The sequence below is a fragment of the Actinopolymorpha sp. B9G3 genome (assembly GCF_040120725.1).
In the GTDB taxonomy this organism is placed as follows: Bacteria; Actinomycetota; Actinomycetes; order Propionibacteriales; family Actinopolymorphaceae; genus Thermasporomyces.
On the sequence record NZ_JBEEAB010000033.1, the window covers coordinates 1 to 56,732 of the forward strand.

49 protein-coding genes are annotated in these 56,732 nt (G+C 68.5%); 26 read left to right on the top strand and 23 right to left on the bottom strand.

Annotation, left to right across the window (positions count from 1 at the left end; genetic code table 11):
- Nucleotides 1-191 precede the first annotated feature (191 nt).
- The 3 genes from ABNF93_RS32080 to sodN all read right to left on the bottom strand — a co-directional run bounded on the left by ABNF93_RS32080 (nucleotide 192) and on the right by sodN (nucleotide 2,265).
- A complete protein-coding gene (locus ABNF93_RS32080; protein WP_349332015.1) occupies nucleotides 192-1,070 on the bottom strand; it encodes an RNA polymerase sigma factor SigF in 879 nt (292 codons plus the stop codon).
- Nucleotides 1,067-1,618 carry an ATP-binding protein gene (locus ABNF93_RS32085; protein WP_349332016.1) on the bottom strand — a complete coding sequence of 184 codons (552 nt, stop codon included), beginning with the start codon at nucleotides 1,616-1,618 and terminating at the stop codon, nucleotides 1,067-1,069. Before ABNF93_RS32085 ends, ABNF93_RS32080 begins: the two co-directional genes overlap by 4 nt.
- A gap of 242 nt (nucleotides 1,619-1,860) precedes the next feature.
- Nucleotides 1,861-2,265: a superoxide dismutase, Ni gene (gene sodN, locus ABNF93_RS32090; protein WP_349332017.1), complete on the bottom strand. Its 405-nt coding sequence runs from the start codon at nucleotides 2,263-2,265 to the stop codon at nucleotides 1,861-1,863.
- A 106-nt stretch (nucleotides 2,266-2,371) separates the two neighbouring features.
- Here sodN and ABNF93_RS32095 point away from each other — a divergent pair, with 106 nt between their 5' ends.
- Entirely contained in the window at nucleotides 2,372-2,737 is a 366-nt protein-coding gene (locus ABNF93_RS32095; protein WP_349332018.1) for a S24 family peptidase, read from the top strand.
- Here ABNF93_RS32095 and ABNF93_RS32100 read toward each other — a convergent pair.
- The 3 genes from ABNF93_RS32100 to ABNF93_RS32110 form a co-directional block, all read right to left on the bottom strand.
- A complete protein-coding gene (locus ABNF93_RS32100; protein ID WP_502877664.1) occupies nucleotides 2,679-3,491 on the bottom strand; it encodes an amino acid ABC transporter ATP-binding protein in 813 nt (270 codons plus the stop codon). The genes ABNF93_RS32095 and ABNF93_RS32100 overlap by 59 nt on opposite strands.
- Nucleotides 3,492-3,573: 82 nt before the next feature.
- Complete coding sequence (locus ABNF93_RS32105; RefSeq protein ID WP_349332019.1) at nucleotides 3,574-4,521, bottom strand: amino acid ABC transporter permease; 948 nt, start codon at nucleotides 4,519-4,521, stop codon at nucleotides 3,574-3,576.
- Complete coding sequence (locus ABNF93_RS32110; RefSeq protein WP_349332020.1) at nucleotides 4,518-5,429, bottom strand: ABC transporter substrate-binding protein; 912 nt, start codon at nucleotides 5,427-5,429, stop codon at nucleotides 4,518-4,520. The genes ABNF93_RS32105 and ABNF93_RS32110 overlap by 4 nt, the downstream gene beginning before the upstream one ends.
- A 344-nt stretch (nucleotides 5,430-5,773) precedes the next feature.
- Between ABNF93_RS32110 and ABNF93_RS32115 the strand changes: the two genes are divergently transcribed.
- The 5 genes from ABNF93_RS32115 (at nucleotide 5,774) to ABNF93_RS32135 (ending at nucleotide 11,249) form a co-directional block, all read left to right on the top strand.
- Nucleotides 5,774-7,072: an NAD(P)-dependent malic enzyme gene (locus ABNF93_RS32115; protein ID WP_349332021.1), complete on the top strand. Its 1,299-nt coding sequence runs from the start codon at nucleotides 5,774-5,776 to the stop codon at nucleotides 7,070-7,072.
- Between the two features lie 154 nt (nucleotides 7,073-7,226).
- Nucleotides 7,227-8,195: a zinc-binding dehydrogenase gene (locus ABNF93_RS32120; protein ID WP_349332022.1), complete on the top strand. Its 969-nt coding sequence runs from the start codon at nucleotides 7,227-7,229 to the stop codon at nucleotides 8,193-8,195.
- 217 nt (nucleotides 8,196-8,412) lie between these two features.
- A complete protein-coding gene (locus ABNF93_RS32125) occupies nucleotides 8,413-8,541 on the top strand; it encodes a hypothetical protein (protein WP_349332023.1) in 129 nt (42 codons plus the stop codon).
- Nucleotides 8,542-10,458: an ABC transporter ATP-binding protein gene (locus tag ABNF93_RS32130; protein ID WP_349332024.1), complete on the top strand. Its 1,917-nt coding sequence runs from the start codon at nucleotides 8,542-8,544 to the stop codon at nucleotides 10,456-10,458.
- Nucleotides 10,455-11,249 carry a serine/threonine-protein kinase gene (locus tag ABNF93_RS32135; RefSeq protein WP_349332025.1) on the top strand — a complete coding sequence of 265 codons (795 nt, stop codon included), beginning with the start codon at nucleotides 10,455-10,457 and terminating at the stop codon, nucleotides 11,247-11,249. Before ABNF93_RS32130 ends, ABNF93_RS32135 begins: the two co-directional genes overlap by 4 nt.
- On the opposite strand, the gene ABNF93_RS32140 is transcribed toward ABNF93_RS32135, so the two are convergent.
- Entirely contained in the window at nucleotides 11,137-12,516 is a 1,380-nt protein-coding gene (locus ABNF93_RS32140) for a sensor histidine kinase (RefSeq protein WP_349332026.1), read from the bottom strand. The two genes, ABNF93_RS32135 and ABNF93_RS32140, sit on opposite strands and share 113 nt — an antisense overlap.
- Nucleotides 12,513-13,277 carry a response regulator transcription factor gene (locus tag ABNF93_RS32145; RefSeq protein WP_349332027.1) on the bottom strand — a complete coding sequence of 255 codons (765 nt, stop codon included), beginning with the start codon at nucleotides 13,275-13,277 and terminating at the stop codon, nucleotides 12,513-12,515. The genes ABNF93_RS32140 and ABNF93_RS32145 overlap by 4 nt, the downstream gene beginning before the upstream one ends.
- A gap of 63 nt (nucleotides 13,278-13,340) precedes the next feature.
- Between ABNF93_RS32145 and ABNF93_RS32150 the strand changes: the two genes are divergently transcribed.
- Entirely contained in the window at nucleotides 13,341-13,850 is a 510-nt protein-coding gene (locus ABNF93_RS32150) for a hypothetical protein (protein ID WP_349332028.1), read from the top strand.
- A 38-nt stretch (nucleotides 13,851-13,888) separates the two neighbouring features.
- Here the strand turns inward: ABNF93_RS32150 and ABNF93_RS32155 are convergent, their stop codons facing one another.
- The 5 genes from ABNF93_RS32155 to ABNF93_RS32175 all read right to left on the bottom strand — a co-directional run bounded on the left by ABNF93_RS32155 (nucleotide 13,889) and on the right by ABNF93_RS32175 (nucleotide 20,776).
- Nucleotides 13,889-14,788, bottom strand: coding sequence for a nucleotidyl transferase AbiEii/AbiGii toxin family protein (locus ABNF93_RS32155; RefSeq protein ID WP_349332029.1), 900 nt, complete (start codon nucleotides 14,786-14,788; stop codon nucleotides 13,889-13,891).
- Between the two features lie 2 nt (nucleotides 14,789-14,790).
- The gene (locus tag ABNF93_RS32160; protein ID WP_349332030.1) at nucleotides 14,791-15,387 is read right to left on the bottom strand and encodes a type IV toxin-antitoxin system AbiEi family antitoxin domain-containing protein; all 597 of its coding nucleotides are present in this window, start codon (nucleotides 15,385-15,387) and stop codon (nucleotides 14,791-14,793) included.
- A gap of 112 nt (nucleotides 15,388-15,499) precedes the next feature.
- On the bottom strand, nucleotides 15,500-15,679 hold the full coding sequence (locus ABNF93_RS32165) for a DUF6104 family protein (protein ID WP_349332031.1): 180 nt from the start codon (nucleotides 15,677-15,679) through the stop codon (nucleotides 15,500-15,502).
- Between the two features lie 36 nt (nucleotides 15,680-15,715).
- Nucleotides 15,716-19,510 carry a multifunctional oxoglutarate decarboxylase/oxoglutarate dehydrogenase thiamine pyrophosphate-binding subunit/dihydrolipoyllysine-residue succinyltransferase subunit gene (locus tag ABNF93_RS32170; RefSeq protein ID WP_502877663.1) on the bottom strand — a complete coding sequence of 1,265 codons (3,795 nt, stop codon included), beginning with the start codon at nucleotides 19,508-19,510 and terminating at the stop codon, nucleotides 15,716-15,718.
- 183 nt (nucleotides 19,511-19,693) lie between these two features.
- Entirely contained in the window at nucleotides 19,694-20,776 is a 1,083-nt protein-coding gene (locus ABNF93_RS32175; protein ID WP_349332032.1) for a hypothetical protein, read from the bottom strand.
- A 317-nt stretch (nucleotides 20,777-21,093) separates the two neighbouring features.
- Between ABNF93_RS32175 and ABNF93_RS32180 the strand changes: the two genes are divergently transcribed.
- Both ABNF93_RS32180 and ABNF93_RS32185 read left to right on the top strand, forming a co-directional pair.
- Complete coding sequence (locus ABNF93_RS32180; protein WP_349332033.1) at nucleotides 21,094-22,734, top strand: SagB family peptide dehydrogenase; 1,641 nt, start codon at nucleotides 21,094-21,096, stop codon at nucleotides 22,732-22,734.
- Between the two features lie 566 nt (nucleotides 22,735-23,300).
- Nucleotides 23,301-26,042 carry a winged helix-turn-helix domain-containing protein gene (locus ABNF93_RS32185; protein WP_349332034.1) on the top strand — a complete coding sequence of 914 codons (2,742 nt, stop codon included), beginning with the start codon at nucleotides 23,301-23,303 and terminating at the stop codon, nucleotides 26,040-26,042.
- Nucleotides 26,043-26,128: 86 nt separating this feature from the next.
- On the opposite strand, the gene ABNF93_RS32190 is transcribed toward ABNF93_RS32185, so the two are convergent.
- Entirely contained in the window at nucleotides 26,129-26,497 is a 369-nt protein-coding gene (locus tag ABNF93_RS32190; RefSeq protein WP_349332035.1) for a DUF7144 family membrane protein, read from the bottom strand.
- Between the two features lie 627 nt (nucleotides 26,498-27,124).
- On the opposite strand from ABNF93_RS32190, the gene dnaK reads away from it, so the two are divergent.
- The 6 genes from dnaK (at nucleotide 27,125) to ABNF93_RS32220 (ending at nucleotide 34,732) form a co-directional block, all read left to right on the top strand.
- Complete coding sequence (gene dnaK, locus ABNF93_RS32195; protein WP_349332036.1) at nucleotides 27,125-29,023, top strand: molecular chaperone DnaK; 1,899 nt, start codon at nucleotides 27,125-27,127, stop codon at nucleotides 29,021-29,023.
- 5 nt (nucleotides 29,024-29,028) lie between these two features.
- Complete coding sequence (locus ABNF93_RS32200; protein ID WP_349332037.1) at nucleotides 29,029-29,592, top strand: nucleotide exchange factor GrpE; 564 nt, start codon at nucleotides 29,029-29,031, stop codon at nucleotides 29,590-29,592.
- A gap of 25 nt (nucleotides 29,593-29,617) precedes the next feature.
- Nucleotides 29,618-30,658, top strand: coding sequence for a DnaJ C-terminal domain-containing protein (locus tag ABNF93_RS32205; protein ID WP_349332038.1), 1,041 nt, complete (start codon nucleotides 29,618-29,620; stop codon nucleotides 30,656-30,658).
- Entirely contained in the window at nucleotides 30,655-31,023 is a 369-nt protein-coding gene (locus ABNF93_RS32210; RefSeq protein ID WP_349332039.1) for a chaperone modulator CbpM, read from the top strand. The genes ABNF93_RS32205 and ABNF93_RS32210 overlap by 4 nt, the downstream gene beginning before the upstream one ends.
- Complete coding sequence (gene clpB / locus ABNF93_RS32215) at nucleotides 31,005-33,644, top strand: ATP-dependent chaperone ClpB (RefSeq protein ID WP_349332040.1); 2,640 nt, start codon at nucleotides 31,005-31,007, stop codon at nucleotides 33,642-33,644. Before ABNF93_RS32210 ends, clpB begins: the two co-directional genes overlap by 19 nt.
- 266 nt (nucleotides 33,645-33,910) lie before the next feature.
- Nucleotides 33,911-34,732 (top strand): class I SAM-dependent methyltransferase, encoded by an 822-nt coding sequence (locus tag ABNF93_RS32220; RefSeq protein ID WP_349332041.1) that lies wholly within the window; start codon nucleotides 33,911-33,913, stop codon nucleotides 34,730-34,732.
- A gap of 130 nt (nucleotides 34,733-34,862) precedes the next feature.
- Here the strand turns inward: ABNF93_RS32220 and ABNF93_RS32225 are convergent, their stop codons facing one another.
- Complete coding sequence (locus ABNF93_RS32225; RefSeq protein WP_349332042.1) at nucleotides 34,863-35,444, bottom strand: M23 family metallopeptidase; 582 nt, start codon at nucleotides 35,442-35,444, stop codon at nucleotides 34,863-34,865.
- 675 nt (nucleotides 35,445-36,119) lie between these two features.
- Here ABNF93_RS32225 and ABNF93_RS32230 point away from each other — a divergent pair.
- The 4 genes from ABNF93_RS32230 to ABNF93_RS32245 all read left to right on the top strand — a co-directional run bounded on the left by ABNF93_RS32230 (nucleotide 36,120) and on the right by ABNF93_RS32245 (nucleotide 41,621).
- Nucleotides 36,120-36,740, top strand: a complete 621-nt coding sequence (locus ABNF93_RS32230; RefSeq protein WP_349332043.1) for a TetR/AcrR family transcriptional regulator — start codon at nucleotides 36,120-36,122, stop codon at nucleotides 36,738-36,740.
- A 12-nt stretch (nucleotides 36,741-36,752) separates the two neighbouring features.
- Nucleotides 36,753-37,328, top strand: a complete 576-nt coding sequence (locus ABNF93_RS32235) for an SRPBCC family protein (protein WP_349332044.1) — start codon at nucleotides 36,753-36,755, stop codon at nucleotides 37,326-37,328.
- Nucleotides 37,329-37,438: 110 nt separating this feature from the next.
- Nucleotides 37,439-40,660 (top strand): glycoside hydrolase, encoded by a 3,222-nt coding sequence (locus ABNF93_RS32240; RefSeq protein WP_349332045.1) that lies wholly within the window; start codon nucleotides 37,439-37,441, stop codon nucleotides 40,658-40,660.
- A gap of 76 nt (nucleotides 40,661-40,736) precedes the next feature.
- Entirely contained in the window at nucleotides 40,737-41,621 is an 885-nt protein-coding gene (locus ABNF93_RS32245; protein ID WP_349332046.1) for a S41 family peptidase, read from the top strand.
- A 13-nt stretch (nucleotides 41,622-41,634) separates the two neighbouring features.
- Here the strand turns inward: ABNF93_RS32245 and ABNF93_RS32250 are convergent, their stop codons facing one another.
- The 7 genes from ABNF93_RS32250 to ABNF93_RS32280 all read right to left on the bottom strand — a co-directional run bounded on the left by ABNF93_RS32250 (nucleotide 41,635) and on the right by ABNF93_RS32280 (nucleotide 49,963).
- Nucleotides 41,635-42,693, bottom strand: coding sequence for an alpha/beta hydrolase family protein (locus ABNF93_RS32250; RefSeq protein ID WP_349332047.1), 1,059 nt, complete (start codon nucleotides 42,691-42,693; stop codon nucleotides 41,635-41,637).
- A gap of 105 nt (nucleotides 42,694-42,798) precedes the next feature.
- A complete protein-coding gene (tsaA, locus tag ABNF93_RS32255) occupies nucleotides 42,799-43,209 on the bottom strand; it encodes a tRNA (N6-threonylcarbamoyladenosine(37)-N6)-methyltransferase TrmO (RefSeq protein WP_349332048.1) in 411 nt (136 codons plus the stop codon).
- Nucleotides 43,210-43,292: 83 nt separating this feature from the next.
- Nucleotides 43,293-45,227: an ABC transporter substrate-binding protein gene (locus ABNF93_RS32260; RefSeq protein ID WP_349332049.1), complete on the bottom strand. Its 1,935-nt coding sequence runs from the start codon at nucleotides 45,225-45,227 to the stop codon at nucleotides 43,293-43,295.
- A gap of 271 nt (nucleotides 45,228-45,498) precedes the next feature.
- A complete protein-coding gene (locus ABNF93_RS32265) occupies nucleotides 45,499-47,289 on the bottom strand; it encodes an ABC transporter ATP-binding protein (protein WP_349332050.1) in 1,791 nt (596 codons plus the stop codon).
- Entirely contained in the window at nucleotides 47,286-49,115 is a 1,830-nt protein-coding gene (locus ABNF93_RS32270) for an ATP-binding cassette domain-containing protein (protein ID WP_349332051.1), read from the bottom strand. The genes ABNF93_RS32265 and ABNF93_RS32270 overlap by 4 nt, the downstream gene beginning before the upstream one ends.
- A gap of 280 nt (nucleotides 49,116-49,395) precedes the next feature.
- On the bottom strand, nucleotides 49,396-49,539 hold the full coding sequence (locus tag ABNF93_RS32275) for a hypothetical protein (RefSeq protein WP_349332052.1): 144 nt from the start codon (nucleotides 49,537-49,539) through the stop codon (nucleotides 49,396-49,398).
- Between the two features lie 43 nt (nucleotides 49,540-49,582).
- Nucleotides 49,583-49,963: a DoxX family protein gene (locus tag ABNF93_RS32280; protein WP_349332053.1), complete on the bottom strand. Its 381-nt coding sequence runs from the start codon at nucleotides 49,961-49,963 to the stop codon at nucleotides 49,583-49,585.
- 195 nt (nucleotides 49,964-50,158) lie between these two features.
- Between ABNF93_RS32280 and sigJ the strand changes: the two genes are divergently transcribed.
- The gene (gene sigJ, locus ABNF93_RS32285) at nucleotides 50,159-51,094 is read left to right on the top strand and encodes an RNA polymerase sigma factor SigJ (protein WP_349332054.1); all 936 of its coding nucleotides are present in this window, start codon (nucleotides 50,159-50,161) and stop codon (nucleotides 51,092-51,094) included.
- Between the two features lie 37 nt (nucleotides 51,095-51,131).
- Here sigJ and ABNF93_RS32290 read toward each other — a convergent pair whose 3' ends face one another.
- A complete protein-coding gene (locus ABNF93_RS32290; protein WP_349332055.1) occupies nucleotides 51,132-52,232 on the bottom strand; it encodes a nucleoside hydrolase in 1,101 nt (366 codons plus the stop codon).
- Nucleotides 52,233-52,435: 203 nt separating this feature from the next.
- Here ABNF93_RS32290 and ABNF93_RS32295 point away from each other — a divergent pair, with 203 nt between their 5' ends.
- From ABNF93_RS32295 to ABNF93_RS32320, 6 genes are all read left to right on the top strand, one after another.
- Entirely contained in the window at nucleotides 52,436-53,404 is a 969-nt protein-coding gene (locus ABNF93_RS32295) for a hypothetical protein (RefSeq protein WP_349332056.1), read from the top strand.
- Nucleotides 53,405-53,741: 337 nt separating this feature from the next.
- Entirely contained in the window at nucleotides 53,742-54,179 is a 438-nt protein-coding gene (locus ABNF93_RS35120) for a pyrophosphohydrolase domain-containing protein (protein WP_502877665.1), read from the top strand.
- A gap of 144 nt (nucleotides 54,180-54,323) precedes the next feature.
- The gene (locus ABNF93_RS32305) at nucleotides 54,324-54,893 is read left to right on the top strand and encodes a GNAT family N-acetyltransferase (protein WP_349332058.1); all 570 of its coding nucleotides are present in this window, start codon (nucleotides 54,324-54,326) and stop codon (nucleotides 54,891-54,893) included.
- Nucleotides 54,894-55,079: 186 nt separating this feature from the next.
- Nucleotides 55,080-55,514 (top strand): DUF6597 domain-containing transcriptional factor, encoded by a 435-nt coding sequence (locus ABNF93_RS32310; protein ID WP_349332059.1) that lies wholly within the window; start codon nucleotides 55,080-55,082, stop codon nucleotides 55,512-55,514.
- 37 nt (nucleotides 55,515-55,551) lie between these two features.
- Nucleotides 55,552-55,923, top strand: a complete 372-nt coding sequence (locus ABNF93_RS32315) for a helix-turn-helix domain-containing protein (protein ID WP_349332060.1) — start codon at nucleotides 55,552-55,554, stop codon at nucleotides 55,921-55,923.
- Nucleotides 55,924-55,997: 74 nt separating this feature from the next.
- Entirely contained in the window at nucleotides 55,998-56,609 is a 612-nt protein-coding gene (locus ABNF93_RS32320; protein ID WP_349332061.1) for a dihydrofolate reductase family protein, read from the top strand.
- The last annotated feature ends 123 nt before the right edge of the window (nucleotides 56,610-56,732 follow it).

Sequence of the window (56,732 nt, forward strand, 5' to 3'; positions counted from 1 at the left end):
CGCATCCCGCCTGGCTGCGTTCTCGTCGATCGGCGCACAAGACCAGTGCGCCTTCCTCCTCGGCCTTGCCAGCCGGGCGCGGATACGCCGCTCACTGATCGATCGTGATCCATCAGACACCCCCTAGGGCGTGTCTCCAGATGGCGCCGCGTGGGCCGCTCGCTTGACCGGCGCCATCTGGGAGGCGGGCGCTAGTCCTGGAGCAGGCGTTCGCGGAGCTGGGCGAGGGTACGCGAGAGCAGGCGTGAGACGTGCATCTGGGAGATTCCGACCTCGGAGGCGATCTGCGACTGCGTCATGCCCTTGAAGAAGCGCAGCAGGAGGATCCGCTTTTCCCGGTCGGGCAACTGGGTGAGCAGGGGACGTAGCGCTTCGCGGTACTCCACGCCTTCGAGGGCCTCGTCCTCCGAACCCAGCGAGTCGACGACCGCGGGCGCGTCGTCCTGCCCCTGGTCGGGTGCGTCGAGGGAGAGGGTGCTGTACGCGTTGGCGGACTCCAGGCCCTCGAGCACTTCTTCCTCGCGTACGCCCAATTTGCCGGACAGCTCACCGACGGTCGGTGCGCGGCCGAGCTCCTGGGTGAGGTCGCCGGTGACGGTGGCGAGGGAGAGCCGAAGCTCCTGGAGCCTCCGGGGCACCCGGATGGCCCAACCACGGTCCCGGAAGTGTCGCTTGAGCTCGCCGACGATGGTGGGCGTGGCGTACGTCGAGAACTCGACGCCGCGTTCGGAGTCGAACCGGTCCACCGACTTGATCAGCCCGATCGTGCCGACCTGGACCAGATCGTCGAGAGGCTCGCCTCGGTTGCGAAACCTGCGGGCGAGGTGCTCGACGAGCGGAAGGTGCATCTCGACGAGGCGGTCGCGGATCTTCGCCCGTCGCGGATTGTCAGGAGTCAGGTCGCCCAACAGCGCGAACAGTTCGCGGGTCAGCGTCCTAGTGTCGACGACCGTGTCCAGACCCGGCAGGTCGTCAGTCGCTGGCGCCAGGTCGTGTGGTGCCTGGTGTCCGCGAGCGGCTGCTGCGTCAGCCGGGTCGGGACGGACACCTGTTGCGGGTTGCTCAATCACTTGTCTACCGCACCTGATTCGAATGGTGGGAGCTTGGTCGCGCCAGAACCACGCTGGTCGCGTGCGCGGGCGTGTCGTGCGTCGTTGAGGTCGCGGACATCTCCGGACGACATCGCCCGCTCGGGGCGCGCGGCTTCACCACGCTTGGTCAGGGTGATGGTGGCCCGCTGCTCATCGGGGTCGATCAGAGTCTCGACCTCTCCCGCCAGGGCGGTGAGGACCGTCCAGGCGAAGGAACTGCGGGTCGGCACTCGCGGGTCGCGCGAGTGGACGGAGACGGCGACCACCAGTTGGTTGCCGGCAAGCTCGAACCGGCAGGACAACTGTGAGTCGGGTACAGCCTGGGCGAGGAGGAGGGAACTCGCCTCGTCGACCGCGATCCGTAGGTCCTCGATCTCGTCCAGCGTGAAGTCGAGGCGGGCGGCGAGTGCCGCTGCGGTCGTGCGGAGTACCGAGACGTAAGCGGTCCGGGCCGGGACGCTGAGCTCGACGATGTCCGTCTCGTGGGCGGGTGCCCCCGGCGCGGCACTGTCGGGTACGTCGGTCACTGGTGGTCCTCCACCGTTGGTTTGGTCCGGCACGACAGCCCCACCGTACGCCGGGAGGCCATCGCTCGGCGGGCGATTGCGAACGGAGAGTGTAAGGAAGATTGCATTGCGTTGGAAACTCGCGTCGATCGCGAAATGCGTACGGGCCGCATCCCTGGAGACTCGCCGCGCGAGAACCAGGGTGCGACCCGCATCGTCACATCGTGCCGGCGTTCCCGAAGACTCGGGGAGCCGGCACGAGGTCAGGCCTTCTTCGTCTCCCAGAAGATCTCGGCGATCTGGTCGATCTTGGCGAGCAGTTGGTCAGCGACCTTGACGTCGTTGCTGGCCTTCGTGCCCCCACCGCCGCCAGCGAGTTTGGTCGCCTGGTTGAACAGCTCGTTGAGCTGCGGGTACTTCTCGAAGTGCGGCGGCTTGAAGTAGTCGGTCCACAGCACCCACAGGTGGTGCTTCACGAGGTCCGACCGCTCCTCCTTGATGATCAACGCACGCGTCCTGAAGTCGGCGTCGTCACTGTCGTTGTACTTCTCGATGATCGCCTTGACCGACTGGGCCTCGATGCGGGCCTGCGCGGGATCGTAGACCCCGCACGGCAGGTCGCAGTGCGCCGAGACTTCCACTGCCGGCGCGATCAGGCGCGAAAGCATCCCTCTCCAACCTTTCCAAACCATGTTCAGCATGACGTTGCAGCGGTTCTTTGTGACCTTCTTGCGACACTACTCCTGTGCCCAAACGCCGCTGAGGGGGACCTTTGTGTCGAAGTACGGCATCGCGATCGTGCGGGGGCGGTCGATGCTGCCCACGTTGCGTGACGGTGACCGGCTGCTGGTGGCGTACGCACGGACGCCGCGGCCCGGGTCTCTCGTCCTGGTCGTGCTGCCGGGCGGGCGGCCGCTGTCGGTGAAGCGACTCGTCCGACGGGAGCCGGACGGTGGCTGGTGGGTCGAGCGCGACAACCCGCGGGAGGGCATCGACTCGTGGCACGTCGGTGCCATCCCCGAAGGCGACCTGGTGGCCGTCGTCGTCGCCAGACTGCGGGTCGTCACGGCGTTCGTGCGGCTCAGGGACCGGCTGGCGGCTGCTCTTCCGCCTCGCGGTCGCGGTCGTCGGCGTTCGTGACACCGCCGACGCGCTGGAGGAAGGTGCGGGTGCGGGGGTGGGTGGGATGGGTCAGGACCTCCTGGGGCGCGCCGGTCTCGATGACCACGCCGTCGTCCATGAAGACAAGCTGGTCGCCGACCTCCCGAGCGAACGCCATCTCGTGGGTCACGACCAGCATCGTCATGCCGTCAAGAGCCAGTTGACGCATGACGTCGAGGACTTCGCCGACCAGCTCCGGATCGAGCGCGGACGTCGGCTCGTCGAACAGCATCAGCTTCGGGCGCATCGCGAGCGCTCGCGCGATGGCCACCCGTTGCTGTTGCCCGCCGGAGAGCTGGGCGGGGTACTTGTCGACGTGCGGAAGCAGGCCCACCCGGTCGAGCAGCTTGTGTGCCGCCTCGTGCACGACCGCGCGCGGCTCCTTGCGTACCCGTAGCGGTGCCTCCATGACGTTCTCCAGCGCCGTCATGTGCGGGAACAGGTTGAACTGCTGGAAGACCATGCCGATGTCCTGGCGCTGCTCCGCCACCTCCGCGGCCTTGCGTTCGTACAGCTTGCCGCCGCGCTGCCGGTAGCCCACCAGCTCGCCACCGACCCAGAGCCGGCCGGCGTCGATCTTCTCCAGGTGGTTGACGCACCGGAGCAAGGTCGACTTGCCAGAGCCCGACGGCCCGATGACGCAGCAGACCTGCCCCGGGGCGACCTCGAGGTCGACGCCCTTCAGCACCTCGTGGCGGCCGAACCGCTTGCGGACCCGTTCGGCCTTCACCATCGCCGCCATCGCCTCGGTCGGCACAGTGTCTGTCGGCCCGGTGTCTGTCGGCCCGGTGTCAGTCGGTTCTGGCGTCATCGCCTCAGGCACCTCCCGCGCCACCGCGCGCCAGCCGCAACCGGCCGGCCGCGACCCGTGAGCCGCGGGCGAAGTGGCGTTCGATGAAGTACTGCACGACCATCAGGATGCTGGTGAGCGCGAGATACCACAGGCACGCGCCGATGAGCATCGGGAACACCTGGAACGTCCGGCTGCCGATGCCCTGCAGCTGGAACCACAGTTCGTACGCCGGAACGTAGGCGACGAGGGCGGTGTCCTTGAGCATGGCGATCGTCTCGTTGCCCGTCGGCGGGATGATCACCCGCATCGCCTGCGGCAGGATGATCCGGCGCAGGGTGAGCGGCCGGCGCATGCCGAGCGACTCGGCGGCGTCAACCTGGCCTTGCGGGATCGACTGCATGCCCGCGCGCACGATCTCGGCCATGTACGCACCCTCGGACAGGGCGAGGCCGAGCGTCGCCGCGACGAAGCCGGTGACCACGGTGCGGGCGTCGAATCCGAAGAACCGCAGGCTCAGGTCGATCCCGAACAGATCCGCGATCCACCAGTCGAACGGCACGCCGATCTCGAACCGTGCGTAGAGGATGCCGAGGTTGCCGAAGAGCACCAGCAGCACCACGCGCGGGACGGCTCGGAAGAACCACACGTAGACCCACGACACACCCGACAGGATCGGGTTGGTCGAGAGCCGCATGATCGCGAGGACGACGCCGATCACGATCCCGATCACCATCGCGACGACGGTGAGGACGACCGTGTTCCGGGCACCTTCGAGGACCGGCGGCGCGAGCGCGTTGGCGGCCATGAAGTCCCACTGGAACGCGTCGTTCGTGAGCAGCATGTGCACGAACATCGCGGTCAGTACGACGATGCACCCGGTGACCACCCAGCGCCAGGGATGCCGGACGGGCACCGCCCTGATGAGCTCGGCCTCGGAGGTGGCCACCGGGGCTGTGGATCGCCCGCTCATGGCGTCGAGGGGTTGACCTGCACCTGTTCGGCCGTGACGGCGCCCTTGTCGTTGCCCCACTTGCCGAGGATGTCGGCGTAGGTGCCGTCCTCGATGATCGCCTGCGTGGCCCTCTGGATCGCCTCGGCGAACTCCGCCTCGTCCTTGTTGACAGCGATGCCGTAAGGCGCGTTGCCGTAGGGCTCACCCAGCAACTCCAGCTTGCCGCCGGTCTGCTCGACCGCGTAGACGGCGATCGGCAGGTCAGCAGTCATCGCGTCTTCCTTGCCGGACACGACGTTGGTGGTCACCGTGTCCTGGCCTGGGTACTGGTTGATCGTGATCGCGGGCTCGCCGGCCGCCTCGCACTTCTTCGAGCGCTCCTGCAGGTCAGGCACCTCGATGGTGTCCTTCTGGACGCCGATCGTCAGGCCGCAGGCGTTGTCGATGTCGACCTTCTTGGGGTTGCCCTTGGTGGTGACCCACTGGATGGGGGAGTTGAAGTAGGCGATCATCTGCGTCTGTTCCATGCGTTCGGCATTGATCGTGAACGACGAGACGCCCGCTTCGTACTTGCCCGACTGGATGGCGGGGATGATGTCGCCGAACGCCGAGGGCACCCACTCGACCTCGAGGTCGAGCTTGCCGGCGATCGCGTCGAAGAGTTCGACGTCCATGCCGATCACGGTCTTGCCGTCGGCGTCCAGGAACTCGTTCGGCGCGTAGCTCGCGTCGGTGCCGACCCGGATCTTGCCGTCGGAGGCGATCGAGTCGGGGACGAGAGCGGCGAGCTCGGACTCCGGCGTCGTCTTGGCCTCAGGCGACTCGGTGGCGGACGGATCATCGCCGCCGCAGCCGGCGAGGGTGGTGCCGATCGCGAGGAGGGCGCCGCCTGCGGCAAGAATGCGGCGGATGTGCTGCCTTGTCATGACACGTCCTTTGCTCTCGTAACGGCGCGACGCCGCCTGGGACGGGGTGGTGACCAGAAGCGTCGCATCTGAATTGTTCAGCTTTGTTAAGCAGCGCCCGTGGGCGTTCGTTACGCACGGCATTGACTCGGCAACGGCGGGTGGGCTCTTGGTTGCTGCCGCCCCGGAGCCGACACATGGTATGACAGACTTTCCCCATACGGGTGACCCCCGTTTGGCATTGCGATCGACCCGGACCTGATCGCCCGCGGCCGTGTTGTTCCATCCGTCCAAGGTGCCGGCCGGGCCCTCTTCGTGGTTGCTCCGTTTTCCGGCGCCCTCGCCTTCTAGGACAGGGTTCCCGCATGTCTTCTGACGCTTTGACCGATCCGTCCGCCACTGCTCCGGTCCCGCAGGTTCCGGAGGTTCCGCTGGTTCCGGGGGTTCCGCCGGTTCCGGGGGGACCCGGGGTTCCGGGCACGTTGGGTGTCACCCCACCGGTGCCGTTCGACGACACCGACCCGGCGTTCTCGTTCCACCGTGGCGGCAAGCTCGAAGTCGCGTCGACGGTTCCCGTCCGCGGGCGCGATGACCTGTCCCTTGCGTACACCCCGGGGGTGGCGCGGGTGTGCACGGCGATCGCGGAGCGGCCCGAGCTCGTCCACGACTACACCTGGAAGTCCCGTACCGTCGCGGTCGTCACCGACGGCACCGCCGTGCTCGGCCTGGGTGACATCGGCCCGGAGGCGTCTTTGCCGGTGATGGAGGGCAAGGCGCTGCTGTTCAAGAAGTTCGGCGGCGTCGACGCGGTGCCGATCTGCCTGGCGTGCACCGACGTCGGTGAGCTGGTGGAGACGGTCGTACGACTGGCACCGGCGTTCGGCGGCATCAACCTCGAGGACATCTCGGCCCCGCGGTGCTTCGAGGTGGAGCGGCGACTTCGCGACCGGCTGGACATCCCGGTGTTCCACGACGACCAGCACGGTACGGCGATCGTGGTGCTGGCGGCGCTGACCAACGCGATGGAGCTGACCGGGCGCAAGCCGATCGACACGAGGGTCGTGATCTCCGGTGCGGGTGCTGCCGGCGTCGCGGTCGCGGCGATCCTGCTGGCGTCGGGGTATGAGGACATCGTGGTGACCGACCGGGGCGGCGCCCTGCACGAGGGGCGGACCGATCTCAACCCGGTGAAGCGGAGCCTTGCCGCGACGACGAATCCGCATCGTCGTACCGGCGCGCTGGCCGACGTGATGCGGCGTTCAGACGTGTTCATCGGGGTGTCCGGAGGGTCGGTCGCCGAAGAGACGGTCGCGTCGATGGCCGAGGACTCGGTAGTGCTCGCGCTCGCGAACCCCGACCCCGAGGTGCATCCCGACGTGGCGGCGCGGCATGCGGCGGTGGTCGCCACCGGGCGCTCGGACTTCCCGAACCAGATCAACAACGTGCTGGCGTTCCCGGGTGTGTTCCGGGGCGCGCTCGACGTCCGGGCGCGGCAGATCAGCGAGGGGATGAAGCTGGCGGCCGCTGCGGCGTTGGCCGAGCTCGTGGGCGATGAACTCGCGCCGTCGCGGATCATCCCGTCCCCGTTCGACGCCCGGGTGGTGCCTGCCGTGGCGGCCGCCGTCGCCGACGCCGCTCGCCGCGAAGGCCTCGCCCAGCGCTGATGCCGCCGGTGGCTTGCAAATGACCACGCTGGGCATGCGAGTGGCACCCGGACCAGGCATGTACGCATGGACGGCCACCACAGGCATGCCCAACGTGGTCATTTGCCGGGCTCGCCGTCCCCAGCTGCGCCCCGGTGATGGGTAGGGTCAGGGTGTGTTTGCCGCTTATGCCGTACGCATCGAACCGAACGATCCGGTAGCCGGCCTGGAGGTCGGTGAGCGACCCGAGCCCGAGCCCGGCGACGGTTGGACCACAGTCACGGTCCGGGCGGCCGCGCTCAACCACCACGACCTGTGGTCGCTGCGAGGGATCGGTCTGGCGGAGAAGCAGCTGCCGATGGTCCTCGGCACCGACGCCGCCGGCGTCGACGAGGACGGCAACGAGGTCGTCGTCCACGGCGTGATCAGCTCTCCGGAGTGGCGTGGCGACGAGACGCTGGACCCGCGCCGGTCGCTGCTGTCGGAGCGTCATCCTGGAACCCTCGCCGAGCGGGTCGCTGTGCCGCGCGCCAACCTGGTCCCCAAGCCCGCGTCGCTGAGCTTCGATGAGGCGGCCTGCCTGCCGACGTCGTGGCTCACGGCCTACCGCATGCTCTTCGTCCAGTCCGGTCTCCGCCCCGGCGGCACGGTGCTGGTCCAGGGTGCGGGCGGCGGCGTCTCCACCGCGCTGGTCACCCTGGCCAAGGCGACCGGCCTCCGGGTGTGGGTGACGAGCCGCGACGAGGCCAAGCGGGCGCGGGCGGTCGACCAGCTTGGTGCTGACGCGGCGTTCGAGCCCGGCGCCCGGCTGCCCGAACGTGTCGACGCGGTGATGGAGACCGTGGGCGAGGCGACGTGGAGCCACTCGCTGAAGTCACTCCGGCCCGGCGGAACGCTGGTCGTGTCTGGAGCGACGAGTGGCCCGAATCCGCCGGCCGACCTCAACCGGGTCTTCTTCCTCCAGCTGCGGGTCGTGGGCTCGACGATGGGGACGCGGGACGAGCTCGCCGGACTGCTGCGCCTGTGCCACGAGACCGGCGTACGCCCACTGGTCGACCAGGTGCTGCCGCTGTCCGATGCGCGCAAGGGACTGTCGGCGATGGCCGCAGGCGAGGTCTTCGGCAAGGTCGTCCTGACGCCGTGAGGGCGCTGCCTCGCGTGGGATGAGGGGCACCCTCACACGAACCTATGGGGTGAGGGGCACCCTCACGCGAACGCCGCGGCGCACTAACCGGTGATCAGCCGCTGGATAACGCCAGGCTAATGATCGCCCTCGCCCGTTGTCCTTCGCGGTCACGCGCACGAGTCTCGATGCAGGCCCTCGAAACGCGAGGGAACAACCTGCGAGAGAGGCGATTTCGATGCGTCTGTTCACCGACCTGGGGGCCGCGCTCAGCGGCCGCGGCGCCAAGTCCCAGACCCGTACGCGTACCGGCCGTTCCGGAAAGTCGAAGCGGTCCAAGCAGAGCCGTACGACGGGGACGAGCTGAATGGTCCAGGAATCTCGGAGCCGGCGGGAGCGATTCCGCCGGCTCCACCTGCGCCTGGCGCGCCTCGTCACGGTGCCCGAGGCTTCGGGCGGGATCGTCGCCGCCGCGCCGGTCCTCAGGGTGCGGGAGATCTTCACCCGCTTCTGGCCGTACGCACAACCTGACCGGAAGGTTCTCGCCACCAGCCTGCTCTTCGTTGCGCTCACCCCGCTGACCGCGGCCGCGTCGATCTGGGTCTTCAAGGACATCATCGACACGGTCCTCGTCGGCCGGGACCTCCATGCCCTGTGGGTGCTGGGTGGGGCGTTGCTCGGCGTCACGCTCGTCGCCGGAGTCGTGTCGTACGCCTCGAGCGCGGTGTCGGCCTGGCTGGCCGAACGCTTCCTGCTGCGCCTGCGCGACGCCGTGTTCGCGCACGTGCTGCGCCTGCCGCCGGCGTTCTTCGAGCGTTACCGCGCGGGCGATGTAGTGTCCCGGCTCACCAACGACGTCAGCGCCATCGAACGTCTCGTGGTCAGTGGCGTCACGCGGTCGGTCTCCTACGCCGTCCGCATCCTCGTCTTCGCCGGGCTCGCGCTCTACCTGCGGTGGGAGTTGGCGCTGCTGGCGTTCGTCATCGTCCCGCTGTTCTGGTGGGTCGCCCGGCACTTCTCGCGTCAGATCAGGACGGCGTCGCGGGAGAAGCGGCGTCGTACCGGGGGAGTCAGCGCGGTCGCTGAGGAGACCCTCGCGAACATCCCGCTGGTGCAGGCGTACGGGCAGGAACGCGCCGAGACGGGCCGGCTGCATGGGGAAGGTCGCGCCCGGATGGCCGCCGGCCTGGCGGCGAACCGGATGTCCGCGCTCTACTCACCAGCCATCGACGTCATCGAGGCGGTGGGCGGCCTCCTGGTGTTCGCGGTCGGTGCCTGGGAGCACGCGCAGGGGCGCCTGACCATCGGCGGCCTGCTGGCGTTCGTCGCCTATCTCGCCCAGCTCTACCAGCCGATCCGCAGCGCGTCGCGGCTCGCCACCACCGTCTACGGCGCGTCGGCGAGCGCGGAACGCCTGGTGGAGTTGCTGGATCACCCACCCGGCATCGTGTCGTCGCCGAGCGCCGTGCCGCTCGTGCACGGTCCGCACGGCGTGCACCTGGACGGCGTGACGTTCCGCTACCCGGGTGCCGAGCGTGCCGCGCTCGCCGGGATCGACCTGCGGATCGCACCGGGCGAGACGGTCGCCGTCATGGGGCCCAACGGTGCCGGCAAGTCCACGTTGACACGGCTGCTGCTGCGCTGGGCCGACCCCGAGTCGGGGGTGGTACGCATCGACGGGACCGACATCCGCGACCTCGACCTGGAGTCCCTGCGCGCCCAGGTGGCCGTCGTCCTGCAGGAGACGATGCTGTTCGACCGGACCGTCGCCGAGAACATCTCCTACGGCGCACTCGCCGCCGGTCCGCCGGAGGTGTTCCGGGCGGCGGTCGCCGCCCATGCCGACGGCTTCGTCCGCGAGCTGCCGGAGGGCTACCTCACGCGGGTGGGCCAGCGCGGCCGGCGACTCTCGGGCGGCCAGCGGCAACGGCTCGCGATCGCGCGCGCGCTCATCCGGCGCGCGCCTGTGCTGATCCTCGACGAACCCACGGCCAGTCTCGACGCGCCGGCTGCCCGCGCCGTCATCGAACCGATGCGCCGCCTGATGGCCGGGCGTACCACGCTGCTCATCACCCACGACCGGTCGCTCGCCGCACTCGCGGACCGCACGGTGGTCCTCGACCGGGGACGCATCGTCGCCGAGCACCGCCCGCAGGCCGGGCCCACCTCGCCGCAGCCGCCCGCCTCGCCGCAGCCGCCCGTCTCACCGCAGCCGCCTACCTCGCCGCAGCCGCCCACCTCGCCGCAGCCGCCAGCGGCAGCGCGACCGGCCCCGGTCCGATGAGTCGTCCGCTGCCACCGGACTACCAGCCGGTCCAACTGCTGAGTCGCAACCACGACTACGACGTACGCCTGGTCCACAGCGCCGAGCGCGACTGCCTCTGCGTCGCGAAATCGGTCCGCGGATACCGGCTGCGCGACCAGGCAGTCGTCGACCGGCTGCTCACCGAGGGGCGGCTCCTCCAGCGATTCACCCATCCCCACCTGGTCCGGGCCTACGACGTGCGGGAGGCACCGCGTCCGACCGTGATCCTGGAGGTGCTGCCCGGGCACACTCTCAGCCGGCTGGTCATCGACCGGCGTGCCGGTCTGGCCGTCCCCGACCTCGCCCGGCTGGGGAGCCAGCTGTGTGCGGCCCTTGCGTACCTCCATCGCCACGGCACGCTGCATCTCGACCTCAAGCCGTCCAACCTGGTGGTGGCGGCCGGGCTGCTCAAGGTGTTCGACCTCGGCCTCGCGCAGTCGCCCGGGCCGAGTCCCGCCGGGCAGGGCACCCCTGAGTACCTCGCGCCGGAGCAGGCACGTGGGGCCGACGTGAGTCCGGCGACCGACGTGTGGGGGATGGGCGGGGTGCTCTACCGTGCCGCGACCCGGAGACGGCCGTTCCCCGACGCGGGCGGTGACCACTTCCCGCAGCTGCACCGGAAGGTCGACCCGATCGGACGCCGGCTGCCTCGACGCCTCACCGACCTGGTGACGGCGTGCCTGGATCCGCTACCCGGTGGTCGACCGAGTGTGGCGGAGGTGGCGGCGGGCCTGCGCGCCCTGCTCCCGGTGGACCCAGCTCGACGGTGACCTCGAGGCCGCCCAGGGGCGAGACTCCGAGCGCGATGTGCCCTCCCGAGGCTTCTGCCGTACGCCGGACGATGTCCAACCCGAGACCGGTCGACCCGCCACCGCTCGCACCCCGGTCAAGGACCACGGCGCCAGGCGGGATGCCCGGTCCGGCATCGCTGACGGTCAGGACGACGCCGCCCGCGGGCGTCCCGCACAGTCGTACCGCGAAGGCCGTGCCTTCTGGAGTGTGCGCGAACACGTTCCCCAGCAGGGCGTCGACGAGTGCGGCGAGGTCCCCGGCCGACAGACCCACCGGCAGGAGCGTCGTGGGCACGTCCGTGGCGACCTCGCGGCTCTCCTCCTCGGCCAGGACCTGCCAGAACCCGATCCTGTCGTACACCACCGATACCGCGTCACACATCGGCCCGCCGGATGCCACTCCCCGGTCTGTGACGCCACGTCGCGCCTCGATGATCGCCTGGTCGACGGCGCGTTCCAGGGCGTCGACCGCGCTGGTCAGCCGGGCGGCTTCGTCGGTGGTCAGCGCCTCGGCCTCGATCCGCAGCACGGTCAGAGGCGTACGGATCCGATGGGACAGGTCCGCGACCGACTCGCGTTCGCGCGTGAGGAGCTCCCGGATCCGGCCAGCCAGTGCGTTGAGAGTCGTACCGACCTCACTCAGCTCCGGGACGCTCGCTGGTCGTGCGCGGGCGTCGAGATCGCCGTCGCCGAGCCGGCGGGCCACCGCGTCGAGATCGTGCAGCGAACGTACGGTCGACCGCGCGAGCCGGTCCGCGACCACCAGGCCGAGCACGAGCAGGCCGGCGCCGAGTAGCCCCAGGATCAGCCACGCGCGCGTGACGCCCACCCGCATCTGTGCGTCCGAGACGTACGACCGCACGACGGCCGTTCCGTCCGGCAGCCCGAGCGCGGCGATGAGCACCTCACGCCCGCCGGGCGCGACCGCGGTGATGCTGCGTCCCTGCTGCGCGAGGTCGACGGCCGGGGACCGTCGTACGTCGTCGCCGAGAACGGTCCCGTCAGGGAGGAACACCGTGACGGGGACTCTGCTCACGTCGTCGGCGCTGCGCAGGTCCAGTGTCGAGGCCAGCGTCGACCGGTCCAAGGTCGCGACCAGCGGGACGACCGACTCGGCCTCCCGGGTCGCCTCGCCCACAGCCCGGTCGGCCGCGACCTGCTGCAGGAGCAGCCCGAGGGGAATGAGGAACGCCGCGAGTACCAGACTCGTGGTAGCCCCGACCAGGAGGGCGAGCCGGCGTCTCATCCGTACGCCGGCCCACTCGGTTCCGCCGGCCCACTTGGTTCCGCCGGCCCACTCGGTTCCGCCGGCTCAGGGCTCGCCGCCGGTTCCGGTGGAGCGAGCTTGACTCCGACACCGCGCACGGTGTGCAGGTAGCGCGGCTCGGCCGCCGTCTCGCCGAGCTTGCGCCGCAGCCACGACAGGTGGACGTCCACCGTCTTGTCCGCACCGCCGTACGGTTGCCGCCACACCTCGACCATCAGGTCACGCTTGGAGACCACGGCACCGGCGTTCTCGGCGAGGAACAACAGCAGCTCGAACTCCTTCGGCTTCAGGTCGAGTACCGTCCCCGCGAGCCTCGCGACCCGGGCACGTGCGTCGACCGTCAGCTCACCGACCGTGAGTGGACCGGCCGCGGCAGCCTCGGTCGTACGCCGCAGAACCGCCCGGATCCTGGCATCCAGCTGTCCTGCGCTGAACGGCTTCACGAGGTAGTCGTCGGCGCCCGCGTCGAGCAGCCGGACGATCTCCTGCTCGTCGTCACGGGCCGTCGCGACGATGACCGGGATGTCCGACACGCCCCGGAGCATGCCGAGTACGTCGCGGCCGTCGATGTCGGGAAGGCCGAGGTCGAGGACGACGAGATCGGGTTGGTCGCGCAGGACGGCGGACAGCGCCACCCCGCCGTACGGCACCGAGGCGACGACATGACCGGTCGCCGTCAGGGCGCGGGTGAGGGAGATCCGGATCGCCGGATCGTCCTCGACGAGCAGCAGGGACACCACTCCCACACCGTACTGAGGGCGTCCTTAACGCGGTGTTAAGCCGACATGGGGCACGCTGGGGCCATGCCTCGTCGACGTGTCCTCCTCGGCGTCCTCGGCTGGCTCGCCGTGGCCACGGTCGCGGTGACGGTCGGGGTCCTCGCGATCTCCCTCCTTGGCCGAGGGCTCACCGACGGGACGAGCCAACCCTTGAGCAGCGACGCCGTCGCCCGGGCGCTCGCGAAGGCGAGTGCCGAAGCGACGCCGGAACCCACCGCTGTCCGGCCCGAGCCGAGCACCTCGGCGACCCCGACGGGTGAGCCGCCGACCACCCCACCGGTGGGGGAGGAAGGATCGACTCCGGCGGTGACGAGCTTCCCCTCCCGAGGTGGCACAGTCCTTGCCAGGTGCGACGGCGACCAGGCGTACCTCACCTCCTGGAGCCCACATCCGGACTTCGAGACCGAGGAGGCGGAGCGTGGACCGGACAGCACCGCGTCGGTGGAGTTCGAGGGCGACGACGTGAAGGTGAAAGTCGTCGTGACCTGCGTCAACGGCCGCCCGAAGGCCGAGACGGAGATCAAACCCGACTGAGGGCCGGCCAGCACTGGACGTTGTGACTGCTCGTGCGGCTACTGCCAGGCGCGCCGATCAGCTCGCCAGGTCCCGCCGGCCGCCGTCAGGTCCAGGATCGGGTCGGCATAGAGCGCGACGTCGCGCACGAGGCGGTCGAAACTCGATGGCAGAGGATCGCCGTCGACTCCGAGTTGCCGGCGGAACGCGGCGTACGCAGGGCGACGGATCTCGATCAGGCCGCCGATCGCCTCGCCGAGCCGCCGAAGGGGAGTGCCGCGGTAGTGTGCCGTCTTCTCGACCGCGGCTCTTGCTTCGGAGTAGTCGAGGTCGTGCCTGCCCGTCAATGTCCACATGTCCACGTAGTCCCTGACCCGGGTGTTCCCCTCGCCGAGGCTGACGGCCGTGCAGAGCTTCTCCGCCAGGACGGTCACCAGCGGGTATCCGAGGATGCAGATCGGTGGGCCGTCGCGGAGCACGGGGTAGGCAAGCTCGACTGGTGCGGGAGTGACCGGATCACCGACGTTGACGTCGAGTTTCAACTTGACCCGCGCCTGCGCGACGTGAGCGTCCATCGTGACGCGAACGCCACCGTAGAGGCCGTCCTCGCGGATGGCGGAGGTACGCACGGTCGTGGTCAGGAAGTCGACGCCGTCGTCCTCGGCAAGGCGCAACTGACACACCTCCACGACCCGTGCGGCCACGGTTGCCTGATCCGCAGAGATGCGCCGGGCGAGCAGGTCTGCATCCTGCGTAGGACGGCGCGCGTCAAGGACGGCGAGCAGCAGTCCCCCCTTGAGGACGAACTCGTCGCGGTGTTCAGATGCGGCGATGCGGGCGAGAAACCGCTCGAGGACGTAGAACGTCAGCAGCTCCTGGGTCGGGCGGCGTTCCCGGCGGGCGCGGTTCTGCAGGTCCAGATAGGCGCGTCCTGCAGCGGTCGCTCGCGTCACCGGCATGGTCAGCTCGCCGTCAGGACGTCGAGGGCGGCCCGCAACGGCCCGGCCACATGCAGGGCACGCGCGAACTCGACGAGCTCGCCCACGCGGGCATCGCGTCCTGCGAGGTAGCGTCGCAACGCAATGAGTGCCGTCGCCTCGCCGAGGCGCGCTCTCAGCCGGAACACGTCCACCACGGTCCTTGGTGCGGAATAGACGCGGACGTGTTCACCTTCGGCCGCCTCCACCAACTCCACGCCCAGCTCGAACGTGTCGACGTCGAAGCGCGACACCTCGGTCGGCGGGTGATCGATGTGCGGCGGGCGCGAGGTCCGTGGCACGGCGATGTGGACGGCCGCGGGGATGTCGTCGGTCAGGTCGTGGAGCGCCAGCGCAGAGGTCAGGCACACCACTGCCTGCGGTACCCGCCGCGCGACCGCGAGCAGGTCGGGATACCGCGGCACGGGCGCGTCGGCCCTGCGAAAGACCCCTCGCGACAACTCGTTCAGGTCTCCCTGGTCGCGAAGGCGGTAGAGATCACGAGGGTGTACGCCGGCCTGCAGCGCCTCACCAGTGGTGAAGGTCGCAGGTAGGCCGGACAGTTCTTCCGCATCGAGCATGGATAAAAGTGTAGCCATCAACGGCGATCGTGGCTACGTTTCTATCCACGGCGGATCCAGCGTGAAGGGCAGGAACCTGGCCAAACCGTACGTATCGGAGTCCCGCAGGTTCTCAGTCGTCGTCCTCGTCGTCGAGGCGGGCGAGCCAGGTCGCCAGGCGTTCGACCGGCGTCTCGAACTCGGGGTTGAGGTCGACGAACTCCCGCAGCCGGTCGGCCAGCCAGGCGAGACTGACCTCCTCCTCGCCACGCCGGTCGGACAGCTCCTCGATACCACGATCGGTGAAGTACACGATGCAGACCTTCGCAGGGGAGACGCGAGCCCAGGCTCAGCTGTAGGCGTCGGAGAGCAGGGTGGCCTGCTCGATGCCGTGGACCGACGTGGACCCCACCGCCGGCGCTGCCGACGAAGGTCGCGCGACGAGCTCGATGCCTCGCCCGTCGATCTGCGGCACCAGGTTGAGCGCGATGTGCGGCCACGGACCCTGGTTGGCCGGCTCGTCCTGCACCCAGCGAATCTCCGCGTGCGGGTACTTCGCGAGCTCGGCCTTGATCGCGTCGACGGGGAGCGGGCTGAGCTGCTCCAGCCGGACGATCGCGGTTCGATCACCCTGCCGGCGCTTGCGTTCGGCCAGCAGTTCCCACGACACCTTCCCCGAGCAGAGCAGGACCTGCCTGACGCCGGCAGGGTCAACCACGTCGTCGGCGATGACCGGACGGAACCGCCCGCTCGTGAACTCCGCCGGCTGGCTCGTCGCCGCCTTGCTTCGCAGCATCCACTTCGGTGTGAAGACGACGAGTGGACGGTGCACGGCGCCCAGGGCGTGCCAACGCAACAGGTGGAAGTAGTTGGACGGCAGCGACGGCTGCGCGATCGTCATCGAGTCGCCCGCACCCATCTGCAGGAAGCGTTCGATCCGGGCCGAGGAGTGGTCGGGTCCCTGGCCTTCGTATCCGTGGGGGAGCAGGAGGACGACTCCGGACTGCTGACCCCACTTGGCCTCGCCCGACGAGATGAACTCGTCGATGATCGTCTGGGCGCCGTTGGCGAAGTCCCCGAACTGCGCCTCCCAGCAGACCAGCGCGTCGGGCCGCGCCACCGAGTAGCCGTACTCGAAGCCCATCGCCGCGAACTCGCTCAGCAGGGAGTCGTAGACGTAGAACGTCCCCTGCTGCTCGTCGAGGTTGGCGAGCGGAGTCCACTCGTCGCCGTTGTGCCGGTCGATGATGGTGGCGAACCGCTGTACGAAGGTGCCGCGCCGGCTGTCCTGCCCGGCGAGCCGCACCGGCCTGCCGGCCATGAGCAGCGAACCGAACGCCACCATCTCCGCCGTCGCCCAGTCGATGGGGCCCTCCGTGATGGCGGCGGCGCGCCGCTGCAGTTGCGGGAGCACCTTCTGGTGCACCGTGAAACCCTCGGGCACAGATACATGGGCGTCGGAGATCCGCTTGAGCACCTCCAGCGGCACGGCGGTCTCGAGCTCCGCCGCCGGCTTCTCGGGGTACTCCGGAGCGGTGACGTAGTCGTCCTCGGCTGGAGCGCTCTTCGCGGCACGAACCTCGGCGAACACCCGCTCCAGGCGTTCCTGGTAATCCTGCAGCGCCTGCTCGGCCTCCTCGACCGAGATGTCGCCGCGGCCGATGAGTGCCTCGGTGTAGAGCTTGCGGACCGAGCGCTTCTGCTCGATCAGGTCGTACATCCGCGGCTGGGTGAACGACGGGTCGTCGCCCTCGTTGTGACCACGGCGGCGGTAGCAGATCACGTCTAGCACGACGTCCTTGTGGAACGTCTGGCGGTAGTCGAACGCCAGCCGCGCCACCCGGATGCAGGCCTCGGGGTCGTCACCGTTGACGTGGAAGATCGGCGCCTGGATCATCCGTGCGACGTCGGTGCAGTACGTCGACGACCGCGACGCCGTGGGCGCGGTCGTGAACCCGACCTGGTTGTTGACGATCACGTGGATCGTGCCGCCGGTGCGGTAGCCGCGCAGCTGCGAGAGGTTGAGCGTCTCGGCAACCACGCCCTGGCCGGCGAACGCCGCGTCGCCGTGGATGAGCACCGGCAGCACCGGGAAGTCGAGCCCGCGGTTGAGGATGTCCTGCTTGGCCCGCGCGATGCCCTCCAGCACCGGGTCGACCGCCTCCAGGTGGGACGGGTTCGCCGCGACGGACACCTTGATCCGGGCGCCGCTGTCGGCGGTGAACTCACCCTCGGCACCCAGGTGGTACTTCACGTCGCCGGAACCCTGGATCGTCCGCGGGTCGATGTTGCCCTCGAACTCCCGGAAGATGTGTGCCGGGCTCTTGCCGGCGATGTTGGCAAGCACGTTGAGCCGGCCGCGGTGGGCCATGCCGATGGTCACCTCGTCGAGGTCGGCCATCGCGGCCTGCTCGCAGATCTCGTCGAGCAGTGCGATCGCGGACTCCCCACCCTCCAGGCTGAACCGCCGTTGCCCGACGTACTTCGTCTGTAGGAACGTCTCGAACGCCTCGGCCTGGTTGAGCTTGGCGAGGATGCGCAGCTGCTCGGTGCGGGGGAGCTTGTCCTGCGGACGTTCGACGCGGTCCTGGATCCAGCGGCGTTCCTCCGGCTCCTGGATGTGCATGTACTCGATGCCGACCGTGCGGGAGTACGCATCGCGCAGCAGGCCGAGGATGTGCCGCAGCATCATGAAACGCTTGCCGCTGCCGAAGCTCCCGGTGGCGAACTCCCGGTCCAGGTCCCACAGCGTGAGCCCGTGCGTCACGACGTCGAGGTCGGCGTGCCGGCGGACCTTGTAGTCGAGCGGGTCGGTGTCGGCGATCAGGTGGCCGCGCACGCGGTAGGCGTGGATCAGCTCCAGCACCCGCGCCTGCCGGCCGATCTCGTCGTCGTGTGAGGTGGGGATGTCGGAGACCCAGCGGACCGGTTCGTACGGGATCCGCAGGGCGGCGAAGATGTCCTCGTAGAAGTCGTCCTCGCCGAGGAGCAGGTGGTGCACTCGGCGCAGGAAGTCACCCGACTGTGCGCCCTGGATGACCCGGTGGTCGTAGGTCGAGGTCAGTGTCATGGTCTTGCTGACGGCGAGCCGGTTGAGCGTCTCCTCGGCCGCGCCCTGGTATTCGGCCGGGTACTCCATCGCGCCGACCCCGACGATGGCGCTCTGGCCGGCCATCAGGCGCGGTACCGGGTGGGTGGTGCCGACCGTGCCGACGTTCGTGAGGCTGATGGTGGTGCCCTGGAAGTCCTCGACGGTCAGCTTGTTGGTCCGGGCGCGGCGTACGACGTCCTCGTACGCACCCCAGAACGAGGCGAAGTCGAGGGTCTCGGCGGCCTTGATGTTGGGCACGAGCAGTTGCCGGGTGCCGTCCGGCTTCTGGATGTCGATCGCGAGGCCGAGGGAGAGGTGCGGGGGCTTGACCATGGCCGGCTTGCCGTCGGCCTCGGTGTAGCTGTAGTTCATCTCCGGCATCGACCGGACGGCCTTGGCGATGGCGTAGCCGATGATGTGGGTGAAGCTGACCTTGCCGCCGCGCGAGCGGGCCAGGTGGTTGTTGATGACGATGCGGTTGTCGATCAGCAGCTTCACCGGGACCTGCCGCACGCTGGTGGCGGTGGGGACGGTGAGGCTCTGGTCCATGTTCTTGGCGGTGCGCGCCGCGGCACCACGCAGGGGCACCAGCTCCGGCTTCTCGGCGGCGGCCGGCTGGGCGCCCTCCTTGGCCGGAGGCGCCGCCTGGCCAGCCGTCGGGACCGTGGACGGGGCGGTCGGCGCCTTGGGTTCGCCGGTGCGCGCCGTCGCCCGTGCGGGGCCGCCGGGGCTGGCGGAGGGCCTGGCCGGTCGCGTGGTGGTCGACGGCCCCGGGTCGGAGCCGGAGGGATGGACCTTGGGGCGCGGGGCCGGCCCGAGCGAGGTGGCCGCGGAACGCTTCTCGCCGGGCGGGGCGGTGCCCTCGTCCCGGTCGCGACCGTTGGACTCGGGGTGGTAGTCACGGAAGAACGCCAGCCACGCCTTGTCCACCGAGTCGGGATCTTTGAGGTAGCGCTGGTACATCTCGTCGACGAGCCACTCATTTGTCCCAAACTGGGACAGCGGGTCGTTGTGCGAGGACTGGGACGCCACGGCGTTAATCGCCTCTTCCACTCACCATCATGGTTCGAACCGTCTTTGGGCTTCCGGGGCCAAGCGTAGTCGTCGGTTTCAACTCCATACGTGACGGACACGTCACAACGGCGATGTGGCGCCGTGCGGGCATGGTGATACCACGCAGCGTCGCTGTCGGGCTGTCTCGCAGGAGCATCGTCGAGGGTCTGGAGGCTCCGACCCCTACAGGTCGGGGAGCTGTGACGCGGACAGGACGTACTGGAAGAGGTTCCGGTAACGCCGCATGACCGTACGCAGCTCGTCGGTGCTCATGCTGTCGTTGTGCCGCCACTCCCGCTCGATGCGGTCGCGGTGGTCGGTGAACGTCGAGGTGACGAACTGCATCGCGTCCCCGATGAGCAGGCCGGCCTCGCGAACCGCGTCACGCGGGTCGTCGAGGATCTGCGCCTGGGTGACGAGCCAGCGGTGCTGGAGTTCCTCCACGTGCCGCTTGCGAGCGGCCTCGAGCTGCTCGGCCTCGCTGGGCCGTGACAACTCCTCGCCGGTGTCCTCGAGCGGGTCACTGTCGTCCTCGTCGCGGCTGTCCTGGATGTCGGAGTGCTTCGGCTCGCCGAGGGACTGGTTTCCGGCCTGACTCGCGTCGGGTTGCCAGGTGATCCCACTCGGCGTGGACGGGACGGACTGGAGTCGCGGGGTGTCCGAGGGCGTGGCGTCGTCGGAGCGGGTCGAGGTGGTCACGGGACCTTCCCAGGAGTCGCGCGGCGTGGTGGCCGCGGACGTCGGAACTGGTGGGCGAGAGGTGGATTCGTGCGGCTTGGGCTCGAACGGGCTGCGGTCGGGCTCGAATCGACTGCGGTCCGCCTCGAACTGGCTACGGTCGGGTCCGAGCGGGCTGTCGGTCTTGCCCCGATCGGGGTCGAACCGGCCCCGATCCGGATCGAACGTCCGCCCGGCGTCGACTCGCCCCTGCTCGAACGGCGGGGTGTCGACGAACTGCGGGGGTTCGAACTGGCCACGGTCGCGGGGCTCGAAGCCCGGGCCTGGGCCTGGACCGGGTCCGGGCATGCCGTTGGCGCGCTCGGGTGGTGCACTCTTCAGATCGTCGGACGGCGGTGGACGCAGGCCGGGCGGGGCGAAGGCCTCGAAGCCCTCGGGGACGTGGGGATCCCGCGGTGCCGGAGGGCCGGGTTCGAGGGTGCGCTCGAACCGGTGGGCGTCGTTGGCCACGTTGTCGTCACCTTCTGTTTCGGGGGGTGAGGTGAGCCGCTCCAGCCACGACTTCCGGCCCTTCTGGACGTCTCGCATCGACGTTCCTCCAGATTTGCTAATCGACACAGCCCCTGCTAATCGACACAGCCCCAGCCGATGAGTCCGCGGATCTTGGCACGATGAGTCGGGGCGAGCCTGTAGCACGTGAGTGTTCCTGTCAAGCCCGGTTCTCACGCATTGTTATCTGCGCTCTGCAAAGCGTCATCGCGTGTATGTGCTCAGTGGCTGTCCGCAATTATGCCGCCTCATTCCTCTTCTACTTTCCGTGGTGTCCTGTCCCGATTTCGGGTGACAGGCTGTGAGGGATCCGTTGCGTTCCGGAGCCACCCGAGTGGCCGGCGAGAATGGTTCAGATGAGCGGGAACGAGGACATCGCGAAGGCCTGGGCTTTTCACGACGCCACGAAGTACTCGGTCCGGGAGGAGGCTGAGGGTCCGGCCTTCGCGATGGGGACGCCGCCCCAGCTCGAGAACGCGATCTGGGAGGAGGACCGTTCGCTCGAGCCCTACCCGTACAAGATCTACAGCTCGCTCGCGCCGATCCCGCTCCCTCGGGAGTTTCCGCGTTCGGACGTGCCGGCACTCGATGCGCTCGCCCGCGTCGGCACGGAGACGCAGGCGGGCACAGACCAGCCCGACCTCGCGACGCTGGCCCGGATCGCGCTCTTCTCCTGCGGCGTCCTCGACCGGCGGACGACACTGCGGGGCGGGCGGATCATCGACTACCGCGCCGCGGGCGGCACGGGGGCGCGCTACCACCTCGAGGCGTACTTCGTCTGCGGTGACCTTCCCGACCTCCCCGCCGGGCTGTACCACTACGCCGCGCACGACCACAGCCTGCGGCGGTTGCGGTCCGGCGACTTCCGAGGCGTCCTCGTCGACGCGACCGGGGGCGAACCGGCACTGGCGTCCGCTCCTGTCGTCCTCGCCCTGACGAGTACGTTCTGGCGGAATGCGTGGCGCTACAAGGCTCGTGCGTACCGCCATGCCTACTGGGACGCGGGGACGACACTGTCGCACGTGCGTGGCCTGGCCGCGTCCTGCGGACTTCCGGCCACGCTGGTGCTGGGTTACGTCGACCGGGAGGTCAACGACCTGCTCGGCGTTGACGGCGTACGCGAGGCGACGGTGGCCCTGTGCGCGATCGGGCGGGATGGGCGCCGCCCTCCCGCCGGGCATCCGGAGATGGCGCCGCTCGACCTCCCCACCAGGGCGATCTCTGGCCGGGAGGTGGAGTTCCCGCTCATCCCGCGGACCCATGCGGCGTCCCGTCTGGACTCGGCCGCCGAGGTGGAACGGTGGCGCGCCGCGGCTCTTCGTCGTACGCCTGCGGAACCGCGGGGTCGCCTGGTGCCACTCGAGCCCCTGTCGCCCGGCCAGCTCGCGGGTGCGCCCGTGGAGGATGTCATCGCTCGCCGGCGGTCGACCCGGCATTTCGACGTCGAGGCGGAGCTGCCGTTCGTCGCGTTCTCGACCCTGCTCGACCGCTCGACGCGCGGGATCGCGGCCGACTGCCTCGCCCCCGGAGCGCCTGCCCTGCACGACTGCTACCTCATCGTCCACGGCGTCGAAGGGCTCGCGCCCGGTGTCTACGTCCACCATCCGGGCCGCGGCGACCATGGGGCGGGTGCCGTCGAGCTGCTGCGGCAAGGCGACTTCCGGCAGGAGGCGCGGCGACTGGCCGTCGGGCAGTGGTACACGGCCGACGCCCACGTCAACGCCTACTACCTGACCGATCTGCACGACGTTCTGGGGGCGTACGGAAACCGGGGTTACCGGTTGAGCCAGCTCGAGAGCGCCCTGCGCGCCGGCATCGTCCACCTGGGTACGCATGCGTTGGGGGCACTGGAGCACGGGGGCGAGGTGGTGCGGCTCGGCGCCGTGGGCTCGACGTCGTGCGACGACGAGGTGGTGGAGTTCTTCTCCCCACACGCCGCCGGGATGAGCTACATGTTCGTGACGGTGTTCGGCCGGCGGCGGCCGAGCCGGCGGTGAGTCGGGTCGGACCAAAGGAGTCGACCACGACCACGACGAGCACGTGGTCGCTCGCGCAGGGACGACGTTCGCACGGTATGTCTGGTCCGTTGCGGATGTCTGGTGCGTTCAGGTGAAAATGCCGATAGCGCTCCCGCCCGAATATGTGCTGGGTTGGTTGAGCTGGGTTGGTTGGTCAACGCACATTCGCGATGCGGCCGATGTCGCGTTCAGTGTGGAGGCGGCCGGGTATCTCCTACCCAGCCAGGCGGCAGGGCGTCATGGTCTCGCGTTTCTCCGGCGGGCAGGTGCCGATTTCGAACAACCAGAAAAGCCCGCGGAGGACGCCGGGCGGGGCGCATAGTCGAAAGGTAGCTGGGCTGGGATGGCGAATCGACAAAGATCACTCGCGACGGGTGAACTTTGCCTGATGGGGCTTCGACAGGCGGGGAAGGAGGGGCATGGCTCGCGAGCCAGGATTGAGCAAAGCGGTGAGTTCGCCGACAGATCGGTTGATCCCGCGCGCACGTGTTCCCCTTGACCAGGGACGCCCGCGAAGCGTTCTCGACGCCAAGGTGTCGGCGCCGGTGCCCGCGGTTCCAGTCCTGCCGAGGCCCCGGCTCTTTCACGCCCTGACCGACGCGACCGAGCGCCGGGTGACCGTCCTCAACGCCTCTGCCGGTGCCGGAAAGACGATGCTCCTGGCCTCGTGGTCGGCATGGTCGACCGGGCAACGTGTCGCCTGGGTCTCGTGCGACCGGAACGACAACGAGCCGAAGGTGTTCTGGGCCTGCGTCGTGGAGGCACTTCGCCGAGTGTGTGGGCGCGGCTCCGAAAGCCTCGGGCAGCTGGCCGGGCACGATGACCTCGCGGACCCACAGTTCGCCGAACGGTTGCTCGACACCCTTGCCCCGCTTGACGATCCGGTCGTACTCGTCCTGGACCAGGCGCACGAGATCACCGACTGGAGACTGCTTGCCGGCCTGGAGATCCTGCTCCGCCACGCACCGCCGACGCTTCGACTGGTCCTTTCTGGCCGTGGGTTTCCCGCACTGTCCTTGGCCCGGTTGCGGGTGGCCGGTGAACTTGCCGACATCGGTCCGGCGGAGCTGGCGTGTACGCCGGCCGAGACGCGGGACCTCTTCGCCCTGTTCGGTCTCGACCTGGCGCCTCCTCAGATCGCCGGCCTGCTCGAACGCACCGGAGGATGGATGGCCGGCCTGCGGCTCGCGACCCTGTGGTGGCACGCCCAGCCGCCGCAGCGGCGGGACCCGGCCGGCTTCACCGGTGACGAGCCGCTCGTCGCCGACTACCTCTCCGATGAGGTCGTTGGCTCGCGGTCGTCGCAGCTGCGGCGGTTTCTCCTGCGTACGTGCGTGGTCGACAGGGTCACCGGTGAGCTCGCCGACGTTCTCACCGGCGGGAGCGACGGGCAGAAGACGCTCGACGTGCTCGAACGCGAGAACGCGCTCGTCGTACCCGTCGGTCGGCAACGCACGTGGTACCACTACAGCCCGCTGCTGCGTGAGTTCCTCACCGACCGGATCGGTCGGGAGATGCCGGACGAGATCGCCGGCCTGCACCGGTTGGCCGCCGGATGGCTCTCCCGCCGAGGGTTCCTCGTCGACGCCGCACGCAACGCCGCGGCCGCGGGGGACTGGCGGTTGGCCGGCACGCTCCTGGCCGGCGACGGGGACCGCGCCTTCGCCAACGGCGAAGGTGCCGCGCTCGAACCGTTGCTCGCCGGCATCCCCGCCGACGAGATCGCGGCGAACCCCGAGCTGGCGGCCGTCTGTGCGACCGCCCGGTTGAACGCCGGCGACCCCGACGGTGCCGAGGCGTTCCTGTCAGTTTCGTCGGGTCCAGTCGTGTCGGGTCCTGACGGGTCGGGTCCTGACGGGTCGGGTCCTGACGGGTCGGGCATGGCGGACGGTCGTACGACCACGCACGACCCGTCATCGCCCACGGCTCCGGCCGAGCCCGCGGACGGACTCGCTCGCGAGGTCAAGGTCACCGAGCTCCGGCTGCATCAGGGCTGCCTGCGCGGGCGCGTCGACGCTACTGTCATGACCCGTGCGCACCAGCTTCTCGACGACATGGGCGGTGCCGGACTGCGGTCACACCACCGGAACGGCCTTGCGGGGCTGGCGTACTGGCTCGGCATCGCGGAACTGTGGAACGCTCACCTGAGCGCGGCGCGCACGTCCCTGGCTCGGGCGGTGCCGCTTCTTGCCGAGAACGGCTTCGGGCGGTGGGAACGCCGCGCGCATGCCTGGCTCGCGTTGCTCGACGCCGTTGACGGCCGGCTCGAACGTGCCGAGCGCGCGATCCGGGGTGAACGAAGTGAGCCGCCGAGTGACCCGGTGCGCCTGCTGTACGACATGGCCCAGGTCGTGATCGACGTCGAGCGGGACCGGCTCGACCAGGCGTGGAACCTGCTCGCCACCATCGCCGTGCCGCCGGGGGAAGACGCCGCGGACGCGGCCGGAGACGCCGGTTCGGCCGACCCGCCGCTGTGGGAACTGTACGGCCTGCTCCGGGCCCGGATCCTCATCCACCAAGGAGATCTGGGCGCGGCCAGGGCCGAGATCGCCACGGCGAAGGACGACGCGGTCCGGCTGCGTACCCAGGTGAAGCGTTACGCCACTCTGCTCGAGATCGACATCGCTTTACAGGAAAGCAATCCGGTGCAGGGTCGGGCCATTCTGTCGGCCGCGACGGACCCGCGGCGGGTTGGCGGATCGGATTCCACGCCGGCAGCGGTCCGGGTGGCCGACGGGCGCCTGCATCTCGCCGGTGGAGATCCCGCGGCGGCGCTCGACGCCGTCACGCCATGCCTGTCGGGTATGTCCGCAGAGACCCGCCTCGTCGACACCGTCGCCGCGCTTCTGGTTGCCGCGACGGCGCAGCGGCGGTTGGGTACCCAGGCATCGGCGACCGGCTACCTCGAACAGGCCCTGGCCCTCGGCCGTGACGACGGCCTCGTCCGGGTCTTCCTCGACGCGGGCCGCGGTGTACGGGCGCTGCTGACCGTCGTGATTCCGCCGGAGGGTCCGCACGCGAGCTTCCGCAGTGCCCTGCTGCACCGCTTCGACGTCCAGCCCACGGCCACCTGGAAGTCGCCGGACCAGACCGTTCGGTTGACGGCGAGCGAACGCGCGGTCCTGCACTACCTGCCGTCCCATCTCACCAACGAGGAGATCGCCCAGGATCTCTGCCTGTCGGTGAACACCGTGAAGTCGCATCTTCGGACGCTCTACCGCAAGCTCGGCGTCGGCAGCCGGCGCGAGGCGATCGCGCGGGCACTGCAGCTCGAACTCCTCAGGTAGGTAGTCACGACCCGTGGCGAGGACGCCGGAAGGTCACCCCGAGCGGGGTGACCTTCCGACGGTTCCTCTGTGAGCGGTTGCGTCCCTCAGGCGCGAGCCGTCTCCGTGTCCCGACCGTGAACGGCGAGAGCGTAGATGGCGATCAGGTCGACCGCGATCATGACGATCGACCAGATCGGGAACGCGGCCAGCGTGAGGAAGTTCGCGATCAGTGCGAGGCTGACCAGCGCGAGCCCGACATACCTTCCCCATGCCTGGCCCCCGAAGACCGCGAGGCCGGTGCCGATGAGGAGTGCGGCGAGAGCGATGTGGATCCATGCCCAGGCCGTGTAGTTGAAGGCCACAGCGAGTCCCGTGCTCCCGACGATGTAGTACCCAGTATTGACCAGGGCGGTGAGGCCCCAGATCAGCTGGAACACACCGAGGACGGCCAGGACTGTACCGGCATAGGTCAACCAACCAGATTCGGCGCCCATGCCCATCGGAGCCCGGCGCCCCTCCTCAGAACGACGTGCCTCCGGAACGGTGGGCCGTGCCTCCGTACCGCGTTGCTGCGCCTCAGCTCCACGCTGCTGCGCTTCGGTGCCACGCTGCTGGGCCGCATCCTGCGCTTCTTGCTGCGCCGAGCGGCCTGTATCGCGGCGTCCACCCATGTCTGTCATGGCCCAACCCCCTGAATGGTCTGCGCCCCCTACGTCATACAGAAGGCGTCCACACACCACGGTCCGCGTAACGCACGACAAGGGCGTCACCCATTCCGGGTGAAGTCAGGTCCCTCGGTACCGCGTCCGAAAGCATCACAAAGCCGGGCGATGCGTACCGGGACGAGAAGGCGGCCCGGACCGCGGCTGCCACGCGGTCGACCGTCCGGTCGACGTGACGAACGTCCCCAGGATGGCCGGGACCTCGGCGGGGGCGCGCCACCCCATCGGGGTGAAGGCGACGGACACCAGTTTTCGCACGGCCTTTCGACCCGCTGCATGCCTTCCTTGTTCAGGTTGCCGCCGGTGTTGACGCCGCGTGACACTGATTTTGCCGGCCACAAACGGAATTCGAACCGATAGACGAGAGTGGGCCAGGCGATGGCGACAGCGGTGGGAATTGATCTAGGGACGACGAACTCGGTCATTGCGGCGATGGAGGGTGGAAAACCGTCCGTCATCCCCAATGCGGAAGGTTCGCGGACAACGCCTTCAGTCGTGGCATTCACCGACCAGGGCGAACGGCTGGTCGGACAGCTGGCCCGTCGGCAGGCCATTCTGAATCCCAAGGGGACGATCTACTCGGCGAAACGCTTCATCGGCCGCCGCTATTCGGAGATTTCGAGCGAGCAGCACTCGGTGTCCTTCGACGTGGTCGAGGGACCCGACGGCACAGCGCGTTTCGAGGTTCGCGGAAAGCAGTATTCGCCTGAGGAGATTTCTGCCCTGATTCTTCGCAAACTCGCCGATGACGCCGGGAAGTATCTGGGCGAGCGGGTCACCGAGGCGGTTGTCACCGTTCCTGCGTACTTCAACGACGCACAACGCCAGGCGACCAAGGACGCCGGACGAATCGCGGGCCTCGAGGTGCTTCGGATCATCAACGAGCCGACGGCGGCGGCCCTCGCGTACGGCCTGGACAGGTTGCAGCACGAGACGGTGCTGGTATTCGATCTCGGTGGTGGCACCTTCGATGTCAGCCTGCTCGACGTCGGCGACGGCGTGGTGGAGGTGCGGGCGACCTCTGGTGACACGCACCTTGGCGGTGACGACTTCGACCGGCGGATCGTCGACCATCTGGCCGAGGAGTTCCAGCGCAGCGACGGGATCGACCTGCGCGTGGATCCGCAGGCGTTGCAACGGTTGTTCGAGGCGGCAGAGAAAGCGAAGGTCGAACTGTCGTCGGTGACGCAGACCACGATCAGTCTGCCGTTCGTCACCGCGGATGCCTCGGGTCCCAAGCATCTTCAGGCGACGTTGATGCGCTCGACGTTCGAGGAGATCACCGCTGATCTGGTGGAGCGCTGCACCGAGCCGGTACGCCAGGCGATGGCAGACGCCAAGGTCACCGCCGATGACATCGACGAGGTGATCCTGGTCGGTGGCGCGACCCGGATGCCGGCGATCCAGAGCCTCGTCCGGCGGATGACCGGCGGCAAGGATCCCAACATGACGGTCAATCCGGACGAGGTGGTCGCCCTGGGTGCCGCCACACAGGCGGCCGTGCTCAAGGGCGAGATGAAGGACGTGCTGTTGCTCGACGTCACGCCGCTCTCGCTGGGGCTCGAGACGCTCGGCGGCGTGATGACGAAGGTCATCGAGCGCAACACGACGATCCCGGCCCGGCGCACGGAGACGTTCAGCACCGCTGAGGACAATCAGTCGGCGGTCGACATCGTTGTCCTGCAGGGCGAACGCGAGCGGGCGGCCGACAACCGCGTGCTCGGGAGGTTCCGGCTGGAGAACATCCGACCCGCACCGCGTGGCGAACCGCAGGTCGAGGTGACGTTCGATATCGACGCGAACGGGATCCTCCATGTCACCGCGCGGGACCGCGACACCGGTGCGGAGCAGAAGATCACGATCAGCGACACGTCGAACCTCGACCGGGCCGAAGTGGAACGCATGGTGGCCGACGCCGAACGCTTCCGTGCCGACGACACACGGTTGCGTGAGACGGTCGACGCACGCAACGAGCTCGATTCTGTGGCCTACAGCGTCGAACGCGTCCTGAACGAGGTCGGTGACGCCGCTCCCGAGCACGAGAGGGCTCGTGCCCAGATGCTGGTCGGTGATGCGCGGCAGGCCGTCAAGGACGACACCGTGTCGCTGGACCGCCTGCGCGGTCTGACGAGCGACCTGCAGCAGGTCTACCACAGCATCAGCGCGGTCCGGACCCAGCCAGGTGGGGAAGGAACGCCCGGCGGTCCGGGCGGTGGCCCGGGCGGTCAGGGCGGATCCGACGAGGACGTCATCGACGCCGAGTTCACGACGGACTGAGTGCCATGTCAGACGACAACGCCGCGACGCCCGCATCCACTCCCGCGTCCCCTTCAGCATCCGCGTCCGGATCGGCCGAGGGGGTCGGGCCTGATGCCGGCGCCGCCGAACTGCACGAGCGCATCGCGGAACTGCACGAGCGCATCGCCGACCTGGAGGACAAGTGGCACCGGGCGGCGGCCGAGGTCGAGAACACCCGCAAACGGGTGGCCCGCGAGATCGCCTTCGGGCGAGCAGAGGAACGCACCCGACTCGCCGCGCAGTGGCTTCCCGTGCTGGACGACCTCGACCGAGCGCTTCAGCACGCCGACGCTGACTCGGACTCCATCATCGCCGGCGTCGGGGCCGTCCGTCAGCATGCGCTCAAGGTCCTTGCCGGGTTGGGGTTCCCCCGCCAGGACGTCGAGAAGGGCGCGCGGTTCGACCCCGAACGTCACGAGGCCGTCGCCACCGTCGCCACCGACGACCTGCCCGACGGCGCCGTCGTCGATGTCGTACGACCGGGTTACGGCGAACCTGAGCGCCAGCTGCGTCCCAGCGCGGTCGTCGTGGCCGCGAAGTCCGAGTAGTAGTCCGAGCAGGTGACGGGGGACGATGGCGGACCGGGACTTCTACGAGATTCTCGGAGTACCCAGGACGGCGAGCCTGGAGGAGATCCAGCGCGCCTATCGCAAGCTCGCCCGTGCGCACCACCCGGACATCAACAAGGACCCGGCGGCGGAGGAGCGCTTCAAGGACATCTCGGAGGCCTATGACGTCCTGTCCGATCCTGACACCCGGAGGCGTTACGACGCCTTCGGACCCGACTTCCGCCAGGTGCCGGAGGGCATCGACCCGGAAACCTGGTCCAGGGCCCGTGCGGCCGGACGGGCGCGGGCGGGCGCGGGTGCGGGGGCCGGCGCCCGGCGCGGCGGCCGACGTCGCGGCATGGGCCCGGAGGTCGGCGGCGACTTCGGCGGTGGCGTCGGTGGCGTCGGTGGCGGTGTCGGTGAGGACATCGACCTGGAGGAGTTGTTCGGCGGTCTCTTCACCGGTGCGGCCGGGCGCGGGTGGGGCCCGGTTCCTGGCGCGGACCAGGAGGCCGAACTCGAGGTGAGCGTGGCCGAGGCTTATCACGGCGGTCGGCGTTCGATCTACCTGGCCGGGCCGCACGGGACCAGGACGTTCGAGGTGTCGATCCCGGCAGGCGTCACGGATGGCCAACGGATCCGGTTGGCGGGCCAGGGCGGCCGCGGCAGTGCGGGCGCGGACGCCGGCGACCTGTATCTCGTCGTCCGCGTGGCACCTGACCGGCGCTACCGGGTGGACGGGCGTGACCTGTACGTCGACCTGCCGCTGGCGCCATGGGAGGCGGCCCTGGGTGCGACAGTCACCCTCGACACACCCGGTGGTGCCGCGAAGGTGACGGTCCCACCGGGAACGGCGGGTGGACGCAAGCTCCGGTTGCGCGGCCGTGGTCTACCCCACCCGCATGGCCGCCCGGGAGACCTGTTCGCCGAAGCCCGGGTCGTGGTGCCGGAGCGGCTCAGTGCCGAGGAGCGCCGGCTGTGGGAGGAACTGGCGGAGGTGTCGCCCTTCGACGCGCGCGAAGGAGCCCGGTCGCGGGACGGTGCCGGCCGGGGGAGGACGTCATGACGTTCGCTGTCGTTCGCGTACAGAGCCGCCGGGTTTCCGACCTGATGGACCTCGAGACGTTCGCCCGGCGGGCCGGAGTCCATCCCTGCCTCGTCCGCCGGCTGGTCCGGCTCGGACTCCTCGAACCCACGCGGGACACCCGCGGCCAGCTCGTCTTCGCACCGAACCAACTCGTCGCGCTCGCCCGGATCGAGCGGCTCCGCGCGGGCGCCTGCCTCAACTATGCCGCGATCGGCCTGGTGGTCGACCTGCTCGACCGCATCGCCGAGCTCGAAGCGACCCTACGGCGGTCGCACCAGGAGATGTCTGCCCGACCGAGCGAACCCAGACCGACCGGAGGCCGACCATGGACCCGAACCGGCTGACCCAGAAGTCGTCGGAAGCCCTGCACGACGCCCAGACCGCGGCCGTACGCCTGGGCCACACCGAGGTCGACGGCGAACACCTGCTGGCAGCCTTGCTGGACCAGGCGGACGGCCTGGTGCCGCGTCTGCTCGCCCAGACCGGCGCCGACTCCGACCAGCTCAGGGCCGAACTCGAGGCTGAGCTTGCCCGGCGTCCCCGAACGTCGGGACCGGGCGTGTCTCCTGGCCAGGTCTTCCTCACCCAGCGGTTGAGCCGGCTACTCGACGCGGCGGACCGGGAGGCGCGCCGGCTGGGGGACGAGTACGTGTCGGTGGAGCACCTCGTGATCGCTCTGCTCGACGAGGGTACGGAGACGGCGGCCGGGCGGCTCCTGCGCGGCCAGGGCCTCACCCGGGACCGCTTCCTGCACGCCCTGGCGACGATCCGCGGAAGCCAGCGGGTGACCTCGGCCAGCCCGGAAGGTGCGTACGAAGCGCTGAAGAAGTACGGCCGCGACCTCGTCGCCGACGCCGCCGCGGCTCGGCTCGACCCGGTGATCGGGCGCGACACCGAGATCCGTCGGGTCGTCCAGATCCTGTCCCGCAAGACCAAGAACAACCCTGTGCTGGTAGGGGATCCGGGCGTGGGCAAGACCGCGATCGTCGAAGGGCTGGCACAACGGATCAACCACGGCGACGTTCCGGAGGGCCTGCGTGGCAAGACGATCTTCGCCCTCGACATGGGTGCGCTGGTGGCCGGCGCGAAGTACCGCGGAGAGTTCGAGGAGCGGCTGAAGGCGGTGCTCGGTGAGGTCAGGGCAGCCGAGGGCCGGATCCTGCTGTTCATCGACGAGCTGCACACGGTCGTGGGCGCCGGTGCCGCCGAAGGCGCGATGGACGCCGGCAACATGTTGAAGCCGATGCTCGCCCGCGGTGAGCTGCACATGATCGGCGCCACGACGATGGACGAGTACCGCAAGCGGATCGAGAAGGACGCCGCGCTGGAGCGTCGCTTCCAACCGGTGCTGGTCGACGAGCCGTCGGTGGAGGACACCATCTCGATCCTGCGCGGGCTGCGCGAACGACTCGAGGTCTTCCACGGCGTCAAGATCCAGGACAACGCGGTCGTCGCCGCGGCGGTGCTGAGCCACCGCTACATCTCCGACCGGTTCCTGCCGGACAAGGCGATCGACCTCGTAGACGAGGCCTGCGCGATGCTGCGTACGGAGATCGACTCGATGCCGGCCGAACTCGACGAACTCACCCGTCGGGTGACCAGGCTGGAGATCGAGGAGGCGGCACTGGCGAAGGAGAGCGACGCGGCCAGTCAGGAGCGCCTGGAGGAGCTGCGACGGGAGCTCGCGGACCTGCACGCCGAGGCCGACGCGATGCGCACTCAGTGGGAGGCCGAACGCCATACCCTGCATCGCGTCCAGGCGTTGCGCGAGGAGATCGAGCAGGTGCGTGTCGAGGCGGACCAGGCCGAGCGTGACTACGACCTGAACCGGGCGGCGGAGCTCCGGCACGGAAAGCTTCCCGAACTCCAGCGCAGGCTCGGGGCCGAGGAGGCACAACTTTCCGCCCGGCAGAACGGGCACCGGTTGCTGCGCGAGGTCGTCACCGAGGACGAGATCGCGACCATCGTGGCACGGTGGACCGGCATCCCGGTGAGCCGGTTGCAGGAAGGCGAGCGGGAGAAGCTCCTACGGCTGGACGAGATCCTGCACGAGCGAGTGGTCGGCCAGAACGAAGCGGTCGACCTGGTGGCCGATGCGGTGATCCGGGCGCGTTCGGGCATCAAGGACCCGCGGCGGCCGATCGGTTCGTTCATCTTCCTCGGCCCGACGGGCGTCGGAAAGACCGAGCTGGCGAAGACGCTGGCGGCGGCGTTGTTCGACACCGAGGACAACATGGTCCGGATCGACATGAGTGAATACCAGGAACGCCACACCGTCAGCCGGCTGGTGGGCGCGCCCCCTGGCTACGTGGGGTACGAAGAGGGCGGCCAGCTGACTGAGGCGGTCCGGCGCAAGCCGTACTCCGTCGTGCTCTTCGACGAGATCGAGAAGGCGCACGCCGATGTCTTCAACCTTCTGCTGCAGGTGTTGGACGACGGGCGGCTCACCGACGCGCAGGGCCGCACGGTCGACTTCCGCAACACGGTGGTCATCATGACGTCGAACGTCGGCTCGGAGTTCCTCAGCGAAGGAGCTGCGGCCGGCGGCGAGATCAGGCCGGACGCCCGCGACCGGGTGATGGGGGCGCTGCGGGCACACTTCCGGCCGGAGTTCCTCAACCGGGTCGACGAGATCGTGCTATTCAAGCCGCTGACGCAGGAGGAGATCGAGCAGATCGTCGACCTGATGTTCGACCAGCTGCGCGATCGGCTGGCCGACCGCCGGATCACGCTCGACGTCACCGCGGAGGCTCAGCGGCTGATCGCGGTGCGCGGCTATGACCCGGTCTACGGTGCGCGTCCGCTGCGGCGGTTCATCGCACGGGAGGTCGAGACCCGCATCGGCCGGGCGCTGCTCACCGGCGACATCGCCGACGGCGCCTTGATCCGGGTGGGCGTGGCAGCCGACGACCTGGCGGTGAGTTACGAGAACCCGCCGCCCGACACCCACGCCGCAGCGGCCTGACGCGGCGCGTGGCGGCAGCCGTCCGTCGCCCACGGGTGAAGGCTGGTCGCGGGGGATGCAATCGCGCTGCAATGGCCTGGGCCAACCTCGCGCCAAGACAATGACCACGCTAGGTATGCCTGTGGACTTTGCCGAGGCGTCCATGCCTGTTCCGGGTACCACAGGCATGCTCAGCGTGGTCATTGCCACCGCGCCCAGCCGGAGGACTCGGGCTGGTCCTTCCACGGGACAGGCCTAGGGTCGAGAATGCGAAACGGAGAGTGGACATGGCCGACGGACAGCAGGCGTGGCAGCTGGCGGGACGCGGGCCGGAGGCGTACGAACGCTATCTGGTACCCGCCTTCTTCGCCCCCTGCGCTGAGCGCCTCCTCGACGCGGCCGAGGTCGCCCCTGGCGAACGCGTACTCGACGCGGCCTGTGGCACCGGCGCCGTGGCCCGTGGTGCGGCTGCCCGGGTCGGATCGCTCGGCGGCGTGACCGGGGTCGACCTCAACCCCGGAATGGTCGAGGTCGCCCGATCCGCCACTGCCGGCGTCACGCAACCCGCCATCGACTGGCACACCGGTGACATGACGGCGTTGCCGTTCCCCGACGAGACTTTCGACGTCGTCTGTTGCCAGCAGGGCTTCCAGTTCGTCGGGGACCAGCCCGGCGCGCTGCGTGAGATGCGGCGGGTCCTGGTGCCTGACGGTCGGGTCGCGGTCGCGGTCTGGCGACCTATCGAGCACAACCCCGCCTTCGTCGCCCTGGTGAACGAACTGGAACGCCACTCCGGCGCCGCCGCTGCGGCCACGATGCGCTCACCCTTCGGCGGTCCCGGTCCCGACCGGCTGCGTTGGCTCCTCACCGACGCGGGACTGCGCGACGCGTGGATCGGCATCACCATTCTCACGGTGCGCTTCGGTTCGGCCGAGGAGTTCCTGACCCAGGAGTCGGTGAGCTCGCCGCTGGCGGAGCCGCTGAGTGCGCTGGACGCGGGCGGTTGGCAGGCGTTGCTCGAAGGCCTGGACGCGGCACTCCAGCCGTACGCCGACGATGATGGCCTCACCTTTCCCATGCAGAGTTGGCTCGCGACCGCTCGCCGCTGACGGCGTACATTCTGGAAAGAGTTTGTCGAGCGGGCGAATTCCCGTACGAAGGGACAGCGGCCGCGGGATCAGCGCGTTAACGTGCTGGTCGAGGGAATCGCATGGTGTGCGTTGGGGTCGGCGGATCGTGTCAGGGCCTGAGCCCTTTCGTGGCCAGCCATCGCGATGGATCGATAGCTGAATCGAGCTTGCCGCCATGGGGTCGTACCTCGAGGTGGAGATGGGGGCCTGTCACATTGCCGGTGGTCCCGACATAGCCGATCACGGTGCCGGCCGCGACCTTGCCAGCCTTTCGTTCGAAGCCGGACAGGTGGGCGTACAACGTCACCGTGCCGTCGCGGTGCCGGACCTTGATCCGGTTGCCGTACGCGCTGCCGTTCCATCCCGCCTCGATGATCGTCCCGGCCCCGACCGCCCTGATGGGCGTGCCCACGGGGGCGGCGAAGTCGAGACCGTGGTGGGAGGAGGACCAGTTGTTTCCTTGGTGGCCGAACCGTCCGGTCAGGTGGTATTTCTGTACTGGTAATACCCAAGGTTTTGGTTTCGGGCGGTTCCTGGCCGCTCGGATGGCGGCTCGCCGGCGTTCGGCGTCCTGCCGGAGTCGTGTTCGGGTCGTGGCGGCGGCCATTCGAGGCGTTGGCCGCCCCGCATTCCGGGCCAGCCACGACGTAGAGGCTCGCGTCACACCACTACTTTCTCGGTTTGCGTACATCGTCGAAGAGGTTCGGCGAGGTGGGCTGCGGTGTCGCGGTGCCGCATTATTGCTGGGCCGCGGTTCGGTGCCAGTCGTGACGCCAGTCGGCGCTGGTAGTTCGCCCACCGCCACGGCGGTCGCGGGAACGGCAATGCCAATCAAGAATGTTGCGGCAAGGGTCCACGACACATAACTATGGCCACGCGGCCTTTCGGCAGGAGGTTGTGCTTGCCGCCGATTTCGCAGACGATCCACGATGGTTACCCTCGAGTTCAGCGAATGCGCCACGCCTTCCAGGCAGCCGGTGGCGAGTATTCGACATCACACCTCAAGAATTCACCGGTCGATGTAGGGAAAAACGCTTTGTTGGGTGAGTGTTCTCTCTTTGCATTCGGCGGTGGCGGTGAGGCCAAATTGCACTCGGCAATGGCGAGTTCAGTACAGTCACTTTGTTGTTCAACTGCTTAGCTCGACGTTCGACCGTTCTTGAATTGAGAATCGGGCGCGTCCTTGCGATTCACGGCGTGCGGGAAGGGGCCTTCCCGCGGCGTCGTCGCGAGCGGCCGGCGCTGGGTCCGTCGCCGGAGGGCATGCCCGTGCCGACAGACTTCCGATACGACCGTTGCGTAAAGCTCTCGGCCGGTGTACCGTCCTGATTACGAAACGACCGTATCGAAAAGAGGTGGTCCGACAGTGAACGCTCGGCGGGGCCGGCCGCGGGATCCCGACACCGACGCGCGGATCCTGCGGGTCGCGGGGGAGCAACTCCTGGAGCGCGGCTACACGGCGTTCACGGTCGATCACGTGGCCGAGATCGCGGGTGTCGCCAAGACGACGCTGTACCGACGTTGGCCCACCAGAGACCATCTCGCCATCGCCGTGATCGGCCGAGGGCAGGAGGAGATCGAGATCGCCGACACCGGTGACCTGCGGGCCGATCTCATCGACTTCATGGCCCAGATCGCGGCGGGATTGAACCGCACCCGGCGTGCCGGCCGTGCGGCGGACGACCAGGACGACCAGGACGGCCAGTCAGCTGGCCTGGTCGCGGAACTCGTCGCCGCCGCGGCGCGACACCCCGACATCGGCACGCTCGTCCGCGATCTCTTCGACAAGCGGATCGCGCTGGCGGTCGCGCGGATCGAGGCTGCGGGGCGGAGGGGCGAGGTGCGTTCCGACTCCGACCCACACCTGCTCGTGGATCAGCTGGCCGGCGCGCTCTACTACCGGATCCTGATCACCGGCAAGCCGATCGATCGTCGCTACGCCACCCACCTCGTCGACGCCGCGTTCGCCGGTGTCCTTCCTCGTTGAGGAGATCTGAGCATGACCACGACCGCGAGTGCACCGACATTGGAAAGTGGAGCCCCGAGGCGGCGGCGGTCTCCTCGCCGACGGTTGATCGTGGTCGGTGCGCTGGTCGCTGTCCTGGCGGGCTACAGCGCGTGGGCCAATCTGCGTCCGCTCACCTTGAGCGCGACGATCGAGGTCGACGCCACGTCGGAGCAGGTGTGGAGCGTGTTGGCCGATCTCGACGCCTACGCCGAATGGAATCCGTTCATCGTCTCCTCCTCCGGCGAGCTCGAGGTCGGCTCCACCGTGCGCCACGTCATCCGTTCCGGCGACGGCACGACGACGTTCACGCCTACCGTCCTCGCCGTCGAACCCGGCCGTGAGCTGCGTTGGGTCGGCAGGGTGCCCCCAGGGGGAGTCTTCGACGGCGAACACAGTTTCACCATCGAGCCGCTCGGTCCGAACCGGGTGCGGCTCAAGCAGACCGAACGATTCGCCGGCGTGGCGGTGCCGATCGCCACTGGCTTTTTGAAGCGCGACATCCTGCCGCGGTTCGAGGCGATGAACCGCGCCCTCGCAGAGCAGGTCGCCCGGCATGGCCGCGGGTGACCAGCTTGTGCCGAGGGCGTCGTGGGGACTTACCGACGGAAGGGGGCGCTCTCTAGTCTTCCGGTGGGGATCACGAGTCCGCGCCGACTAGGTGCTGCGAAGGGAAGGCCATGCCCACAATGCCGCGCACGACCCGGCTGTTGCCGCTCGCCCTTCCCGCCACACTCGTGCTCGCCGCGGCCATGGTCGCCCTTCCCGCCGGACCCGCGGCGAACGCCCAGAACACACCCGGAGCGGCCCCCGACACACCCGGGAGCTCCGTCACCGTACACATCGATCCGTCGTACCAACAGCCGGAGTTCGAGGGATGGGGCACCAGCCTGGTGTGGTTCGCCAACATCACCGGCGGCTATCCGGACGAGATCCGTCACAAGCTCGTCGACATGCTCTTCGCAGACGACGGTCTCCGGCTCAACATCGCCCGCTACAACGTCGGTGGCGGCAACGCTCCGGACGTCCGTGACGACTACATGAAGGTGGGCGCCACCATGCCAGCCTTCTGGAAGGCGCCACCCGGGACCACGCACACAGACGTCGACTGGTGGGACCCCGACAACCCCGACCACTGGAACCTCGACGCCGACGCCAACCAGCGTTGGTGGATCGACCAGATCAAGGACCGAGTGGACCGCTGGGAGGCGTTCAGCAACTCACCGCCCTACTTCCAGACGGTCAGCGGCTACGTCTCCGGCGGCTTCGACTCGAGCGCGGACCAGATTCGCGCCGACCGGGTGGACGACTTCGCCACCTACCTGACCCGCGTGGTCGACCACATCGAGCAGGAGCACGGTATCTCCTTCGACACGGTCGACCCGCTGAACGAACCGAACACGCCCTACTGGGGCACCCAGCTGGGACCCGACGGCCAACCGACGGGCGGCCGGCAGGAAGGCGCGCACGCGGGACCGGCTCTGCAGCAGTTGGTGGTCAAGGCGCTGCGCCGGGCGCTCGACACCGCCGACACCCGTGCGGTCGTCGCCGCCATGGACGAGACCAATCCAGGGACCTTCACCACGAACTGGAACGCCTACGACGCCGAGGCCCGTGCCGCTGTCGACCAGCTCAACGTCCACACGTACGGAACGGGCCAGCGCACCAGTGTCCGCGACCTCGCCAAGGGGAGCGAGAAGAAGCTCTGGATGAGCGAGGTCGAGGGCTCCTGGGGGAGCGGCACCAGCTACACGAGCATGGAGTCCGGGCTGGGGATCGCGACGAGGATCGTCGACGACCTGCGCGAGCTCGAACCTTCGGCGTGGGTGTTCTGGCAGCCGATCGAAGACGCCATCCCGCAGCAGGCGGGCGGGGGCAACTGGGGCAGCATCCACATTCCGTTCGACTGCACGGCAGACGACACGCTCGAGACCTGCCCGATCCAGCCCAACACGAAGTACGACACGATCCGGAACTTCACCCACCACATCCGTCCGGGCGACCACCTGGTGAAGGTCGACGACCCGTCGAGTGTCGCGGCCGTGAAGGCGTCCGGGCGCGCCGCGACCGTCGTCCATGTCAACAACAGTGCCGAGACGCGCGAGGTGACGCTGGACCTGTCGCGGTTCAAGACCGTCGACGCCAAGGCCTCGGTGACGCCCGTCGTGTCCAGTGCCGACGGCGGGCTCGTCACGCAGGAACCGATTCAACTGAAGAACCGCACGGCGTCGTTCGTCGTGCCCGCCAAGTCGGTGACGACGTTCGTCGTCGAGGGCGTACGCGGCGTGGCGAAGGAGGCCGCGTACCTCCAGCCGGGTCACGTCTACCGGCTCCAGGGTGTGCAGAGCGGGAGATCCCTTGCGCCCTCGAACGACCAGAGCGGCGTGGTAATCCGTACGAACGACGCCGAGAACACCGGCCAGCTGTGGACGGTACGGAAGCTGACGGGCGGGACCACCCATCGCGAGCGGTACGCGATCGACAACGCGGGCAACGGCAAACGCCTCGCCGCGCAGGACAACGCCGCAGGACTGGTGGACGTGCCGCCCGGTGAGGCCGACGTGGCCGAGAGCGCCCAGTGGATCCTGTCGACGACCGGCGACGGCACCTGGACGTTCGTCAACGCCGCCACCGGTCGCCTGATCGACGTGCCGGGGCAGGCGACGGACGACGGTAGTCCGGTGTCGACCTACACCCCCACGTCGGGGCCGAACCAGCGCTGGGCCGTCGTCGACGAGACCGCCCAGCGGACCGAGACGGTGGAGACCTATACGGTGCCCGGTCGGACGCCGACGCTGCCCGAGGTCGTGACACCCGTCTATCCCGACGGAGCGCGCGGCACGCTGCCCGTCACGTGGACGATGCCGCCTGACGGGCGGTGGCGCGAGCCGGGAACCGTCCACGTCACGGGAACGGCGACGGATCCGCTCGGCCGGCTACTGCCCGCCAAGGCCGTCGTCACCGTCGACACCTTCACGTCCACCCTGGCCGGGAGGGCGAAGACCTACGTCGGCGGTCAGCCTGACCTGCCCACCACCGTGGTCGGCGTCGGCGAGCACGGCGGCCGCGCACAGCTGCCCGTGACCTGGGGCGCGCCGCCGGACGGCGCGTACGACCAGGCCGGCGTGACGACCCTGCCCGGTGTGGCGGAGGTGGTCGATGGCACGACGGTCGAGGCGACCGTCCGTGTGCAGGTCACCGAGCCGGTTCCGACCAACCTCGCGCCTGAGGAGGACGTGGCGGTAGGCGCCACGTTCACCGAGAGCGGCTACTCGCCCGAGCGGGTACGCAACGGCGACCGTACCGACAAGGCCTGGTCGAACTGGAAGCCTGGCACGAAGAACCCCTCCGACACGTTGACCTTCTCCCTGCCGGGCGCGCGGGATCTCACCCGGGTCGTGACGTACTTCTACCGCGACGGCGACAACATCAGCTTCCCCGAGAGCCTGAAGGTGCAGGTCCAGACCGTGGGCGGCGACTGGGCGGACGCGAGCGACGACATCCCGGTCGGCACGGAAGGCTCACCGGTCATCGACGTTCCCCTGCCGGCTGATGCGGGACCGGCGGCGGGGGTGCGGGTCGTGATGACCGCGCGGCCGTCGGGATACATGACCGTGAGCGAGATCGAGGTGTACGCCAAGGCGCCCGGTGTCTCCTCAGACGCCTCGGCCGCCTCGATCGAGGTGGACGGTGTTCCGCTGGCCGACTTCGACCCTGACACCACGGAGTACGACGTGACCGGCGATCCGAGCAGGAGCGAGGTCACGGCGACGCCCGCCGATCCGTATGCGACCGTGACGATCCACCCGGACGAACGAACGGACAGGTCCGTACTCGTCACCGTGACGAGCGAGGACCGCGACCAGACGCGGGACTACCGGCTCAGGTTCGTACCTCGATGAGGTTGCCGGTTCATGTTCGCTCAGAGCGTCCGGAACGTGCCGCTGGGAAGGGCCCGGGGGGCCGTACCGTGTGCGCATGACGGAACCCAGCGGGACGACGGTCGGTGAGTTGGCGGCACGGCTGAGCGGCTGGCTACGCCGCCTTCCGCCAGCGGAGGACCGGATCGTGACGTTGATCAAGGAGCTCGACGCCAGGTATGGCGACCGGTCGGACCCGGTGACCGCGAAGACGTGCCGGGAGGTCGAACGCACCGCGTGGGCGTACTCGCGTCATCTCGAGTTGCAGTTCGAGCCTGCGGGTACTGGAACGCCTGACGAGGAGAGCCGGGGTTGGGACGATCCTGACCCGGCCGGCGTCCTGCGTGGTGCCGCCGCGGTGACCCAGGTGCAGCGGTTGCGGGAGGGTGTCAGCCTCATCCAGATCGACAGCCTGGAACCGGTGAGCCTGGCGCAGTCGTACGTCAAGGCGGCGTTCCAGCTCGCTCGGCACGCGTCCGGGATCATCATCGACCTTCGGGGCAACGGCGGCGGCGACCCCGCGACCGTCGCGCTCATCGCCGGCCTGGTGCTCGGAGACGTGTCGCGCCCGTTGTCCGAGGTCACCTATCGCGAGCGTAGGCGGCAGTGGTGGACGCCTGACTTCGAGGCCGGGACAGCTGTGCCGGCTCACGTCCCGGTGGCGGTGCTGTCGAGTACGCGTACGTTCTCCTCCGGCGAGGCGCTTGCCTACCATCTCCAGGCGCGCGGCAGGGTCACGGTTGTCGGCGAGGCGACACCTGGTGCCGCGGACCACGTCACACCCATCCGCCTGGCGCCGACGGTCCTCGGGATCCTGCCGGAGGCGTACGTCACCGACGCGGTGACTGATACCAACTGGGAGGGCCGCGGCGTCCTGCCTGACGTCGCATGCACCGCCGAGGAGGCGGCCTCGGCGGCCGTCGACCACCTGCTGCGGGCGTGACCGATCGGTGTGGTCATCGTGGTGCCGCGAGGTGCCGGGAGAAGAAGTCCACCGACTTCGCACCACTCCAGCCGTGCCCGCCGGGGAACAGGTCGAGCTCGAGCCGATCAGCCGCGCCCGCGGCCCGATAGATGTCCGCCACTCGGGAGTGACACGCCATCGCGGACTCGAGGCGGAAGCACTGGTCGAACGCGCCGATGTCGACCAGGAGCGGGCGTGGTGCCAGCAGGCCTTGCAGGTCTGGTAGATCGACGAGTTCGTACAGACCGGGCGTGATCTGCGATCCACAGTAGTTGAGGTCCCGGAACGCGAAATGTTCGAACAGATCGCTGTAACAGATGATCTCGGCGGCCGCGAGCCGCTCGTCAGTCAGGGCACTCCATAGCGTCATGGTGCCGCCGCCGGACAGACCCATCACCCCCAGCCTGCCCGCGTCGACGTACGGAAGTGCCGAGGCGAAGTCGACCAGGCTCCGCCCGTGCGCGAGGTTGATGCCGAGTGGCGTCATCCCGAGCATCGTGGGCAGGTAGTAGAGGTTGCACCAGTCCCGGCCGCCGGCGAGGTCGTGATGGTGGGGCTTCGCGCTGTCGTCCTGGTCGCCGTACCCCATCCAGTCGATGCCGAACGTCACGAAGCCCGCCTCGGCCATCCGTCGACCGTAGGAGGTGTGGGTGTCCCGGTCGGCCTCACGTAGCGCCGGTGACGAGTCGTTTCCCATGACGACTTCCTTGCCGCCATGGCTGTGTCCGTGCCAGCAAAGGAGCGCGGGACGGGTCTCACTCGCGCCCAGCCCGGCCGGACGGTTGACATAGGCGTACGCCGCAAGGTGTTCGCTCACGTCGAGCAGCCATCGCTGGGTGAGGACGTCGCCACGCTGCCATTCGGCGATAAGCTCTGCCTGCGGCGGGACAGCGGCGGGAGCCGTGCCGAGCGTGGCGAGGACGTCGGGGAGTGCCTTCGCCTGCCACTCCGCTACATCACGGCCAGGGGTGTAGCGGTGAGTGGGTGGTCGGGTGGCGGCGAGTGTGCGGAACATCTCGTACGGGCTCGTGTTGCGGACGGTGCCAGCCATGACAGCCCTTCCTTCCCACCACCTGCCGAGGACCGGCAGCTCGTCAACCGCGCGTAGATGACGCTGGCAGTGATGATGATGAGCTGCCGGTCCACGGCGGCAGGATCATCGTTCACCCTGATCGCTCAGTACCGGCTTGACGTCGACGAGGGGAGTTCCATCGACCGCTTCGAGATCCCGTACGAGGATCCGGAGCCCGTCGATGGCGGTGATGCGTACCCGATGCAGGCCGATCGGATTCGGCCGGTCCGCGGACCGGGTGCTGAACACCCCGGTCACGGGATTCCGGGGATCATCACGCGGATGCACGGCGAGTACGTCTCTCTCGGCGCGGTGAAGCCACGTCAGGACGAGAACCTCCGCACCCACCACGAGGTCGCGGAGGCCGTCCGCCACGTCAGTGTTGAACACCAGCCACGCCTCCGGCGCGCCTTCGGACCCCTGCTTCGGGGCGACCGCAGGATCGACGAGCGTGGACTCGACGTATCCAACGGGCCTTACTTCGTACGACGTCATGGCATCACCCCAGAGCGCGGCTCACCCGGTCACCTTAGACCTGGCCCATGACGCGTGCCTGACCATCCGTCCGTCCGTCCGGCTCAGGCGTCCGTGTAGTACTGCTCGGGGTTGGTCGGCCCAGGTGTGGGATAGACGTACGCGTTGGGCATCGTCCTCGGAACGTTGTGAAAGGTCGTCTTGACGATCCCGTAACCCTGTGCGGGCAGGATCGTGCCGATCGCGTAGAACTCGTCCGTGGCGATCTGCAGGATCTGCATGAAGAGCTCGCGCCGTTCTGCCGGGTCCGGACTTGCCCTGAGCTGGTCGTACAGCTCCATCTGCCGGCGTGTCGTGGCAGGCGGCTTCATGGCGGGGGAGTCGCCGTTGTACCAGTTCGCCCAGGCGATCGCGTAGTTGGACTCCTGGCTGAACGGGAAATACCAGCGGGGGTCCAGGATCGCGTCGTTCAGTCCACCATCGCCGCCCCAGATGGCGACGTCGTGCTTGTTGGCTTCCTTGCGGGTGTAGAACAGCGCGCGGTCCTCGGCCTTGATCCGCATAGTGATGCCGACCTCGGTCCAGTAGCCCCGGATGAGCTCCAACGCGTCGACCTGCGTGGGGCTGAGGCCGGTTGCGGTCTCGACGTCGAACTGGATCGGTTCTCCGTCCGGCCCCAGCCGTCGGTTCTCGCCGTCCCGTTCGGAGTAGCCCGCCTTGTCGAGATGCTGGTTGGCCAGATCGACGTCGTAGTCGACGTACTGCGTGGCGAGTTCTTCGACGTAGAACTCCGACCGCTCACTTGGCGCCGCCTGCCAGGGCTTGCCCTGCCCCTGGAACACCGCCGTGATGAGTTCCTCGCGGTTGATGGCGTACGACAGGCCGATGCGGAAGTCCTTGTTCTGGAAGATCTCCCGCTTCATCTGGTCCGTGTGGGTGAGGTTGAACGCGATCATCAGGTTGTTCATGCTCGCGGGCACGGTGTCGAAGAAGTCGTAGCCGCCGGATTCGCGGTTGCGGGCGAGGACCGGCTTGTTCCTTGGCTCGTTGATGTGGCGTACGTGCATGTCGAAGTCGCCGTTGCTGGCCCGTAGCAGCATCACCTCGGGGTCGGTGATGACCTGGAAGCGCACCTCGTCGAGGTAGGGAAGCTGGCTGCCGTCCGGGTCGGTCTTCCAGTAGTACGGATTGCGGCTGGCGACCAGGCGGGAGCCGTCACCGAGGGCGTTGTCGACGTGCCACGGGCACAGTGTGGGAAGGTCCGGGTTCATCCAGCGCGCGTTGTAGGGCGTGCCCTCGATCAGGGCGCCCTTGCGGTTGAACAGCTCCACCCAGTCGGCGACGCCCTCCTCCTCGACAAGCGCGTCGATGTCAGGGTTGTACTTCTCGTGGAACTGCTTGAGGTAGTGGAACGGCCTGTACACCAGGTCGGAGCCGCCCGCCTGGGCCTGTTCCTCCGGAAAGAGGCCGTTGGGGCGCTCGAACGTCACGCGTACCGTGACGTCGTCGATCTTCTCGAACGTGGCGGGATTGTCCGGCGGCACCGGGGTGAGCTTCTTGTTCCTCTCCACGTCCTCGTTGGCGAACACGAGATCGTCGGCGGTAAACGGCTCGCCGTCCGACCAGCGCATCCCCGCGCGCAAGGTGATGGTGTACTCCCTGCCGTCGGCGTTGGGTTCCACCGACTTCGCGACGTTCGGGATCACCGTGCTGAACTCGGGGTCCCAGCGCGTGAGGTTGTCGTAGCCGATGGTGCGATCGAGCCAGGCGGCGTCGGCTGGGCCGAGCAACGCGGTGTTCCAGGTGCCGCCGTACGCACCGATCTGATCGGTGGGTTGGACGACGAGCGGTTCCTTCGGCAACCGCTTGGCGACCGGCGGCAGGTCTCCCGCCTTGACCAGCTTCGCCAGGCTCGGCGCTTCGCGACCCTTCTTGCCGCCTCCGCCAACACCACTGCCACCGCCGCCGGAGTTGGGATCGGTGGACAGCAGGTCGCAGCCGGTAGCGAAACCAGCCGCCACCAGTCCTGCGGTGCCCATGCGGAGCAGCTCACGTCGCGTCTGGCCGCGGCCGCGATTGTTCTCGACGCCCATCTCACACGCCCCTGTCCTCGGCTTCGGTGCCTCGATCGTGGAGCCCCCGTGGACAACGCTTTCCGAAGACTAGGGACTACGCAGGACGGAGACAAGAAGGGGCCCTCGGCAGTAGCCATTGTGGGACACCGCGCGGCATTCCGCCCAGCCGCGTCGTAGACCACAGCGACTCCATTGTCGTGGTGGGAGCGACGCGACGTGGGCAACGACGCCGGCGTCAGTGCCGGTATGCGCGTGCCTGCAGATCGAAAAGCCTGGCGTAGTGGCCGCCGGCGTGCATCAGTTCGTCGTGGGAGCCGACCTCGGTGATCCGGCCGTTCTCGACGACGACGATCAGGTCGGCCATTCGCACGGTGGAGAACCGGTGCGAGACGAGCACGGTGACCGCTCCGGTCGTAGCAGCGAGATCGTGCGCGGTGGCGGCGTACTGCTCGTAGAGGGACTGCTCGGCCGCGGGATCGAGTGCGGCCGTGGGCTCGTCGAGCAACATCAGCAACGGCCGATCGCGCATGAACGCCCGAGCGAGGGCAAGTCGCTGCCACTGGCCACCGGAGAGGCCGACCCCACCCTCGAAGGTCGCGCCGAGTTGCGTATCCAGGCCGGCTGGCAGGCTCGCAACCACCGGCTGTGCCTGACCGTCGACGGCCGCCGACGCGACTCGTGCGCGATCCGTGCGGTGCGCGAGGTTACCGACGCCGATACTGTCGACCGCCAGAAACTCAAAGGTCGCGTAGTCCTGGAATCCGGCCGAGATTCGGGCCCGCCACCTGGTCGGGTCGAACTCGGTGAGCGGAACCCCGTCTACGAGGACATTGCCCTCAGTGGGGTCGTAGAGTCGGGCGAGCAGTTTCACCAAGGTCGACTTCCCGGCACCGTTGGCGCCCACGAAGGCGACCGTTGCTCCGGCCGGTAGATGGAGATCAATGCTGTGCAACGCCGGTCGGCGAGACGTGTCGGAAAGACCCACAGGGTAGGTGAACGAGACATCGCGCAGGTGGATGCCGTCGCGGAGAACCGCGGGCGGCGTCCGGGTGCCATCCCGCCAGCGGCGCTGTGCGGAGTACTCGCGCAGCCAGTGGTATCGGCTGAAGACCTGCATCTGGTCGACGACCATCCGAGCGTTGGCAGTGACCGCTTTGCCCGCAGAGATGACCTGCGCCCCGATGAGTAAGAGCAATGACACATCACCGACGCTCGATGAACCGCTTTGCAGCCCGTCAACTACCCACCACACGGCCAACGCGTACGCCGCGCCGAAGACTACCCAGCTCGCGGCAGCGTAGCCGGCGAAGTGTCGGGTGACGGCGATCTGCGGACGACTGCGCTGTCTCATCGCGGCTCTGCAGACTGCGAGCAGTGGACCGCCGAGGCCGAAACACCGTACTTCCAAGCCCTGGCGCGGATCGGTGAGCACGTCGACGGACTGCTGCGTCAGGCGGCGGTAGCGCTCGTTGTCGAGGAGAACCTCGTTGTGCTTGTTCGCGCCGCGCACCTCGACCGCAGCGGGAAGCAACGCGACCAGAAGCAGCACGCACAGTTCCGGCCGCACCGAGGCGAGCAGACCAACGACGGTGACGGTGCTCGCGACCGAGCCAAGCGTCTCCAGCAGGCGCGGACCGCCTACGAGGGCATTGACGTCAGCCTCGATCATGGCGATGCGGTCCGCCAGCGCCGGATCCTCGTGATGCGCGATCGACGGGATCTCCGCGGTGAGTCGTAGCAGGTCGTCGTGCACATGTCGCGACACCAGGTCTTCCACCGTGTCGCCCAACGGCCAGGTCACTTCGTCTGCCACGGCACCCAGGAGCAGCGCAGCCGCGGCGAGCGCGATGCCGGGCCAGATCGAGTGCCGTGTCGAGTACGCCAGGATCGCGTGGCTGATGCCGAGCAGGCTCACCGCCGGCAGGGTGGAGCTCAGAATTACGCACGTGCACATCCCCGCTGTCATCCACGGTGCTGCGCGCCAGGCGGTCGACAGCCACAGCCCGACGATGCGCAGGGCGTTCACAAGCCCTCCTCGACCTCGACGTACCGACTCGCCTGCGTCATGAACATGTCGTGGTAGCGCCCGCGTACACTCATCAGCTCCTCGTGCGACCCCTTCTCGACGATCCGCCCGCCCTCGAGGACACAGATCGTGGGCACGGGCCGCACCACGGAGAAGCGGTGCGAGATGACCAGCGACGTCACCTCCCGAGCAAGCTCGAGATATCCGTTGACCAGCCGCGCCTCCGATTCGACGTCGAGTGCGGCAGCGGGCTCGTCAAGCACGAGTACGCCGGCGCGGGCATCGACCGCACGGAGGGCCCGTGCCAGCGCCACCCGCTGCCACTCGCCACCGGACAGGTCCGCGCCGCCCGGGATCGTCTTGTCCAGCGGAGTCGCCCAACGCCGCGGTAGCCCGTCGACCAGGTCGACGATCCCGGCACGCGCCGCCACCGCCTCCATCGCGTCACTGGGCGGCTGCTGCTCGCCGTCGATCCGGCCGGACCAGAGGCGGCCCGCACCGAGCTCGATGTTGTCGCCGACCGACAGCGGCAGTCGCACGAAGTCCTGGGTGATCGGCGCAATCCGCAGCTGCCACGACCGCAGCTCCTCCTCGTCGAACTCGGCAAGGTCGACGCCATCGACGAGGATGCGCCCGGACGTCGGCTGATGGGTGCCGGCAAGCAACTTCACGAGCGTCGACTTGCCAGTGCCGTTGACGCCCACCAGGGCCACCGCAGCACCCGCATCCAACGTCATCGACAACCCGCGCAAGGTATCGCTGCTCGCCCGTGGGTAGCGGAAACGCACCTCGTCGAAGACGACCATGGGTGCGGCGCCGTGTCCTGGCCTCCGCCCATCCTCGAGCACGGTCGCCGACGGCTCCGGCTCGGGAGTCCCGCCGGAGTTCAGCTGCTCCATCCACCGGGACACCGTCGCCCCACGCTGGACCTCGGCGTAGCCAGACAGGTTGGTCGATGCGATCGAGAAGACGAGGGGCAACGTCGTCGCCAAGCCACTCAGCGTGAGCCGCCCGTGCTCGGCCTGCCATCCGGCGTATCCGAGCGTCCCTACGGCGATCGCAATATGCGCCAGCCCGAACAGCGACGCCTCCACTGCCTGCTGTCGACGGATGAGCCAGTAGGGTCGAAGCGCCTCGGTGGTGTGCGTCCAGAAGCGGCCACGCAGGAAGCCGGCGAGGCCGAAGATGCGTACCTCCTTGGCTGTCTTTCCCATTCCTTGGGTGAAGGCGTAGCGGGCATGTTTCTGTCCCTCGGTCTGGGCGGTCCACACGTCCATCTGCCTGCTGATGTTGCGTGCGCCATACAGCGAGCGGGCAATGGTGGCAGCAGCCAGGACGAGTGCTCCCCACCAGGAGAAGACGATGCCCAGCGCAACTGACCTTCCCACCAGGCTCAGCGTCAAGGCGGCCAGCGGCCCGCACGCCAGCTGGACCCCCGAGGTGATCCACCACCGGTTGACACTGATCTGCTGGAGCCGTCCAACGATCTCTGGATTGTCCAGGCTCGCCAGGTCGGGACGGGCCGCCCCGACCGCCCCGACCCGCAGGAGCACGTCTTCCTCCGCATTCGCCTGCAGCCGCTCCAGCGGGATGACGGCGAGCGCCTCGACAACGTTGCCGAGGGGTAACGCGGCCAGCAACAGCCCCAGTAGGAGGACGAACGCGATGTCCACACCGTCGGCGACCACGCTCGGCAGCCGGCCCACCACCGCCCCCACAAGCAGTGGCGTCGCCACCTGCAGACCCGCGCTGAGTACGCGCAGTGCAACGCTGCTGACCGCGGCCGCCGGGCTCAACAGGTAGGCGTACCGCCACAACACGAACACGTCGCCGCACCTCCGACGCCTGTTGACCGCTACCGGCATTGCGGCCCGCAACCAGCGTGGCGCCGGCGCTCGTAGCCGGGCAGGCGCCGTCTACTGGTACCACCCGTGCTGGGCCTCGCGAGGGTGCAGGTCTCAGGGCAAGCCGCTTGGGTTCAATCGGTCAGGAAGGTCTCACGCTATGCCCGGCCACCGACAACGGTTCAGCGATGACGTTGGTTGTGCTGGACGGCGTGATCTCATGCCTGCACGGGTGCGCCCCCTTCGGGGGGCGTCGAGCCCGTCAGCGGTGTGGCGTCGAGCCCGTCAGCGGTGTGGTGTCGAGATATCTGACCTCGTAGACCAGCTCCGTGAACTTCCAGCCGTCCGGGGTGCCACGCAGCGCCTCGATCTCGAAGCGATCAGCGATGGCCTGAACGTTGCTCATCGGTTCCGTCCTCGTCAGATCGAACGGCTCACGGCTGCATGGCTCAGCCGGTGAAGGACTGAGGGCCGAAGCGGCCCCATGCCACGAGGACCGCCAGGGCGAACAGGGCAAGGGTCATCACGATTCCCTGGACCTCGCGGCGGCGTGCGTGCGGGATGAACGCGCCGACCATCAGCAACGCCAGACCGACGGCGGCAAGCGGTACCAGAACCGGCGCGATGCTGAGCGCGGCGGGCAGTATCAAACCCACCGCACCCAGGACCTCGAGGGCGCCGATGGCCTTGATGGTGCCGGCGCTGAAGCCCTCGAGGACTCCCATGCCGGAGGCGACCAGCTTCTCCTTGGGCTGGGCCAGCTTCACGGCGCCGCTGGCCAGGAAGGTCACGGCCAGCAATGCCGCAATTATCCACAAAGCGATGTTCATGAGGGCTCTCCTTGCAGCGGTGTCGACGACGCCCGCCCTGATGTGCTGAGGTTTCCTGTCCGCGGGACATGTTGGTCTCGGCAGTACGACGACACAACCCGCGGGAATGTGAGGCGACGCGCCAACCTCACAGATCGGTGCGATGTCTCGTCGGACTGGTAGGGGGCGGGAGCGACCAAGGGAGTGAGCGACACCGTGACCACCTACTCGGGGCCGGAAGACCGCTGGCTCGATCCGAGCCTGAGCGCCGTCATGAGTGAGCGGCGTCAGCTGATCAACCTCGCGTACCGGCTCCTCGGCTCCCTGTCCGATGCTGAGGATGTCGTGCAGGAGACGTACGTCCGCTGGTACGCCATGTCCGCGCAGCAGCGGGACGCCATCGAATCACCCGCCGCCTGGCTGACGAAGGTCGCCAGTCGCATCTGCCTCGACCTGCTCGGCTCGGCACGGGCGCGGCGGGAGAGGTACGTGGGCGAATGGATCCCGGAGCCGCTGCCCGATCGTGCGGAGTGGATCGGCGGGCGGTCGGGCGATCCCACGGACGACCCGGCCGACCGGGTAACCCTTGACGAGTCGGTCAGCATGGCCTTCCTCGTCGTGCTCGAATCGATGACCCCGGCCGAGCGCGTGGCGTTCATGCTTCACGACGTCTTTCGCTACCCCTTCGCCGAGGTCGCCGAGATCGTCGGCCGTACGCCGACGGCATGTCGCCAGCTGGCCTCGTCGGCCCGCCGTCGCATTCGCGCGGCACAGGCTCCCGCGACCCCGACAGCCCAGCGCGCCGCCATCGTCCGGGACTTCAAACAGGCCTGGGAAGCCAGGGACATCGACGCCCTCATCGGCCTTCTCGACACCGACGCCACGGCGATCGGCGACGGCGGCGGTGTCGTCAGCGCCGAACTCCGTCCGATCGAGGGCGGCGAACAGGTCGCGCGCTACTTCGCCGAGCTCGCTGGTTGGAGAGCCGACATCACGCTCCTGGAACGCACCGTCAACGGCCAACCAGGCCTGATTGCTCTGCAAGACGGCGCCACTGTGACGGTGATGGCGTTCGACGTCGTCGGCGGCAGGATCAAGCACATCTGGGCGGTACGCAACCCCGAGAAGCTCCGTCCCTGGACGACGGACTGACGTCCGTCTCCCTACCATCGCCTCGCGGCCGCGCCGCCTAGCGACCGCCGTTGAGGATCGACGTGAACACGTCCTCGAACCGTGCCCCGTCGGCGGCGTACCCGACCAGCTGCGGTGTGCCGCCCGCTGCGTCGATCGTCTGCCCGGAGGAGGCGCCGTCGAGGACGACGTCGACCTTCCGCGACTGGTAGGGGACGAGGTCGTCGTGTGGTCCCAGGACGAGCGATGCCGCGGCGAGCGCGTCCCACCAGAACATGATGTCGAGGTCGATCAGCGGCGGCATGTCTGGCTGCGTCACGATCGCGTGCACGAGCGTCGCCTCGGCGGTGCGCGCGGAGGCGCCGAGCCGGTCGATGTAGGCCTGGGTGATCATCACGTGGTTCGTCGCGTCCAGCGGGACGATCCGCACCCGACCGGAGGGCATCGTCTGAAACACCGAGTCAGCCGCGTTCGGGTCGATCCATAGGTTGACCTCCTGGGTGTTGTCGAAGCCCCCGGTGGTCGAGCCGAAGAGATTGCCCGGCACGTCGAACGCGCCGCCCATCACGTAAAGCGTGGCGATCTTCTCCGCCACGCTCTGGTCGCGCAACGCCGCGGCAACATTGCTGAGCGGGCCGGTGGCCAGCACCGTCACAGGCTTGCGCGAAGTCAGAACGGACTTGGTGATCAGCTGTGGCGCGGTCAGCGGCGACGGTTGGTTGGGCCGGTCGGCGTTGTCGAGTGCCCCGGTCAGAACACGTTCGAACGTCTCGCGCGCCTCGGGTGGCGCCGGGTGCACGCCGGTCGCCGAACCGTCGGCCACCGGAACGCGTGGCAGTCCGCACTTCTCGACAATGGTCCGCGCGTGGGTCAGAGACCGGCCGGCCGTGCCGATGCCGTTGTTCACGACTGTGACGGCGCGCAGGTCGATCCGGCGTTGCTTGTGAGCTTGGCAGAGGAACGCCAACGTCGATGCGTCATCGAAGTCCAGGTCGCTGTCGTAGACGACCGGAACGGGATCGTGGCCCGTCGAGTCGTCGGGCGGGACCACGTCCGCCCTGCTCGCAGTCGTCGTCACCCCGACGCATGCAAGGCTCATCACTGCGGCGGCCGCCATAGCGACGGCACCCTTCAGGTACCACTTCGACGTCTTCGCCATCTCCGTCCTCCCCAGAAATGTGACACGACGTGCCGGTCGCGTCGCACCGGGAACATAGGGGACGGCAGCTTCATATCGGCTTCATGGACGAGCGTCGGTCGACGCGTTCGAGGTGTTTCCCGTGTACGGACTGAGATCGTTCGGTCGGGCCGCGAGGGTCCAGGGGCGAGGAAGCTTGCCAACCACTGTGCTCTACTTCGGGGATGGTTGAGCAACTGCCGGGTCCCACGCGGGCGGCGAGTTGGCGGCGTGCCGCTGTGCGGCCTGTTCTCGACGCGTATGCCGGCTCCGCAGGTGTCGACGCCGTGATGCTGAGCGGATCTACCGCCCGCGGTGACGCCGACCGCTGGTCCGACACGGAGGTCGGTGTGTTCTGGTGCCGGCCGCCGACGGCGAGAGAACGCGCAGCCGTCGCGCGGGCGGCACGCGCGGCCGACATGCGGACGGTGACCGCCGAGGACGCGAACCCACCCTGGTATGACCACATCTACCTCGGTGCCGGGCGGCCGGACGGGCTGATGGTCGAAGTCGTCCACACGCTGACGGCAGTGGTCCAGGACACCCTCGACACCGTGCTGGGCAGTGACGTTCCGGGCCCTACGAGCTTCGCTCGCGAGGCCCACCCCCGCCACTGCGAACCCGACCCGCCGGGGCTCGACGTCATCAAGGGGATTGTCGACGGCCGCGAGGTCAGCGGGGCACGGGCGGACATCGTTTCCCGGTGGAAGGCACGCGCGGCCTCCTATCCGCGCGGCCTCGCGATCGCAGTCGTCCAACGTGATGGCGCGATCGAACAGTTCTGGCGGTGGCGCATGCTCGTCGAACGCGACAATCCGCTCTTGCTCGCGCGCGAGTTCAGCCGGATCGCGAGCCAGCTGCTGGGCGTCCTGCACGCGCTGAACGGTCGCTACTGCGGACACCCGTCGGCGTTCAAACGCCTCGACTCGCTGGAGCACGACCTGACGCTTGCACCGCGCGGGCTCGCAGCTCGACTGCGTGCGTCATTCACACTGCCCGCACCCGAGGGCGCGGCGGTGCTGCGCGGTCTGGTGGAGGAGACATACGACCTTGTCGAGGTCCACCTGCCCGAAGTGGACGTCGGGCGGCTGCGCTCGCTGTTCCGGTCCGACCGCAGGCCGCTCGAAACCCTGCCCAGGACCCGTGAGCCGTGAATATCGTGGCGCCGTGGATTCCTTCCGGGATATTGCATCCTGCTCGTCGACACGCCGGAGGTTCAGCGGCTTACCGACCTTCCGCGCCGTCGTCGGCGGCGGCGACGCTCTCGGGCCACAACATGAAAGCCTCCGAGCGGAGTTGACGGCCGAGATCGACCGGCTCCGCCTGAGCGGGGACTGGATGCGGTCCGTAGCTTGCATACGAGGACGACGGCATGTTCCCGGCCGTCGCTCCAGAACGGCGGGCGACGGAACCGTAGACTCGCGCCCGGAACGGACTTTGCGACGACTTGATGCGAGAGGAACTGGTGAAGTGGAAAGGTCGCCGATCGCGATGCTGCGAGAGTTCCACAACGTGTTCGATCTTCCTCGCGCTGAAGTACCCGCATTGCCACACCCAGACGTCGCTGATCTACGCCAGCATCTCTTGGAGGAAGAGGTCGCAGAACTCGCCGCGGCCGTTCAAGCGGGAGGACTCGCTGACATTGCTCATGAGCTGGCTGACGTCATCTACGTAGCGCTTGGCACGGCAGTGACCTACGGCATCGACGTGGATCCGATCCTCGCCGAGATTCACGCGGCGAACATGACGAAGCTAGGACCCGACGGTCGGCCGATTCGTCGGGCTGACGGAAAGGTCCTGAAAGGCGACAACTATCGCGCTCCAGACGTCCGTACTGCACTGCACAGGCAGGGTTGGCGCGATGAGGCTTCTAGCGGTCTGGACGGTCGCCCCGCCCCGGCCGAGGGCGGCCCACGAGGTTGCCCGTAGAACGAGGGCGGGCGTGCGGGACCCCTTACTGACTGATCCCACCCGGCGCGGCCCACGGACCCGACAGACCCCGACGCCACGGCCTGGCAAAGGCGAGTTCGGTCTGCGCGCTCTCGGCAACTCGGCCTGCTAATGTCCGGCCGCATGGACTCGATCTGGGTTGGGGAACGGGTGCGCCTGCGAGGCGTCGAGCCAGAGGAATGGCATTTCGCGGTGGAGTTCGACCAGGACAGCACGGTCACGCGCAACGCGGACAGGCTGCACCCGCCTCGCTCCAAGGCGGGCTACCGCCAGTGGGCCGAGGCCAATGCGGGCACACCAGACGACGACACGTTCAGCGTCGGGATCGAATCGCTCGCCGAACGTCGACTCGTCGGCGGGATGAGCACGAACGGCGTCGACAAGAACGCCGGAGTCTTCTCCTACGGCATCACAATCGGCGCGGACTTCCAGCGATGCGGCTATGCAAGTGATGCGATCATCTTGCTGCTGCGCTACATGTTCGCAGAGCGCCGATTCCAAAAGTGCGACGTCGGCATCTACGCCTACAACACGGCTTCCCTCAAGCTTCATGAGAGGCTCGGCTTTGTCGAGGAGGGACGACGCCGCCGGCACCAGTTCTTCGCTGGGGAGTATCACGACCTGGTACTGATGGGCATGACCATCGAGGAGTACGCCACGGATTACTCGCTCGGTTCCGTCGCGTCCTGCTGATCGCTCCGGAGCGTTCCTGAGCGTGACACGCGGTTGAGGAACCCATGGTCAATCGTGACATGCACGGGGCGTCAGGCCGCCCGTTACGTGCGTAGCGGAGCCGAAGACGGTCGACCGAGGAGGATGGGACCGGAAGCCGGCTCGACCTCCCTCGCGAACTGGACCCTCGTCGGCCACACTGAGTCCATGGAATACGTCGGCCGGGTGCCCGCCCCGCCGCTCGACCGGTTCATCGACGACGTCTACTGCCTTACCGGGGTGCCGCGCCACCGACGGATGAACGTCCCGCCGATGCCTTCGGCACACCTGTTCATCAACCTGGGAGGACCCGCCCGCGTGCGGGATTCCGACCCTTCGGTGCCGCCGGCAGTGTTCACCGGTGGCTGGTTCATGGGTGTGTGGACGAGGCGTTTTCTCCTCGAGTACGAAACGCCGGTGCGGCTTGTAGGGGTGCACTTCAAGCCATGGGGGATTTCGCCGTTCGTCGACATGCCGGCGAGCGAGCTGCGGGACCGATGGGTGCCAGTCGACGTGGTTTGGGGACGGACCCTGGACCGGATGCGCGATCGGATCGCCCGTGCCGGGTCGACCGGTGAGATCCTGCACACTCTCGAGGGGTGAGGTGCGATCTCGGCTTGTATCTGCACCGTCGCGCGGCTTGAAGTTGGTCAGCCATACGGCCGGGCGTCTGGAGGCCTCGTGGGGCGCGATCTCGGTCGGGGCGCTTACCGTTGCCGCCGGAGTGAGCGGCAACCACCTGGCCACGCTGTTCAAGTCCCACGTCGGAGTCACCCCGAAGCGGGTGGCGCGGATCTGCCGATTCGCGCGGCTGATCCTGTCCGTCGATGCCCTGCGTCCGGTCGACTGGTCGGAGCTCGCTCAAACGGCTGGCTACTTCGACCGGGCTCACTTCAGCAGGGAGTTCAAGGACTTCACCGGCCACACCCCGACGGAATACCTGGCGCTCCGGCGCCGGTTCCCTGCTGAGCCTGGGTTTCCGCCAGACAGCGGCCCGATGCCCGCTGATTGATTTTTTACATGCCCGGTTGCCCTCGAGGACGACATCATCGGCAGCGGATGCGCAAGGAGACCGGAGGAGGCCCGGTGGGCACGGTAATCATGCACAGCGTGGTGTCGGTCGATGGTTTCATCGCCGACGAGAACGACGACGTCGGACCACTCCACGAGTGGTACTTCAACGGGGACACCCCGATCACCGAAAGCGGCGACCAGCAGTACGACCATTCCGGAGCTGGAGCCGGCTTCAAGGCCTCTCGTGTATCGGCGGAGTACGTCCGGCCGATGTGGAAGGCGATCGGCGCGATCGTGATGGGTCGTCACCTGTTCGACCTGGTGAACGGTTGGGAGGGCCACCCGCCCGCAGGCGACCATGTGGTCGTGGTGTCCCACCGGCCCAAGCCCGAAGGTTGGCACCCCGAGGCGTCCTACCATTTCGTCGATGACGTGACAACTGCGATCGACAGGGCCCAGGAGCTTGCCGGGGAGCGGACCGTCAGTGTGAACGCTGGCGAGGTGGGCAGCCAGATCCTCACGGCGGGCCTCGTGGACGAGGTGGCGATGGACGTGGTGCCGGTGGTATTCGGGTCGGGCAAACGCTACTTCGGCAGTATCGAGGGGCAGCATCTACTGGAGGATCCCCACGTGGTCATCCAGGGCGACCGGGTACTACATCTGAGGTTCAAGGTACGCTGCTAGGGCGTGTCCCGTAGATCTTGGTGGTCGAAGTTCGATAGATCATTGGTGTGTTTGATCGTCATGACTTGACTGATGAGGAGTGGCAGCGGCTGGAGCCGTTGCTGCCGGAGCAGCCGCGGCAGG

Bases quoted from the DNA above. Each gene is read 5' to 3' on its own strand.
- sodN (WP_349332017.1), bottom strand. From the start codon at position 2,265: ATGCTTTCGCGCCTGATCGCGCCGGCAGTGGAAGTCTCGGCGCACTGC.
- ABNF93_RS32100 (WP_502877664.1), bottom strand. From the start codon at position 3,491: ATGGTGAAGGCCGAACGGGTCCGCAAGCGGTTCGGCCGCCACGAGGTG.
- ABNF93_RS32105 (WP_349332019.1), bottom strand. From the start codon at position 4,521: ATGAGCGGGCGATCCACAGCCCCGGTGGCCACCTCCGAGGCCGAGCTC.
- ABNF93_RS32110 (WP_349332020.1), bottom strand. From the start codon at position 5,429: ATGACAAGGCAGCACATCCGCCGCATTCTTGCCGCAGGCGGCGCCCTC.
- ABNF93_RS32115 (WP_349332021.1), top strand. From the start codon at position 5,774: ATGTCTTCTGACGCTTTGACCGATCCGTCCGCCACTGCTCCGGTCCCG.
- ABNF93_RS32125 (WP_349332023.1), top strand. From the start codon at position 8,413: ATGCGTCTGTTCACCGACCTGGGGGCCGCGCTCAGCGGCCGCGGCGCC.
- ABNF93_RS32130 (WP_349332024.1), top strand. From the start codon at position 8,542: ATGGTCCAGGAATCTCGGAGCCGGCGGGAGCGATTCCGCCGGCTCCAC.
- ABNF93_RS32135 (WP_349332025.1), top strand. From the start codon at position 10,455: ATGAGTCGTCCGCTGCCACCGGACTACCAGCCGGTCCAACTGCTGAGT.
- ABNF93_RS32140 (WP_349332026.1), bottom strand. From the start codon at position 12,516: ATGAGACGCCGGCTCGCCCTCCTGGTCGGGGCTACCACGAGTCTGGTA.
- ABNF93_RS32150 (WP_349332028.1), top strand. From the start codon at position 13,341: ATGCCTCGTCGACGTGTCCTCCTCGGCGTCCTCGGCTGGCTCGCCGTG.
- ABNF93_RS32155 (WP_349332029.1), bottom strand. From the start codon at position 14,788: ATGCCGGTGACGCGAGCGACCGCTGCAGGACGCGCCTATCTGGACCTG.
- ABNF93_RS32160 (WP_349332030.1), bottom strand. From the start codon at position 15,387: ATGCTCGATGCGGAAGAACTGTCCGGCCTACCTGCGACCTTCACCACT.
- ABNF93_RS32175 (WP_349332032.1), bottom strand. From the start codon at position 20,776: ATGCGAGACGTCCAGAAGGGCCGGAAGTCGTGGCTGGAGCGGCTCACC.
- ABNF93_RS32180 (WP_349332033.1), top strand. From the start codon at position 21,094: ATGAGCGGGAACGAGGACATCGCGAAGGCCTGGGCTTTTCACGACGCC.
- dnaK (WP_349332036.1), top strand. From the start codon at position 27,125: ATGGCGACAGCGGTGGGAATTGATCTAGGGACGACGAACTCGGTCATT.
- ABNF93_RS32200 (WP_349332037.1), top strand. From the start codon at position 29,029: ATGTCAGACGACAACGCCGCGACGCCCGCATCCACTCCCGCGTCCCCT.
- ABNF93_RS32205 (WP_349332038.1), top strand. From the start codon at position 29,618: ATGGCGGACCGGGACTTCTACGAGATTCTCGGAGTACCCAGGACGGCG.
- ABNF93_RS32210 (WP_349332039.1), top strand. From the start codon at position 30,655: ATGACGTTCGCTGTCGTTCGCGTACAGAGCCGCCGGGTTTCCGACCTG.
- clpB (WP_349332040.1), top strand. From the start codon at position 31,005: ATGGACCCGAACCGGCTGACCCAGAAGTCGTCGGAAGCCCTGCACGAC.
- ABNF93_RS32220 (WP_349332041.1), top strand. From the start codon at position 33,911: ATGGCCGACGGACAGCAGGCGTGGCAGCTGGCGGGACGCGGGCCGGAG.
- ABNF93_RS32225 (WP_349332042.1), bottom strand. From the start codon at position 35,444: ATGTACGCAAACCGAGAAAGTAGTGGTGTGACGCGAGCCTCTACGTCG.
- ABNF93_RS32235 (WP_349332044.1), top strand. From the start codon at position 36,753: ATGACCACGACCGCGAGTGCACCGACATTGGAAAGTGGAGCCCCGAGG.
- ABNF93_RS32240 (WP_349332045.1), top strand. From the start codon at position 37,439: ATGCCCACAATGCCGCGCACGACCCGGCTGTTGCCGCTCGCCCTTCCC.
- ABNF93_RS32245 (WP_349332046.1), top strand. From the start codon at position 40,737: ATGACGGAACCCAGCGGGACGACGGTCGGTGAGTTGGCGGCACGGCTG.
- ABNF93_RS32250 (WP_349332047.1), bottom strand. From the start codon at position 42,693: ATGGCTGGCACCGTCCGCAACACGAGCCCGTACGAGATGTTCCGCACA.
- tsaA (WP_349332048.1), bottom strand. From the start codon at position 43,209: ATGACGTCGTACGAAGTAAGGCCCGTTGGATACGTCGAGTCCACGCTC.
- ABNF93_RS32260 (WP_349332049.1), bottom strand. From the start codon at position 45,227: ATGGGCACCGCAGGACTGGTGGCGGCTGGTTTCGCTACCGGCTGCGAC.
- ABNF93_RS32275 (WP_349332052.1), bottom strand. From the start codon at position 49,539: ATGAGCAACGTTCAGGCCATCGCTGATCGCTTCGAGATCGAGGCGCTG.
- ABNF93_RS32280 (WP_349332053.1), bottom strand. From the start codon at position 49,963: ATGAACATCGCTTTGTGGATAATTGCGGCATTGCTGGCCGTGACCTTC.
- ABNF93_RS32290 (WP_349332055.1), bottom strand. From the start codon at position 52,232: ATGGCGAAGACGTCGAAGTGGTACCTGAAGGGTGCCGTCGCTATGGCG.
- ABNF93_RS32295 (WP_349332056.1), top strand. From the start codon at position 52,436: ATGGTTGAGCAACTGCCGGGTCCCACGCGGGCGGCGAGTTGGCGGCGT.
- ABNF93_RS35120 (WP_502877665.1), top strand. From the start codon at position 53,742: ATGCTGCGAGAGTTCCACAACGTGTTCGATCTTCCTCGCGCTGAAGTA.
- ABNF93_RS32305 (WP_349332058.1), top strand. From the start codon at position 54,324: ATGGACTCGATCTGGGTTGGGGAACGGGTGCGCCTGCGAGGCGTCGAG.
- ABNF93_RS32310 (WP_349332059.1), top strand. From the start codon at position 55,080: ATGGAATACGTCGGCCGGGTGCCCGCCCCGCCGCTCGACCGGTTCATC.